Raw genomic sequence first — 56523 nt, forward strand, 5'->3', positions numbered from 1 at the left:
CAACGGCGCCCACAGGGACGGTCACCCCTCGGGAGAGTCGGCCCCGGCGACGGGGACCACGCACGTTCCCTTGCGCCACCACTCCGGCAGCATGGCGATCGCCTCGTCCCCGAGCGGGTTCACCCCGGGCCCCGCGGCCAGCGAGTGCGCCACGAGCACGTGCAGGCACTTCACCCGGTCCGGCATGCCGCCCGCGCTGGGGAAGCCCTCCAGGACCTCCATGGCGTCCCGGCGGGCGATGTAGTCCTCGTGCGCCGCACGATAGGCCGCCGCCAGCTCGGGATCGGTGGTCAGACGGTCCGTCATCTCCTTCATGACGCCGTTCGCCTCCAGCGTCCCGATCGCGGAGGCGGCCCGCGGGCACGTCAGGTAGTACGTGGTCGGGAACGGCGTGCCGTCGGGCAGGCGGGGCGCCGTCTCCACCACGTCGGGCTGCCCGCAGGGACAGCGGTGCGCGATCGCGCGCAGCCCGCGCGGCGGGCGGCCGAGCTGCTGCTTGAAGGCCTCGACATCCGCGTCGGTGGGCTCGGTGCGCGGGGTGGGCGGCGGGGGCGTTTCCATGCCGTGTGTCTTGTCTTTCTGGTCAGTTACCGGGCGGCGCGGTCGGACTTGTCCACGCCGTCCCAGACGTTGGCGTACCAGGGACGGGCAGCCGCCCCCTGGTCGGTGCGGGACTTCTTCACCGCGTCCGGGTCGATCACGATGTAGCCGGTCTCGCCCGGCATCACGTAGTGCAGCCGCTGCCGGATCTGCTGCTCGGCGTACGCGTCGTCCTTCCAGCGGGCCTTGAGGTCACGCAGCTCCTCGACCCGCTGCCGGGCCTCGTCCTGCTGCCGCTCCAGCTCGGCGACCTCGGCGCGCTGGGACACGTACTGCCTTATCGGGTACGCGAGCGCCACGACGAGGGAGCACAGGACCAGCGCCAGCAGAGCCGCACGGCCCGTCAGACGGGAGCGGTGGGCCTGCCGCCTGGTCTGGGAGCGGTAGACCCTGGCCGCCGTCTGCTCACCGAGCAGCCGCAGCCTGGTCGTGGTGGAGAACCGGTCCCGGTCCTTCACGGCCATGAATCCCGCCTCCCCGGCACAAGCCCGTCACGTGCGTACGTCCCCGCACACGGTACGGGACCGAGTACGGGGACGTACGTACGACGCTTCCTACGGGTCAGCCCTTGAAGCGCGGGAACGCCGAGCGGCCGGCGTAGACCGCGGCGTCGTCGAGGATCTCCTCGATGCGCAGGAGCTGGTTGTACTTGGCGACGCGGTCCGAGCGGGCCGGGGCGCCGGTCTTGATCTGGCCGCAGTTCACGGCGACGGCGAGGTCGGCGATGGTGACGTCCTCGGTCTCGCCGGAGCGGTGGGACATCATGCACTTGAAGCCGTTGCGCTGGGCCAGCTCGACGGCGTCCAGGGTCTCGGTCAGCGAGCCGATCTGGTTGACCTTGACGAGCAGGGCGTTGGCGGAGCCCTCCTCGATGCCGCGGGCCAGGCGCTCCGGGTTGGTGACGAAGAGGTCGTCGCCGACGATCTGGACCTTGTCGCCCAGCTTGTCGGTGATGACCTTCCAGCCGGCCCAGTCGTCCTCGTACAGCGGGTCCTCGATGGAGACCAGCGGGTACGCGGAGACGAGCTCCTCGTAGTACTCGGTCATCTCGGCGGCCGAGCGGGACTTGCCCTCGAACTCGTACCTGCCGTCCTTGTAGAACTCGGACGCGGCGACGTCGAGCGCGAGAGCGATCTGCTCACCGGGGATGTAACCGGCCTGCTTGATGGCCTCGACGATGAGGTCGAGGGCGGCGCGGTTGGACTCCAGGTTCGGGGCGAAGCCGCCCTCGTCGCCGAGGCCGGTGGACAGACCCTTGGTCTTCAGCACCTTCTTGAGGGTGTGGTAGACCTCGGCGCCCCAGCGCAGCGCCTCGGAGAAGGACTCCGCGCCGATCGGCGCGATCATGAACTCCTGGATGTCGACGTTCGAGTCGGCGTGCGAGCCGCCGTTCAGGATGTTCATCATCGGGACGGGCAGCAGGTGCGCGTTCGGGCCGCCGAGGTAGCGGAACAGCGGCAGGTCGCTGGCCTCGGAGGCGGCGTGCGCGACGGCGAGGGAGACGCCGAGGATGGCGTTGGCGCCGAGCGAGCCCTTGTTGTCGGTGGCGTCCAGGTCGAACATCGCCTGGTCGATCAGGCGCTGCTCGGTGGCGTCGTAGCCGACGAGCTCCGGGCCGATCTGCTCGATGACCGCGAGGACGGCCTTCTCGACGCCCTTGCCCTGGTAGCGGTTGGGGTCACCGTCGCGCAGCTCGATGGCCTCGAAGGCTCCGGTGGAGGCGCCGGACGGAACGGCGGCACGACCCGTGCTGCCGTCGTCGAGGCCGACCTCGACCTCGACGGTGGGGTTCCCTCGCGAGTCGAGGATTTCCCGGGCTACGACGACGTCGATGGACGGCACGAGCATCTCCTTCTGGGATGTGACGCGGTTACGCGGAGCCCCTTGGCCCGCTGACTGCACGGAGCCGCGGTCGGCTCCGCGACATGAGCCTAACCGGCTCCGGGCGATCGGCCAGCCGGTCGACCACCCCATGGACAGAACCGAGAGTAAATTGTTTCCGAACGGAACAAAAACCTGTCCCGTACAGGCATCCGCGACGGAGCGGCGCGTCCGGCGCGGGCATGAAAGAGCCCCGCTCCGGTGCGTACGGGGGAACACGCACCGGAGCGGGGAGCCCGTGGGGACGGGGGCGGCCCTCACGGGGTCTCCATGGCGGAGCCCCCGCATGAGGGAGGGCCGTGACCGGGCCGTGCGCCCGGCGTCAGCCGGTGTCAGCTGAGGTGGAGCTGCTGACCGGGGAAGATGAAGTCGGCGTCGTCGACGATGTCCTTGTTCAGCTTGAACAGCTTCTGCCAGCCGCCCTTGACGTGCTTCTCCGCGGCGATGGAGCTCAGGGTGTCGCCCTTGACTACCTTGTACTCGCCGTCACCCTTCTCGACCTTCTTGCCGGTCGGGGTCTCGACGGTCTTCTTGGCGGTCTCCCGCTCCGAGGAACGCGAGGCGCGCTGGTCCTGGGACTGGGGCGCCTGCTGCTGCGGCTGGGCCGTGCTCTGCGAGCCGGTGTCGGCCGCGGCGCCGCCGCCGGTGGAGGCGCCGGACAGGCCGACGCCGCAGGTCGGCCAGGCACCCTTGCCCTGCGCCGCCAGCACCTTCTCGGCGACGGCGATCTGCTGGGACTTGGAGGCCTGGTCGGCGGTGGAGGCGTAGGCCGAGCCGCCGTAGGCGGACCAGGTGGAGGCGGAGAACTGCAGGCCGCCGTAGTAACCGTTGCCGGTGTTGATCGACCAGTTGCCGCCGGACTCGCACTGGGCGACGGCGTCCCACTCGGAGGTGGTGGCGGCGGAGGCGCTGCCGGCCGCCATCAGCGGGGCGGCGATGGCGACACCGGTGACACCGGCGAGCGCGGCGACACGGGTGGCCTTGGACGGGCGACGGTGCTTGGCCTTGTTGTTACGCAGCATGAAGTGATCCCCTCACCGACGCCTGCGAGGTGAGCTGTCGGGTTCGGGCGGGTGAGTGCCCGGTCGTGCGCACATGGCGCACGGCTTCACCCCAAGCCGTTCCCGGGTGTCTCACAACTCCCGGGCCCGGCACTTACCTTGGGTCCCCCGCTCCTGCCTACGGCGCTTGACGCGACGACTGTTCCCGGGCGGCCGCTGGCAGGATTCGGCGTTGCGACCGTCGGGGCCCGCTGTGGCGAGCGATCACGACCGTAGACACGCGACGGCCGGAATTTCAAAGACGATCAGGGCTTCTGAGACCCATCTCTCACTCTCACCAAACCGGACATTGCGGTGTGAACCATGACGTGAACTACCGCTGTTTTGTACCCGATTCGCCGCCTGACGACCGCTTAGTCTCCCGCGACCTCAAGGCTCTGACCGGGGAGGATGAGGTCCGGGTCGGAGCCGACCGTCTTCTCGTTCTCCGTGTACAGCTCGTTCCATCCGCCGTTGACCGCAAGGGAGTCGGCGATGCTCGTGAGACTGTCGCCAAGACGGACGGTGTACGAGCCCTCGGAGGTGTCGTCGGAGGCGCCCGAGTCGCGCGCGGCGTGGCGCCCCGCGGAGTCCTTCTGACGCCCGGCGTCCACTCCGGTGTCCGAGGTGTGCTCGGCGCTGGCGCCGCGGTGCTTGCCGGTGCCGGTGCCCTCGCTCACGGGGGTGCTCGGAGTGGTGGAGGAGCCGCCGGTACGACCCGACTTGTCCGAGTCGTCAGCCCTTGCCTTGCCCTTGTCCGCGGTACCGGAGTCCCGCGACTCGCTCTCCTCCGGCGTCGGGGACGCGTCGGACTTCGCCGCCTTGCCGGACCCCGACGGGGAAGGCTTGGCGCTCGTGCCGCCGGTCGACAGACCGCCCGAACCGGACGAGTTACCCTTCGCGGACGAATCGGACGGGGAGGCGTCGGGGGACGAGGACGCGTCGTCGGCGACCCCCGTGTCGACCTCGACGGAACCCGAGTTCTTGCTGAGGCCGGAGAGCGGGCCGCAGGTGGGCCAGGCCGCCAGGCCCTGTCCGTCGAGCAGTTTCTCGGCGACGGCTATCTGCTGCGAGCGGCTCGCCTCGTCGGGGCTCGGCGCGTAGTCGAGGCCGCCGTACTTGTCCCAGTTCTCCTGGGTCATCTGGAGGCCGCCGTAGAACCCGTTGCCGTTGTCGGCACTCCAGGAGCCGCCGCTCTCGCACTCCGCGACCCGGTCCCACGTGGTGCCGTCGGCTGCGCTCGCGCCGGTGGCGCCGAGCAACGGGATGGCGATTGCCGATCCGGTGACGCCGGCCGCGACGATGATTGCCGGAGCCTGGCGGGGGCGACGGTGACGACCGTTCCCGGAGAGCATGCGGTGGGCCTTTCGGAGACAGCAGTGACAGACGCGACGGAAGATCCATCGCGTTGATGCGTGAACGTATCGGCACTCGAACGCTTGTCACAAGTCGATGCAGCGCAGATCACGTGAAGATCACAGTTTTGACGGTGTGTCATGTTTGACCGGGCACCACGCTCGCGCCGCCGAAGTGCGAACTCCCGCCGCATGTCCCGGTTGTGGCACTTCGCCCCTGTCGGTGCCGGCCGCGAAACGGATCGCGTGCCCTCCGGCCGGGCCGCCGCCACCGCTACCGGGGCGGCGTGAACTCCACCGGCAGCGTGCGCAGTCCGCGCATGATGAGCCCGCCGCGCCAGCGCAGATCCGCCGGGTCCGCGGCCAGCCGCAGGTCCGGCAGGCGGGTCAGCAGCGTGGCCAGGGCGGTCTGCCCCTCCAGCCGGGCGAGCGGCGCACCGAGGCAGTAGTGGATGCCGTGCCCGTATCCGAGGTGCTGGTTGTCACGGCGGGAGAGGTCCAGCGCGTCCGGCTGCTCGAACCGCTCCGGGTCGCGGTCGGCGGCCGCGAGGACGACGAGGACGGGGTCGCCCGCGGCGATGTCCTGGCCGCCGATCCGGACGGCCTCTGTCGCGAAGCGCCAGGTGGCGAGCTCTACGGGCCCGTCGAAGCGGAGGAGTTCCTCGACGCCGGTCTCCAGCAGCGCGCTCTCCCCGGCGGCGAGCGAGTCCTGGAGCCGCCGCCGCTGCTCGGGGTGGGTGAGCAGCGCGTAGGTCCCGTTGCCGATCAGGTTCACGGTCGTCTCGAAGCCGGCGAACAGCAGGATGAAGGCCATCGCCGCCGCCTCGTTCTCCGTGAGGTGCTCGCCGTGGTCGGAGGCCCGGATCAGCCCGGAGATCAGGTCCTCGCCGGGTCCCGGCACGTCGGGGAGCGCCTCGCGCTTGCGGTGGATCAGCTCGGCGAGGTAGCCGCGCATCTTCTTGACCGACCGGGCGACACCGCCGCGGGGCCCGCCGCCGTGCCGGATCATCATCCCGGCCCAGTCCCGGAAGTCGTCCTGGTCCTCGCGCGGGACGCCGAGCAGGTCGCAGATGGCGTAGATGGGGAGCGGGAAGGCGAAGTCGTGGATGAGGTCGGCCTCGCCCCGCTCGGCGAACCGGTCGATGAGCTGGTCGGTGAGTTCCTGGACGCGGGGCGCGAACTCGGCCACCCGCCGGGGCGTGAACGCCTTGCTGACCAGACGGCGCAGACGGGTGTGGTCCGGCGGGTCGATGTTCAGCAGATGCGTCATCAGCTCGGCCTTGCGCTCGCCCGGGATGCCGGTCTTGCCCTTGGCGTGCGCGGGTTCGTCGTGGTGCGCCGGGTTCTTGCTGAGCCGTCCGTCCGCGAGGGCCTGCCGGGCGTCCCCGTACCGGGTGACCAGCCAGGCCTCCACCCCGCTGGGCAGCCGCGTCCGGTGCACGGGAGCGTGCTCACGCAGCCAGGCGTACGCCGGATACGGATCGGTGGCGAACTCCCAGCTGAAGAGCTCGGGGACGGGAGCACCGGCGCCGGGGGCGGCGGGGACATCGGCGCCGGGGGCGGCGTCGGTGGTGGGGGTGTTCGCGGCGGGGGTGCTGCTCGGGTGGGCGGGCTGTACGGGGTCTTCGGTCACGCGTCGACGGTATCCGGCACCTCGCGGAGGGGGACGGGGAGCGTTCGGGGGCGGGGCGCCGTGCGGTGCGGAGGGCTGGGGGGGCGTTGGGAGCGCCGGGCCATGCGGGGCCCGGGACCGGAGGGCGTTGGGAGCGCCGAGCCGTGCGGGCGGAGGGCTGGGGCGTCTGGAGCGCTGTGCCGTGTGGCGCGGAGGGCTGGGGGCGTTGGGAGCGCCGAGCCGCGTGGGGCGGAGGCCCGGCGGACGTTCGGGAATGCCGCGCCGACCGGGGTGGTACCACCGTCCCGGCCGGGCGGGCGTGCGATCCGGCCATCCGGCGGGCCGGGTCGAACACCCGCCGCGCGGTCGTCCGTACGGCCGGACGGACAGATCCCGCGGGTTCCCGTCCCCTTGCGGGCCGCCGCCGGACACCCTCGGACAAGCGTGTTCAGCGACGCGCTCGCCGCGGCCCGGGCACTTCACCCCGGACTGTCCACAAATGGCCCGCGACTTGACTTCGCGGTTCGAGACGTCCCTACATTCCGCCCGTGGACCCCGAAATACTCAGATCCAGCTTCGCGGTCGTCGAACGACGGGCCGAGTTCGCGGTCAAGTACTTCTACTCGCACCTGTTCCGGCACCACCCGGACATCCGCGAGCTCTTCCCGCTGGACTTCCCGGACGACATGCAGCGGCAGCGGGACCGGCTCTTCGGTGCCCTCACCCAGGTCGTGGGCCGGCTGGAGGACCCGACGCTTGCGGGGTACCTCGGGGAACTGGGACGGGACCACCGCAAGTACCTGGCGGAGCCTGCGCACTACACGGCCGTCGGGACGAGCCTGATCGCCGCCTTCGCCGCCGTGGCGGGATCGGCGTGGAACGCGGAGGTCGAGAAGGCGTGGGGCGAGGCGTACGCGACGATCGCGGACGCGATGCTCCAGGGCGCCTGGGAGGCCGAGAACGGCGACGAACCTCCCTGGTGGGACGCCGAGATCGTCACGCGAAGGCGGTACGGGGAGGACGTCGTCGTCCTGACGCTGCGCCCCGCCCGTCCCCTCACCCACCTCCCCGGCCAGTACGTCAGCGTCAACGTCCCCTACTTACCGGGCATATGGCGTCCTTACTCGGTGGGCAACGCGCCCCGGCCCGACCACACGCTCGACCTCCACGTCAGCCGGGTGGAGGGAGGGGTCCTGTCCACCGCCCTGGTACGGCAGACCCGCGAGGGCGACGTGCTCCGGCTGGGCGCGCCGGGCGGCGGGCTGACGCTGCGGCCCCCGGAGGACCGGCCCGTCACCTTCGTCGCCGCCGGGACCGGCTGGGCGCCCGTCAAGGCCCTCCTGGAGCAACTGGTCCAGCTCGAACGGCTCGCGGGTCTGGACGACGCGCCCTACGACTCCCGCCTCTTCGTCGTCGCGCGCGACCTCGCCCACGTCTACGATCGCGCCTCCATCGAGGAGTTGCGGGCGCGTCTCCCCCGGCTGGCCGTCACCTTCATCACGCCCGCACCGGGCCGGCCCAAGACGCAGGCCACCGAGCGGCTCCTGACGGCGTTCGGAAACCGCGCCAACTGGGCCCAGCACGACGTGTATCTCGCCGGACCGCCCCAGCTCGTCGAGGAGATCGGCGACGCCCTCCCCGCCCTCGGTACCGCGCCCGAGCGGATCTTCCACGACCTGCTTCCGACCGTGCGGGAGTTCGACCCCCGGCCGTCGGGTCCCGCCGAGTGGTTCCTGGACCGGACCCGGCCGAGCTGGCACAACCCGTCGAGCCGCGAACCCGGCGACTGACCGGACCCGCACCGGCCCAGACACCGACACCGACACCCCCGCGAAACCCGGGGCGAACCGTCAGCCTTCGTCCGTGCCCCGTCTCGATTCCTCCGTCGCCCTGATCGCGTCCCGGTAGGCGCGGGCCGCCGCGCGCAGTGCCGTCTCCGGGTCGACGCCGGCCTCCTCGGCGCGTGCCGCCGCGGCCAGCAGTTCGTAGCCCACGCCCTCGCCCCGGGGCAGCGGGACCTCGAGGCCGGCCGTGCGGACGCGGGAGGCGAGCTTCGCGGCCAGCGCGAGTCCGGGCTGGCCGAGGGGGATGCCCTCCGTGACCGAGGTCCGGCGCTTCTCCTCCGCCTTGGTGCGCAGCCAGTGCTCCTTGACCTCCTCGGGGGTCGAGGCGGACGCGTCCCCGAAGACATGGGGGTGGCGGTGGATGAGCTTGGTGACGATGCCGCCCGCCACGTCGTCGATCGAGAAGGGCTCGGAGCCGTCGTCGGGGCTGCCCTCCTCGGCGATCCGCGCGTGGAAGACGACCTGGAGCAGGACATCGCCGAGCTCTTCCCGCAGCTCGTCCCGGTCGCCCTCCTCGATGGCCTCGACCAGCTCGTACGCCTCCTCGATGCCGTACTTCGCGAGGCCCTCGTGGGTCTGGCGGGACGACCAGGGGCACTCGGCGCGGATGCGGTCCATGACCTGGACGAGGTCCAGGAGCCGGGCGCCCGGCAGGTCGTACGAGGCGGGGAGCAGCTCCAGGTCCGGCATCTGTATGCGTCCGGAGCCGGCGAGACGCGCGAGTCCGTCGGTCAGGCGCGGTTCGCCCTCACCGGTGGCGACGACGACCACCGTGCGCCCGCCCGCGCAGAGGTCGAGCAGCTCCTCGGCGGTCGGGGAGGCCTCGTCGACCGGGACGCCCGCCTCGCGCAGGTACGGCAGCTGGGGATGCGCGCCGTCCGCGCACAGGACGCGGTCGGCCGTGTGCAGGGCCTGCCAGGCGGGCCAGGACAGCAGTCCGGGGGCGACGCGGTGGCTGGTGGTGAGCAGGACGACGCGGCCGGGGGCGGGGGCGCCGGCGTCGGGCACGGAGGTGTCGCGGCCGGGCGCGGCGCCGGTCTCGGAGCCGCTCGCGTTCGGGTCGCCGTCGAGGCTGGTTGCGTTCACCCTTCGAACGTAACCCACCCCGCCGACGCCCCCGGCGGTTGTCCACAGGCGGTGGCCTTCGGCCGGTGGGCTGAACCGTTTGTCCACAGCCCACTGGTCGCGGTCAGGCGGGCTTCTGAGCCGCCGCGGTGATCTCCCGCAGCCACGGGGTCTTCGCGTCGACGCGGCTGCTCTTCTCGACGTCCCAGGTGCCGTAGCGCGGGTTCAGGTCGACGTGGAGCTTCTTGGAGGCGTCGGACATGGCCTTCCAGAACGTGGCCTTGCCCGCCTCGGTGTTCATGTCGGCGCCGAGCGCGGCGGCGAGCTTCTGCGCCTCGATCTCGGTGCGGAGGCTGTCGTCGAGACGCTGGGGAGCCACGCCGTACTGCTGGAGCCAGGCCGTCTCCAGCGCCTTGGCGCCGCCCGCCTGCCGTTCCAGACCGGCGCGCATCTGCTGGGTGTCCTTGCGGGTGACGCTCACGCCCGCGTCCTCGGCGGCGCGCGCCAGGACCCGGTCCAGGACCAGGCTGTGCAGGGTGTCGCGGGTCAGGCTGCCGGTCTTGGCGATGGCCTGCTCGTACTGGGCGTCGTCCTTGGTGGCGTCCCGCTGTGCCACGCGTACCTCGTTCACCCGGCTCTCCAGCTGGCCGACCGTGATCCGCTGGCCGCCCACGACGGCGGCGGCGCCGGGGTGGGCGTCGCTGCCGCAGGCGGTGAGCAGAGGGGCCGCGGCGATGATCGCGGCGGAGAGGACGAGCGCGGTGCGACGGCGGTGCAAGGAAGCCTCCCGAGGAGATTGTGCGACGGTGCACAAGGTCTTGCGGTGATCGATGTTAGGCAGTGGCTCAGCTCTCGGCCACCCATTCGACCAACGATTCGCGAGGACTTCGGGCACCCTCGCGCCCGCGTGTCCGCCGCCGGGACCACCGGGCCGGCCCGCGGACCCCCGGCCCGGGGCGCCGCCGGGTGCGCTGCCGGCGGGCGCGGCGGGGCGTCAGCCCGTGATCGCCACCGGTGCGTCCCAGGCGTCGCGGTCCACGGTGATCGTGTAACCGCCGCGCGACTCCTTGCTGTTGACCATGTACTGGTGGGCGCGGCTGTGGTTCGTCCAGCGGTCGGCGGCGAACGGCCAGTCGGCGGTCGTGGTGTTCTGCTTGTCCCACAGCGCGTACCAGAGGTTGCCCGGCAGGTCCGTGCGGTCGCTCGCGTCGGCGATCGCCTTGGCGCTGGAGCTCCGGAAGCCGTAGAACCCGGTGCGGTACGTCTTGGCGTGCAGGGTCTTGTCGAAGGCGCGGACGTACGTCAGCACGGCGTCGTCGCACGCCGTGTTCGTGACGTCGTAGGCCTCCATGTCCAGGTAGATCGGGCTGCCCGCCTTCATGCCGAGGGCGGACGCCTTGGTGACCGCGTCGGCGGCGTCGGTGGCGCCGAGCGAGGCCGCGGTGGCGGCGGTGATCTTCTCGGGGCTGGAGCCCGTCTGGCACGGCGGCTGCGCCCCGACGTACAGGGGGATGAGCTTCCAGCCGGTGGTGCTGACGGACTTCACCCAGGAGGCGGTCAGGTTGGGCTGCGCGCATCCGCGGTTCTTGCCGCCGACGTAGACGGCGGCCGCGCCGTAGAAGCCCGTGTGCCAGGCCTTCATCGCGTTCAGCGACGGCGCGGCGCAGGTGTCGAACGCGCGGCCCGTGTACGTCCGCTGGGCGGGCCAGACGGTGGTCGCCGTGGAGGTCTGCGCGGCGATCCCGGCGCCGGCGACCACGGCCGCTCCCGCCGCCCCCCAGGCCACGTATCTGCGCCTCTTCGACTGCCGATGGCTGGACATGTGGACCCACCCCATGGTTCGTGTGCTCGGTGTGCGCGGCACGCAAGCGTGCGGCACGGAGGCGGGCACGCGCGCGTGGCGCACGAAAACGGATCGAAACGTAGCCCACGTCGCATCCGTGTTCGGGAAACTGCGGACCTTGATCGACACAACATTCGGCCAAGGCCGCGCAAAACCCGCGCGTGCCGGCGTCCGGCGGCCCGGTCAGCCCCGGACCTGCCCCAGCCACTGCAGGGTGCGGCGGACCTCCGCCGCGACCGGATGCCCGGGGCCCTTCAGCCGCTCGACGTCGTGCAGCAGCCGGGCGAGGGTGTCGTGGGCGGCGGGCCGGTCGCCGAGGGCGAGCAGCAGGTGGCCGATGCGGCGGCGGACCTCCAGGGACAGCTCGGGGTCGCCGGCCACGTACTGGTTCTCGTAATACGGCAGCAGGGCGCGGTACTCCGCGAGCGCGGCGGCGGGTTCGCCGAGCTGCTCCAGGCACTGGGCGGCCTCGTAGCGGAAGCGCAGGGACTGCGTGTCGGCCTGTCCGGCCTCGGCGGCCCGCTCGTCGGCGAGGCGCCGCAGCTCGGGCAGGGCGCGCCGGTACTGGCCGTCGTCCATGAGGGTGGCGGCGTACTGCTTGCGCAGGGTGCGCACGACGGGCGAGTGCTCGCCGTGCTGGGCGGCGGCGGCCGGGAGGATCGCACCGAGGATGTCGACGGCCTGGGTGATGCGGCCCTCGCCGAGCAATCGCTTGACCTCGTCGACGGCGCCCGCCACGTCGGGCTTCTCGACCCCGGTCGAGGCGACGGCCGCCGCGGACGGCTGCGGCGCCGGGATGCGGGCGCGGTCCGGCCAGGGCGCGTGCGGGCGCAGGAAGGGGCGCGTGGGGTCGAGCGGCGCGCCCGAGGGCATGCCGCGCGCGGGCAGCAGCGGCAGCAGCTGCTCGTACGTCTCCTGCGCGGAACCGGGGCGGTGCTGCGGGTCCTTGGCGAGCAGCCGGAGCACCAGGTGCTCCAGGGCCTCCGGGACCTCGGGCCGCATCCGGCGCACGGGGAGCGGCGGCTCGTAGAGGTGGCGGTGCAGCACGCCGAGCGCGGTGGAGCCCGAGAACGGCACGTCCCCGCTGAGGAGTTCGTGCAGCAGCACACCGAGCGCGTACAGGTCGGTGTACGGTCCGACCGCCCCGCCCATCGCCTGCTCGGGCGCCATGTAGGCGGGGCTGCCGATGGGCGAACCGGTGTGCGTGAGGCGGGTGGTGTCGGTGTCCATGACGGACGCGACGCCGAGGTCGAGGACGGTGACCGTGCCGTCCTGCTTGACCATCACGTTCCGCGGTTTCAGGTCGCGGTGGACGATCGGCACGGCGTGCACGGCGGAGAGCACGGCGCACAGCTGCGCCGCGACGGCGACCGCCCACTGCCAAGGGTAGGGGTCGTGCTCGGCGAGATGGTCGGAGAGGTCGGCTCCGTCGACGTACTGCATGACGAGGAAGAGTTCCTCGCCCTCGCTGCCCGCGTCGTGGACGGTGACCAGGCCCGGGTGGTCGACCTGCGCGGTGACACGGCACTCGCGCACGAAGCGGCGGCGCAGTTCGTCGGCCTCCTGGCCCGCGACCTTGTCGGGGCGCAGCAGCTTCACGGCGACACGCCGGTCCAGGCGGCGGTCGTACGCCGTCCAGACCTGGCCCATGCCGCCCTGCCCGATGAGCGTGGACAGCTCGTAGCGGTCGGCGACCACGCGCCCGGTCGTCACGCTCACCGGCCGTCCTCGTGGCCGCCGTCGTGCTTGCGCAGGTAGTCGCTGAGCTCGTCGAGCTCGGCGCGCACCTGGTCGATCCGGGCGGGAGCCGGCCGCGTGGGCGGGACGGGCGTGGCGGGGGCGGGGGTCTCCGGTACGGGGGTGTGCGCGAAGGGCGTGTGCGGCACGGGGGTCGCGGGGTGCGCGACCGGGTACGGCGCGGGCTGGGGATAGCCGTAGTGCGCGGCGTGCTGCTGCTGCGGATAGCCGGCCGCGGGCAGGCGGTGGTAGTGGCGGATGTCCGCGAACAGGAAGTAAGCGGTGCAGGCGACGGCGTTGAGCAGCAGGATGATCATGCCGACGTTGCCGTTCGGGCTGCTGAAGTCGTCGGTGTGGTCGGTGCTGAGGAACGCGAAGCTGATGCCGAGGACCACGAGCGAACCCACGAAGATCCACCAGTCCGCGGCCCGGCGGGTGACGATGGCGACCCGCAACGGCGAGACCCACGCGAGGAATCCGATGGTCAGCAGCGGCACCGCCGCGAAGATCACGCGCAGCACGACCAGCGCCCCGGTCGAGGGTCGCTTCGGCGGAGGCGGCGCGTAGCCGTGGCCGTGCATGGCTGCTCCCGGAGGCCTGGTGGGATGGAAGGGTGAGCTGGAAGTCCGAGCGTATAGGCCGACAAGCGTCACCGGTCCCGGGTTGTACCGAACCGTTGTCGTGCTGATCACGTCGTCCCCGGCGCGGCGGCTCAGCCGGGCGCGACCGTACCGTCCGTCAGGCCGTCGTACATGCCCCGTACGAGCTGCTCGCCGAGGCGGCCGGCGAGTCTGAGGGCGTCCTCGAACTCGGCGAGCGCGCGGAACCGCTCGCCGTAGCGGCGCTGTTGGTCGAGCGGGAGCCGGGGCAGCTGGAGGCGGCGCACGTCGAGCCGGGTCGCGGTGGACGCGTAGCTGCTGGCCTGCCGGTTGTTGGCGGTGCCGCGCAGGAAGCCGGCCAGAAACCACGGGTCGAGCGCGGTCAGGTCGGGGCGCAGCAGGGTGAGGTTGCGGCCGAGGGCGGCTCCCGCGGTCCGCTCGTCGACGACGCGCGCGACGGACCCGCCGCCGAGCACGGGCACGACGACATCGCCCGCCGCGACCAGGACGGCTTCCTCCTCGCCCTCGGGCAGGGTGCCGGAGGGCGCGGTGCCGGCGAGGACGTCGTGGTCGGTGAGCACGGGCACGCGCGCGGGGGCGCTGCTGCCGCCGGTGCGCAGCAACAGGGCTCCGCCGCGCGCCAGTTCACCGACGGTGGTGAGCGGCCAGCGGGCCGGGCCGCCCTCCCCGGCGGCCTGCGGGGTGAGGTCGGCGGTCAGCCGCAGGGTCTCGCCGAGGCGTTCGCGCACGGTCGCGAGCTGCTCGGCGCCGCCGGCCTCGGCGGGCGGCGGCAGATGGCGGGCGGGGGCGAGGTCCACGTCGTCGTCGAGGAGGTCGATGACGGGGACGGAACGGCTCAGGCCGGGGCGCTCGGGGGCGGTCCCGGTGCGCTCGTAGGGCCGCCAGGCGTCCAGGACGGCGGTGCGCACGGCCTGCCAGTCGAGGCCGGCCCGGCCGCCGCCGGTCTCCCGGATCCGCTCGGCCGGGGAGCCCCCGGTCTCGGCGGGCGCGGCGGTGTCGGCGAGCAGCAGCTCGGGCTGCGCGGGCGCCTTCCCGGGCCGGCGCAGCACCCACAGGTGCAGCGGGATGTTGTACGGCGGCGCCGCACCGGCGGGCAGGGCGATCACGGCGCGCAGGGCGCCGCGGCGCAGCAGGTCCGCGCGGATCCGGCGGCCGGAGCGGCGGGAGGCGGCGGCGGGCGGCATGAGCAGGACGGCGGTGCCGCCCTCCCGGAGCCGGGCCAGCGCGTGCTGCACCCAGGCCAGTTCGGACTCGGTGCGGGCCGGGAAGCCGTACTCCCAGCGGGCGTCGTAGGCCAGTTCGTCGTGGCCCCAGTTGCGTTCGTTGAACGGCGGGTGGCACAGCACCACGTCGGCGCGCAGCTTCTCGTGGGCGTCCGCGCGCAGGGTGTCGCCGGCGGCGCAACGGACGGCGGCCCGCGTGTGCAGGGCCAGGCGCAGCGCGGTCAGCGCGGCCAGTTCGGGCGCGCTGTCCTGCCCGTACAGCTCCTGGTCCGGTACGGCTTCCACCGCGCGCAGCAGGGCGCCGGTGCCGCAGGCCGGGTCCAGCACGGTCCGCGCGGGACCGGCGAGTTCGGCCATCAGCGCGGCGAGGCCGCCGGGGGTGAGGGTGTACTGCCGCGGGTTGGCGTCCAGGTGCCGGCCGAGCAGGAACTCGTACGTCTGCCGCGCGCCGAGTTCCGCGGCGAGTTCGGCGGCGCCGCGCAACAGGGGCGCGGACGGCAGGAGTTCGGCGGCGGAGGGCGTGGACACGGCGCGCCCGCGCGGGGTGCCGAAGCGCGGGGTCAGCACCTGTTCGAGGGCGGCGGGCAGAAGTCCGGCGAGACGCTCGTCGGAGGTCGCGCTCAGCTCCAGCCACACGGTGGGCCGGTCGTGGATGAGCAGGAGACCGCAGCCCGCGTGCACGAGGGCGGTCACCGGTCCCTCGGGGTGGCCCGCGAGGTGCTGCCACACGCGCTCGCGCAGCGGGACCTCGGCGAGTTTGCCCTGGTCGCGCAGCCATTCCTCGACCTCGGGCAGCGCGAAGGAGGGGCTGGTCTCGGTGCCGCCGACAGGCTTGGGGAAGTCGGCGTGGCGGCGGCGCCAGTTGCTGACGGCCGCGCGGCCGACCCCGGCGAGCCGCGCGATCCCGGCGGCGGTCACCTCTGTCCCGTTCTCCTGCACCCGCCCGGCTCCCCTCGTCCTGTGGTGTGGCGTCGAGCATACCGACGTACGCAAGATCTACCGATTCACGGCCGTGTACACAAGAGGTCCTGTGAACCGTGTTGACTCGGTTCACATGGTCTGCTGTGATTGACCCATCGAACGGCGCCGCCGTCGCAGCGCTCAGCGCCTCGCGTCGCGTCGGCCCCGCACGCCCACACCCGCCTCTCACCTCGAGGAATTCCCATGCGTCGTACCGCACTTGCCGCTCTCTGCCTCGCCGCCGCCACCACCCTGAGCCTGACCGGCTGCCAGTCCGGCGAGGACAAGGCGGACAACAAGCCGAAGGGTCCCTTCGCCGGGCTGACCGGCGGCGAGATCGCCGACCGGGCCGTGAAGGCCACCAGGGGCGCCGAGTCGCTGCGCATGAAGGGCGACGTCCCCGACGAGGAGAGCGGCGGCACCATCCGGCTCGACATGGCCATGGACACCAAGGGCGAGTGCGCCGGCACCATCGGCCTCGGGGACAAGGGCCAGGCCGAGCTCATCAAGACCGGCGACACGCTCTACATGAAGTACGACGAGGCCTTCCTGCGCGAGCAGGGCAAGGGCGACTCCAAGGAGGAGACCGACGGCGTCGTGGAGATGCTCGCGGGCCGCTGGACCAAGATGTCCGCCACCAGCGCCGACGCCAAGGAGATGGCGAGCTTCTGCGACCTCGACACGGTGCTCGCCGAGGCCGGGGACGTGAACTCCGACGCCACCCGCGGCAAGACCTCGTCGGTCGACGGCACCCCGGCGATCGTCCTGCACGAGAAGGACGGCAAGGACCGCTACACCCTCTACGTGGCGACCGAGGGCAAGCCGTACATCCTGCGGGTCATCAGCAAGTCCGCCAAGGACCCGGGCACCCTGACCTTCAGCGACTACGACAAGCCGGTCCCGGCCGACGCCCCCAAGGGCAAGGTCATGGACCTGGACAAGCTCAGCTAGGGTCCAGCCCGCCGGGAGCCGCCCACCGGGAGCTCTTCAGGAAACGCCGCCGGAAGCCGCCCCGGGGGGGGGCACACCGGTCCGCTGGACTGGTCACACCGGCCCGCCGGACCGGGGCCGCGCACGACCGCCCGGACTACGGCGGCCCACACCGGACAGCGCCGGACCGAGGGCCGCGCACGATGGCGTCGGACAGCGCCGGCCCGCCGGACCGGGGGCCGCGCACGATCGCGTCGGACAGCGCCGCCCCGCACCGGACGGCGCCGGGGACCGCGCCGGGGACGCTCAAGGACCGCACGGGACGGTGCCGGCCTGCACCGGACAGCGCCGGCCCGCACCAAAGAGCGCCGGGGTCCGCACCGCAGGGATGCGCCTCGGGGACCGCACCGGGGGGATGCGCCGAGGATCGCCCGGGGTCCGTCGGGGACGGTCAGCCCGCGTGGAAGCGTTCCGGGGCCCTGGTCGGGTTCCCGCCCTCCGGGAGTTTCTGGCCGGGGCAGCCCGAGAGCACCCGCTTCATCGCGGACTTCTCGGCGCCGGTGACCCAGAGGTCGTACTTCCTCTTCACGGCCACCTGGGCGGCGACATAGGTGCAGCGGTAGCGCTTGTTGGGCGGGAGCCACGTCGCCGTGTCGCCGTCACCCTTGCTGCGGTTCGTGCTTGCGTCCACGGCGAGGAGGTTCAACGGGTCGTTGGCCAGCGCGATGCGCTTGCTGGCCTCCCACTTCTGGGCGCCCTTCTGCCAGGCGTCGGACAGGGCGACGATGTGGTCTATGTCCACCTGGCTGCGACCGCGCGCGAACGCCACGTCCTTGCCGGTGTAGGGGTCCGGGTCCAGCCTCCCCGACGCGACCTTGCACGCGCCGTCGCTGAACTTCACGTCCTCCAGGTCCCGTTTGAGGATGTCGTCCCGGGTGTCGCAGCGGTTGGAGTCCGTGTCGGCCCACGCGGTGCCGAACCGGTCCCGGTCGAAACCGGTCTTCGGCGCACGCCCCTTGACGGTCAGCGAGTCCACGGCGGTGAGCGCGGCACCGCCGGCCGCCGTGTCCTCGGGTCCCGCGACGCCCGTCGTCTGCTCCGCGCAGCCGCTGACGGCCAACAGCACCAGAACAGCGGCGGCCACCCCACCCCTCGGACGCACCACGACACCCCTCCCCTTGCCCTGTTGAGCCGCCCGCACGGGCGGCCCTCGCTGATCTCCACCGTAGCGGCCGGGAGGCGCGGACCATACCGGGCCTCAACGGGCAATCGTCGTACGCCGGGCGTATCGTCGGAGTGAGTCACCTCTGGAAGGAGCTCTGGATGGGCATCTTCGACAGGTTCAAGAGCCACGCGCGGGACAAGGGTCCGAACATGTCCGACGCCGCCGAGCGCGAGATCAACAAGCGGACGGGCGACAAGTACACGGAACAGGTCGACAAGGCGCAGCAACAGGCCGAGGACCGCATGGGAATGCGCCGCGACGACCCCGACCGGCCGTAGGCCGTGGCCCGGAGGGCCGTGGCCCGAGAGTCCGCCCGCAGCCCGAGAGCTGTAGACCGAGAGTAGCGGGCGGAGAGTTGTGGACCGAGAGTCCGTCCGTCGCCCGTAACTCCGCCCGCGCAGACAGCGACTCGGCCGTGTCTCGACCCCCGACTCCCTCGGCTCTGACGCTTCGGCCTCGGAGGGGGAGGTCAGCCGTCCGGGAGGTTCGTCTCCCCGGGCGGCTTCGTCTTGCGCGGGGCGTGTGGCGCCGGGGCGCGGGGTACTCCGTGGCGCGGGTGGCGCGCCACGTGTCGACAACTCCCCCCATTTGGACGCCGTATTGGACCTCACTCAGCCCAACAGACCTCACCCATCCCCACCTTCGACTCCGACGGCGCCATCGCCACCCCGGCTCGACGCCCCGTCAGACCTTGCCTATCCCCAACGTCGTCTCCGACGGCAGGAGTCCCGAGCCGAGGACCGCTACCCAGAACTCGCCGAGGAGTTCGGCAAGGCGGGCGGTGGCATCGGGGCCGAGGAACCGCCACGGCGCGGCGGCCAGTTCGTCCGTGTGCCGCTCGACCCGGCGGCGCAGCTCCCGGCCCGCCTCCGTGGCGGTGCCGTCCTCGGCCAGGAGGCCGCGGGACACGAGCCGCCGGTGCGCCGCGGCCCACTCCTCGTCGCTCCAGCCGCGGCTCTCGAACCGCTCCCGGGAGGCCGCGCCTATCGCCGCGAACGACACGAGCGACTCGACCGGGTCCAGTCCGGCGACGAGCAGCGCCGCCAGGTGCCCGTCCCCGCGATGCTCGCGCAGGATCGTCGCCGCGTGCCACAGCTGGAGGTGCGGCGCCTCGGGCCAGGCCAAACCGGCGTTGGCGGCGGCCAGCGGTCGGCCCGCGGTGTTCGCGGCCTCGGCGGCACGGCGGGCCAGGGCGGCGGCCTCGGCCAGCTCGGGACTGGCCGCACGGTCGCCGAATATCGCCTCGTAGGCCCGGCCGACGGCCCGCACCCGCGCCGCCAGCACGTCCCCCGGACTCACCCGGTCCCACACGGCGTCCATGTACCGGGCGACCATGCGGGGGCTGAAGCTGTAGAAGGCGGACGCGACCTGCCCGGCGCCGACCGCTCCCAACGGGGCGGCGCGGAAGGGGAAGTAGCTCGGCCAGCGCTCGTCCGTGCCGAGGCCGAGCGCGGCGGCCTCCTCGAAGGCCTCCGGCGCGTAATAGAGGACGGCGTGCAGCGGCTCCAGCAGATGCCACAGCTGCCGGACCCGGCTCGGCTCCACCCCGCTCTCCGGCAGCGACTCCCCCGCCACTGGACCGCCCACCGCTTGTGCCTCGCTGACGCTCTTCGACATGGCCCCACTCCCCGTCGCGAATCCCCGTCGGCCCACTCGGCCACAACTTGACACTGACAAGATTGCCCGAGCCCCACCGAACTTGTCAATGCCTAGATCCCGCGTACGCTGCTGCCATGACCAGTCGTGAGTCCGAGGACCGCCCCCGCTACCACCACGGCGATCTGAGGCGCGCGATCCTGAGCGCCGCCCTCGACGTCATCGCGGCCGACGGCCCGTCCGCGCTGAGCCTGCGGGACCTCGCGCGCAGGGCCGGCGTCTCGCACGCCGCGCCCGCCCACCACTTCAGGGACCGCACGGGCCTGCTCACGGCGCTCGCGGCCGAGGGCTTCGCCCTGCTGGCGGACGCGCTCGCGGAGGCCGCCGACCTGCGGGACGCCGGGGTCCGCTACGTACGCTTCGCCCGCGAGCATCCGGCGCACTTCCAGGTGATGTTCACGCCCGGTCTGCTGCGCGAGGGCGATCTGGAGCTGACGACGGCGCGGGCGCTGGCCGGGGAGCGGCTGCGTGCCGCCGTCGCCGCCGTACCGTCCGAGGGCAGGGGCACCGACGCCCGCCTCGCCGGAGTCGCCGCCTGGTCCCTGGCGCACGGCTTCGCCACGCTGCTCCTCGGGCACAACCTGGACGGTCCGGTCGGCGACCAGGACCCCGAGGAGGTCTTCCGCGCCCTGACGGGCCTGCTGTTCCGACCCGGCTGACGAGCCTGCCGTTCCGATTCGGCTGACGCGAGAACGCCCCGCCCCCCTCGGAAGGGGACGGGGCGTCGGGACTCCCCCTTGGAGCCGGGCTCCCCTCGGACGGGGACGGGTGTCGGCCCTCCCCCTTGGGGGACGGGGCACCGGAACTCGCCGAACGCTCCGGTACAGGAGAGTCGTAGGCCCGCCTACGACCCCAGCACCGTCGTGAGGAACTCGCCGGTCCAGCCGAGCAGGTCGCGGCCGACGAGCGGTTTGCCGCCCACCTTCGCCGTCTTGGGGCGGGGGACGAGGAGCTGGTGCGCGGTCGGCTTGATGACCGTGCCCGGGTACAGGCGCTTGAGGCGCAGCTCCTGCGACTCGCGCAACTCCGCCGGGGCGAAGCGGATGTTGGTGCCCTGCAACACGATCTCGCCGACCCCGCAGGCGCGCGCGAGCATCCGCAGGCCCGCGACCAGCAGCAGGTTCTCCACCGGCTCCGGCAACTTGCCGTAGCGGTCGACCAGTTCCTCGCGGACCGCCTTGATGTCCTCCTCCGTGTTGGCGGAGGCGATCGCGCGGTACGCCTGCAGCCGGAGCCGCTCGCCGGGCGCGTAGTCGTGCGGGACGTGCGCGTCGACCGGCAGCTCGATCTTGACCTCCAGCGGCGGTTCCTCCTCCACGCCCCCTTCGAGGGAGGCGCGGTAGTCCGCCACCGCCTCGCCCACCATGCGGACGTACAGGTCGAAGCCGACGCCCGCGATGTGGCCGGACTGCTCGCCGCCGAGCAGGTTTCCGGCGCCGCGGATCTCCAGGTCCTTCATCGCCACGTACATGCCGGCGCCCATCTCGGTGTGCTGGGCGATCGTGGCGAGACGCTCGTGCGCGGTCTCGGTGAGCGGCTTCTCCGGCGGGTACAGGAAGTACGCGTAACCGCGCTCGCGGCCACGGCCCACCCGGCCGCGCAGCTGGTGCAGCTGCGAGAGGCCGAAGTTGTCGCCGCGCTCCACGATCAGCGTGTTCGCGTTCGAGATGTCGATGCCGGACTCGACGATCGTCGTCGACACCAGCACGTCGAACTTCTTCTCCCAGAAGTCGACGACGACCTGCTCCAGGGCCTGCTCGCCCATCTGTCCGTGCGCCGTCGCGATCCGCGCCTCGGGGACGATCTCCCGCAGCCGCGCGGCGGCCCGGTCGATCGACTCGACCCGGTTGTGGATGTAGAAGACCTGTCCCTCGCGCAGCAGTTCGCGGCGGACGGCCGCACCGATCTGCTTCTCCTCGTACGGCCCGACGAAGGTCAGCACCGGGTGGCGCTCCTCCGGCGGGGTGGTGATCGTCGACATCTCGCGGATGCCCGTGACGGCCATTTCGAGCGTACGGGGAATGGGGGTGGCCGACATCGTCAGGACGTCGACGTTGGCGCGGAGCTTCTTCAGCTGCTCCTTGTGCTCCACGCCGAAGCGCTGCTCCTCGTCCACGATGACCAGGCCCAGGTCCTTGAACTTGGTCTCGGAGGAGAACAGCCGGTGGGTGCCGATCACGATGTCCACCGAACCGTCGCGCAGACCCTCCAGGACGGCCTTCGCCTCGCTGTCCGTCTGGAAGCGGGACAGGGCGCGCACGTTCACCGGGAACTGCGCGTACCGCTCCGAGAACGTCCCGAAGTGCTGCTGGACGAGGAGTGTCGTCGGGACGAGCACGGCGACCTGCTTGCCGTCCTGCACCGCCTTGAACGCGGCCCGCACGGCGATCTCCGTCTTGCCGTACCCCACGTCGCCGCAGATCAGGCGGTCCATCGGGACCGTCTTCTCCATGTCCTCCTTGACCTCGGCGATGGTGGTCAGCTGGTCCGGGGTCTCCGCGTACGGGAAGGCGTCCTCCAGCTCGCGCTGCCAGGGGGTGTCCGGGCCGAACGCGTGCCCGGGGGCGGCCATGCGGGCCGAGTACAGCTTGATCAGGTCGGCCGCGATCTCCTTGACCGCCTTCTTGGCGCGCGCCTTGGTCTTCGTCCAGTCGGCGCCGCCCAGCCGGTGCAGCGTGGGCGCCTCCCCGCCGACGTACTTGGTGATCTGCTCCAGCTGGTCGGTGGGGATGTAGAGCCGGTCGCCGGGCTGGCCGCGCTTGGCGGGCGCGTACTCCACGACCAGGTACTCGCGGGTCGCGCCCTGGACGGTGCGCTGCACCATCTCGATGTACCGGCCCACGCCGTGCTGCTCGTGGACGATGTAGTCGCCCGCCTCCAGGGTGAGCGGGTCGATCGTCTTGCGGCGGCGGGCCGGCATGCGCGCGCCGTCCTTGGTCGCTGTCCGCTGCCCGGACAGGTCCGTCTCCGTCAGGACGGCGAGCTTGAGCCGCGGGTCCACGAAGCCCTGGTCGATCGAGCCGCAGGAGACGTGGACGAGGGAGGGGCTGATGTCGGTGAGGTCGCTGTCGAGGCGGGCCGCGATGCCCTCGCCGCCGAGGACCTCGACGGTGCGGGCGGCCGGGCCGTGGCCCTCGGTGAGGAAGACCGTGCGCCAGCCGTCCGAGATCCAGCCCTTGGTGTCGGCGAGGGCGCGCGCGGTGTCGCCGCGGTAGCTCTCGGGGGCGTGCATGCCGAGCTTGAGGGTGGCCGCGTCGAGCTCCTCGTCGGCGGCGAAGGGGCTCACCGACCACCACATCATGCCCAGCTCGCGGGCGCGCTCGCGGACGTCCGCGATGGACCACAGCGAGGCGGCGTCGACGTCGATGGGTGCCTCGCCGCCGCCTGCGGTCGCCGCCCAGGACGCCTGGAGGAACTCCTGCGACGTCGCCACCAGGTCCGAGGCCCGCGTCCGCACCCGCTCCGGGTCGCACACGACGGCCATCGAGCCCTGCGGCAGCACGTCGAGCAGCAGCTCCATGTCGTCCACCAGGACCGGCGCCAGGGACTCCATGCCCTCGACGGCGATGCCCTCGGCGATCTTGCCGAGCAGTTCGTCCAGCTCGGGGTGCTCCTGGGCGAGGGCGGCGGCGCGCTGACGTACGTCGTCGGTGAGCAGCAGCTCGCGGCAGGGCGGGGCCCACAGGCCGTGGTCGGCGACCTCCAGGGACCGCTGGTCGGCGACCTTGAAGTAGCGGATCTCCTCGATGTCGTCGCCCCAGAACTCCACGCGCAGCGGGTGTTCCTCGGTGGGCGGGAAGACGTCCAGGATGCCGCCGCGGACCGCGAACTCGCCGCGCTTCTCGACGAGCTCGACCCGGGAGTACGCGGCCGCGGCGAGCGCCTCGACGACGCGGCCGAGGTCGGCGCTCTCGCCGGTGCGCAGGGCGACGGGCTCCAGGTCGCCGAGGCCCTTGACCTGCGGCTGGAGCACCGAGCGGATGGGGGCGACGACGACGGAGACCGGGCCGGTCTCGGGGTCGTCCTGCCTCGGGTGCGAGAGACGGCGCAGGACGGCCAGGCGGCGGCCGACGGTGTCGCTGCGGGGGGACAGCCGCTCGTGCGGCAGCGTCTCCCAGGAGGGGTACTCCACGACGCCGTCGGGCGGCAGCAGGGAGCGCAGCGCGGCGGCCAGGTCCTCCGCCTCGCGGCCGGTCGCCGTCACCGCGAGCACGGGGCGGCCTGTCTCGCGGGCCAGGGCGGCCACCGCGAAGGGGCGGGCCGCGGAGGGTCCGACCAGGTCGACGTGCATGCGGTTTCCGTCGGCGGCGGCCTTCACCGCTTCCGCGAGGGCGGCGTCCTTGACGACGGCGTCGAGCAGACCGTGCAGGCTCATGAAGGGCAATCCCGTCCGGGGGTGGGCAACGCGAAGCGCCCGGCGCGAGGTCTGGCCGGGGGCCTCCAGCGTACGTCGGTGCGGCCGGCGGTGCCGTGCCTGTGGATGACGGCCCCGGCCCTGGCGTCCCGGGCCGGGGCCCCTCTTGGGGGTGTCCGTCCCGCCGGGGGTCCCCGTCCCGTGGTGGGTCTCCGGCCCGCGAGAGTCCCCGTGCCGCCGGGGGCTCCGTCCCGTGGTGGGTTGTCCGTCCCACGGTGGGGGCTGATGTCCCTGGGGGCTGCGCCCCCAGACCCCCCGTCGCGCTGCGCGCTCGTCCTCAAACGCCGGACGGGCTGAAATTCTCCCCCGTGCTCGACGGCGGACCGGCTGGAATGGCCTCGTGCTCGATGCCGGACCGGCTGGAATGTCCCCTCTGGCACCCGCTCGCCCGTCCTCAGACGCCGGACCGGCTGAAATTCTCCCCCTCGACAACGAAAGCGGCCCGGCCCGGTCCCGGGGAGCCGTGGCTCTCCGGGACCGGGCCGGGCCTGTCCCCCGTGACCCCCGTCCGCGGGGGCTACTCGGTGGCGATGGCGTTGAGGACGTTCATGCGGCCCGCGCGGAACGCCGGGATAAGGGCGGCGAAGAGGCCCACGAAGGCGGATCCGACGAAGACGCCGATGATCGTCGGCCAGGGGATGTCGAGGACGTTGAGGCCCTCCAGGGCGAGGAGCTTCTGTGCCGTGGCGCCCCAGCCCATGCCGAGGCCGAGGCCGAGGAGGGCGCCGAAGAGGGCGATGACGACGGACTCCAGGCGGATCATGCGGCGCAGCTGGCGGCGGGAGAGGCCGATGGCGCGCATCAGGCCGATCTCCCTGGTCCGCTCGACCACCGACAGGGCGAGGGTGTTCACCACGCCGAGGACCGCCACGATGATCGCCAGGGCGAGCAGGCCGTAGACCATGTTGAGGAGCTGGCCGATCTGGTCCTTCAGTTCCTGCTTGTAGTCGGTCTGGTCGCGGACCTGGTACTGCGGGTAGTCGTGCAGCGCCTTCTTCAGCGCCGCGTACGCCTGCGTCTCCTGGCCCTTCTCGGCCTCGGCGAACATGATCGAGTTGGGCGGGACCTGGTCGGCCGGGAGGTACTTCTCCATCGTGTCGATGCTGATGTAGCGCACGCCCTTGTCGAGGACGCCTTCGTCGTCCGTGATGGCCGCGACCTGGAGCTTCGCGGTCCGGCCGCCCTTGAAGGCGACGGTGAAGGTGTCGCCGACGTGCACGCCGTGCTTCTTCGCGTAGTCGGAGCCGACGGACATGGCGTCCTTGCCGTAGGCGGCGGATAGTTCGCCGGCCGTCACGGGGCGGCGCAGGTCCTGGGCGTACGTCGGGTCGGCCGCCGTCACCTGCGAGGTGTCGGTGGTGCCGTCGGGAGCGGTGAGGGTGGCGTTCACCTCCTTGTAGCGGGTGACGTGGGCCAGGCCGGGGCTGTTCCGCATGGCCTTCTCGGCCTGCGGGACGATCCGCTGGTTGCCCTGGACGATGAAGTCCGCGCCGACCGACTTGTCCAGCTCGCTGGTGGCGGAGGCGACCATCGAGGAGCCGACGACCGAGAGGCAGGCGACCAGGGCGAGGCCGATCATCAGGGCCGCGCCGGTGGCGCCGGTGCGGCGCGGGTTGCGCAGGGCGTTGCGTTCGGCGAGCCGGCCCACCGAGCCGAAGGGCCGCAGCAGCACGGCGCTGAGCACCCGTACGACGCCGCCGGTGAGCAGCGGGCCGATGATGACGAAGCCGATCAGGGACAGCACCACGCCGGCGCCCAGCATGAGCGAGCCGTCCTTCGCCTTGTCGGCGCCCGCCGCGGCGAACAGGGCGAAGACGCCCGCGCCCGTCAGGAGGAGCCCGATCAGGCCGCGCACCAGGCCGGCCCTGCCGTCGGCCGGCGTGCCGGCGTCGCGCAGCGCGGCCATCGGGGAGATCTTGCCGGCGCGGCGGGCCGGCAGGTAGGCGGCGAGGACGGTGACGACCACGCCCAGGACGACTCCGGCGATGGGGGTGGCCGCCTTGACGGTCAGGTCGTCGGTGGAGAGGTTCATGCCGGCCGCCGACATGAGCTTCATCAGGCCGATCGCGATGCCGACGCCCGCTCCGACGCCGAGGACCGAGCCGACCACGCCGAGCAGCAGCGCCTCGACCAGTACGGAGCGGTTGACCTGCTTGCGGGAGGAGCCGATGGCCCGCATCAGGCCGATCTCGCGGGTGCGCTGGGCGACCAGCATGGAGAAGGTGTTGATGATCAGGAAGATGCCCACCAGGAACGCGATCCCGGCGAAGCCGAGCATGGCGTACTTGATGACGTTCATGAACTCGCCGACGTCCTTGCGGTTCTCGTCGGCGTTCTCCTTGGCGGTCTGCAGCTTGTAGGTGCCGTCCAGGGTCTTGGCGACGTTCGCCTTGAGCCGCGTGTCGCTGACGCCGGGGGCGGCGGTGACCAGGACGTGGGTGAACCGGCCGGTGGCGCCGAGGAGTTCGCGCTGGGCGGTGGCGGTGTCGAAGTAGACGACCGTGGCGCCGGGGTTGGTCACCTTGAAGGCGGCGATGCCGCTGATCCTGGCCCGGAAGTCACCGGCGACGGAGATCGTGCGCAGTTCGTCGCCGAGCTTCAGGTGGTGCTTGTCGGCGGTGTCGGCGTCGACCATCACCTCGGTGGGGCCGCGGGGCGCGTGTCCGGAGGCGATCTCCATGGACCTGAGGTCGTTCTTCGTCCAGTTGCCGGCGATCGTCGGGGCGCCGCTGTCGGAGCCCATGTTCTCGTTGTCCTTGTCGACGACGGTCACGTTCATCGAACTGACCGCGCCCTCGGCCGACTTGGCTCCGTCGGCGCCGGCCGCCTGCCGTACGGCGGACGCGGGCAGCGACTCGGGCTTGCCGTTCTGCGGGGTGTCGTCGCTCTTGGCCTCCTTCGGTGAGACCGTGACGTCGGACGCGGTGGTCGCGAAGAGCTTGTCGAACGTCGTGTTCATGGTGTCGGTGAACACGAGCGTGCCGCAGACGAACGCCACGGACAGCAGGACGGCGACGGCCGACAGGGCCATGCGTCCCTTGTGCGCGAGGAAGTTGCGCATCGAGGTCTTGACGACGGTCATGACGTCCGTCCCCGGGCGTCGAAGTCCTTCATGCGGTCCAGCACGGCTTCGGCGGTGGGCCGGTGCATCTCGTCGACGATGCGGCCGTCGGCCAGGTACAGCACGCGGTCCGCGTACGAGGCCGCCACCGGGTCGTGCGTGACCATCACGATGGTCTGGCCGAGCTCGTCGACGGAGCGGCGCAGGAAGCCGAGGACCTCGGCGCCCGCACGGGAGTCGAGGTTTCCGGTGGGCTCGTCACCGAAGATGATCTCGGGCCGGGCGGCGAGGGCACGGGCCACCGCGACGCGCTGCTGCTGGCCGCCGGAGAGCTGGGTGGGCCGGTGCTTGAGGCGGTCGCCGAGGCCGACGGTCTCGACGACCTGGCTCAGCCACGCCTGGTCGGGCTTGCGGCCCGCGATGTCCATCGGCAGCGTGATGTTCTCTATGGCGTTCAGCGTCGGCAGCAGGTTGAACGCCTGGAAGATGAAGCCGATCCGGTCCCGGCGCAGCTGGGTGAGCTTCTTGTCCTTGAGGCCGGTGATCTCGGTCTCGTCCAGGAAGATCTGCCCGGAGGTGACGGTGTCGAGTCCGGCGAGGCAGTGCATCAGCGTCGACTTGCCGGACCCCGAGGGGCCCATGATCGCGGTGAAACGGCCCCGCGCGATGTCGACGTCGATGTGGTCGAGAGCGACGACGCGGGTCTCCCCGGAGCCGTACGCCTTGACGACCTGCCGCGCCCGGGCGGCAACGGCCGTACGCCCTCCAGTGCCCCCGTGCCTGGGAATGGTCACAGCCGTTGTCACGGTAAGTCTCCTATGTCGGTCGGCGGTTGAGCATGGCGGTGCCGCGCGTCGTCGGCGGTACTGCCGGGCGGGTCCCGGTGCTGCCCGGGTTCCGGTCGCTCGGTACGTCGTTCAGTCTGGTGGCCGCAGGGGGTCCGGCGCGCTGGTGCCCAGCGCACTCTTCACCTGGGGAAAACCCCACCCCCGCAGGTGCGGTCCGCAGGACCCGGGCGGGCAGCGGACCGCTCCGCAGCGGCGTAAAGCCAGGTTAAGGACCGCCGGGTGCCCCTCTCGTCCTCCGGCGGTACGAACCCTCCCCGAGCCGTAGTACGGAGGTCCCCCTAGGGGCTCTCCACCCTCCGGTGGAGTCCTTCTCGGGGTCGTCTCCACCTCCGGGCCCTACCGGCGTCCACCCTCCCGCCGCGGGGCGGCCGGATGAGAAGGTGTCGGGGGCCGATAGATGCAGGGGGAAGGAATCCAGTGGGCCAGGGGGAGACGGACACACCGGCCGCGCGGGCCGGCGCACCGGCGGACGGACCGGCGGAGGCCCGCCGGCGGCGGGCGGTGGTCGCCGCTCTCATGCTCGCCATGGCGCTCGCGGCGCTCGACTCCACCATCGTCTCGACCGCCGTGCCGCAGATCGTCGGCGACCTCGGCGGCTTCTCCGTCTTCTCGTGGCTGTTCTCGGGCTACCTGCTGGCGGTCACCGTCACCCTGCCGGTGTACGGCAAGCTCTCCGACACCTTCGGCCGCAAGCCGGTGCTGGTCGCGGGCGCCGTCCTGTTCCTCGCCGGCTCCCTGCTCTGCGCCGCCGCGTGGAACATGGCCGCGCTCATCGCGTTCCGCGTCGTGCAGGGGCTCGGCGGCGGCGCGCTCCAGGGCACCGTCCAGACGCTCGCCGCCGACCTGTACCCGCTGAACGAGCGCCCGAAGATCCAGGCCAGGCTGTCCACGGTGTGGGCGACGTCGGCGGTCGCGGGCCCCGCGCTGGGCGGGCTCCTCGCGGCGTACGCGGACTGGCGCTGGATCTTCCTGATCAACCTGCCGATCGGCGCGCTCGCCCTGTGGCTGATCGTCCGTCACCTCCACGAGCCCGAGCGCGTCGCCCGCCGGGAGCGGCCGCGGATCGACTGGGCGGGCGCGCTCGCCGTCTTCGCCTGCGGCGGCGTCCTGCTGACGGCGCTGGTGCAGGGCGGGGTCGCGTGGGCGTGGCTGTCGGGGCCGTCCCTCGCCCTGTTCGGCACGGGACTGGCCCTCGTCGCGGTCGTCGTCCTGGTGGAGCGGCGGGCGGCCGAGCCGATCATCCCGGGCTGGGTGTGGCGGCGCCGGACCATCGCCGCGGTCAACCTGGCGCTCGGCGCGCTCGGGCTGCTCATGGTCGCGCCGACCGTGTTCCTGCCGACGTACGCGCAGGCGGTGCTCGGTCTGGCGCCGGTCGCCGCCGGATTCGTGCTGTCGGTGTGGACGTTGAGCTGGCCGGTGTCGGCGGCGCTCAGCCAGCACGTGTACCGGCGGATCGGCTTCCGCGACACGGCGATGCTCGGGATCGGCGTCGCCGCGCTCCTGCTGCTCGCGTTCCCCTTCCTCCCCTACCCGGGCGAACCGTGGCAGCCGGCTCTGCTGATGCTGCTCCTCGGCGGCGCGCTCGGCCTCTTCCAGCTCCCGCTGATCATCGGGGTCCAGTCCACCGTCGGCTGGGAGGAGCGCGGCACGGCCACCGCCTCCGTGCTGTTCTGCCGCCAGAGCGGGCAGACGGTCGGCGCGGCCCTGTTCGGCGCGGTCGCCAACGGGGTGCTCGCGGCCCGCCTCGGCGGGGCGGGCGACCTCGACTCGGTGACCCGCGCACTGGACTCCGGCCGCGCCGACGGCCACCTGAGCAGGGCGGTCGCCGCCGCCGTGCACGCCGTCTACCTGGGCGCGGCCGGTGCGGCGGCCCTCGCCTTCGTGGTCCTGCTCGTGCTGGCGCCGCGCCGGTTCCCCGTACTGGAGAACCAGGGGAGCTGACCGCGGGACGGTCCGCGGGCGGACGCCGGACGGTGGGGTTAACGCGGGTAACACCGCAGGTCACCGAAGTAAGCGCGTACCGACCACTCAGTTTGCGGAAAGTGCCGCGCGCGCCGGATACCTGCGAGTAGCGTGCCTCGCTCACCCCCCGCTCCCTGCGGTCCGCGAGGACCCGAGCCACGCAAGGAGAAACGGGATGCCAGACGCGTTCTCGTCCCCCGAGTACCAACCGAACCAGCAGTTCCCGTACAACTCCTCACCCTCGTACGCCACCTACCCCTGGGAGCCGCCGCCCGCCCCGCCCGCGCGGGCACGCCGGCCGCGCCACCACGCGCTGGGGCAGCACAGCGACATCCGCCTGCTGCGGAGCGCCTACCGCTGGCAGCGCCGCGTGGCCACCCTCACCGCGCTCGGCTACTTCGTGCTGTTCCTCCTGCTCTCCGCGTTCGTCCCCTCCCTGATGACACGGAGCGTCTCCGGCGGCCTGTCCGTCGGTCTGCTGCTGGGAGTGCTGCAAGTCCCGGTCACCTGCCTGGCGATCGGGGTGTACGAGTACACGGCCCGGCGGCGCGTCGACCCGATCGCCGACCGGATCCGCAGACAGTCCGCGCTGGACGTCAGACGGGAGGAGTCGCGGTGACCGGGTTCAGCAGTTCCGCGCAGGCCATGTCCCTGGTGGCCTTCACCGCCGTCGCCACCATCACGCTGCTGCTGTGCGTGATGACGGGCCCCGACCGCGACGACATCGACGAGTTCTACACCGGCTACGGGTCGCTCTCCCCCATGCGCAACGGCCTCGCCATCGCCGGGGACTACATCTCCGCGGCGACCGTCCTCGGCACCGGCGGCGTCATCGCGCTCGCCGGGTACGACGGTGTCGTCCTCGCCCTGAGCACCGCCCTGTCCCTGATGCTGCTGATGTTCCTGCTGGCCGAACCGCTGCGCAACGCGGGCCGGTTCACCATGGGCGACGCCTTCGCGCGGCGCATGCCCGGACGCGCGGTCCGCATCACCGCGTGCGTCGCGACCATCGCCGCGCTGCTCCCGCTGATGCTGGTCCAACTGGCGGGCACCGGAGACCTGCTGGCGTTCCTCCTCGGGTTCTCCAGCGACTCCCTGAAGACCGGCTGCGTGATCGGGCTCGGGGTGCTGATGATCAGCTACGCGGCGATCGGCGGCATGAAGGGCACCGCCCTCATCCAGATCATGAAGATCGTGATGCTGCTGGGCTCCGGAATCGTGGTCGCCGTCCTCATCATGGGCCGCTTCGACTGGAGTCCGGGCGCCCTGCTGGACGCCGCCGCCCAGGGCAGCGGCGCGGGACCGGCCTTCCTGCGGTCGGGACTGCAGTTCGCGGGCGGACCCAGCCCCCGCCTGGACATGATCAGCGCGGAGCTGACCGTCGTCCTCGGCGGTGCCTGCCTGCCCCACATCACCATGCGCATGTACACCGCCAACAGCGCCCGCCAGGTGCGCCGTTCACTGTCCTGGGCGGTGCCGTCGGTGGCCCTGTTCGTGCTCGTCATCTCGGTCGTCGGGTTCGGCGCGACGGCGCTGATCGGACGCGAGGTGATCGCGGGCGCCGACCCGCAGGGCAACACGGCCTATCTGCTGGGCGCCCGGGCCGCGTTCGGGGCGAGCGTCTCGACTGCGGAGACCCTGCTGTTCACGACGGTCACCACCGCGCTGTTCCTGACGGTGCTCGCCTCCGTCGCCGGGATGATCCTGGCCTGCGCCAACTCCCTCGCGCACGACGTGTTCGCGGCGCGCGTGCAGGAGATGAGCCCGCGCCGCGAGATGACCGTCGCCCGGCTCTCCGCGCTCGCGGTCGGCGCACCGGCGATCCTGCTCGCCACCCTCGTCCAGCACCACAGCCTGCAGCCGCTGGTCACCCTGTCGTTCTGCCTGGGTGCGTCCGCCATAGCGCCCGCGCTGGTCTACAGCCTCTTCTGGCGCCGCTACACCCGCGCGGGCCTGATGTGCACCCTCATCGGCGGCACGCTCACCGTCCTCGTGCTGATGACCGGCACCAACCTGGTCTCCGGCTCGCCCGCCTCCGCCTTCCCCGAGGCCGACTTCAACTGGTTCCCGTTCACCACGACCGGCATCCTCTCCATCCCGCTGGGCTTCGCCTACGGCTGGCTGGGGACGGTGGTCTCCGGACGCCGCAAGGCGGAACAGCAGCGCCGGCAGTACGAGGCGGTGGAGGGCTGGATCCTGGCGGGAGCCGTCCGCCGCACCGACTGAAGCGGGCGGACCGCGGCACCACGGGCGCCGGCCGGGGGATCACTCGACCGGCGCCCGCCCCGTCAGCGCCATCAGCTTGCCGCGTACGTGGTCCATGTGGGCGCGCACCTCGTCCCAGCGCTCGCCGTGCTCCCGCAGCACCCGCTCGGTCTCCCGCGCGACGCCGTCCGCCCGCAGCCGGGCGTCCGCGAGCACCTCCGACGCCCGCTTCCCGGCCGCCTCCTCGGTGAGCCGCACCGACGCCTCGGCCTGCGCCAATTCCCGCCCGGCCGCCGCCAGTGCGGCCTCGGCCCGGGCCGTCAGCTCCTCGTGGTGCGCGTCGAGTTCCGCCGCCCGCTCCGCGGCCGCCCGCTCGGCCTCCTCCCAGCGCGCCGCCTGCTCCTTCTCCTGGTCGGCGAGCAGCGCCTCGGTGCGCCGCCGCACCTCACGCAGCACCGCCAGCACCTCACCGCGGCCCTCCTTGACCGCCCGCCGCGCCGCGATCCGCACGCCGTCCGCCTCGGCACGGGCCGCCGTCAGCCGCTCGCCCACCCGCTCGTCGGTCTCGGCACGCAAAGCCTCCGCGTACGCCTCGGCGTCCTCGCGCAGCCGCCGGCCCGCCTCCCGCGCCTCCTCCAGGGCCAGCCGCGCCCGCCGGCGGGCGTCCTCGCGCACCGCGTCGGCCTCCTCCACGGCCAGCGCGAACAGCCGCCGGGCGCTCTCGCCGAGACTCTCGTACGTCTGCGGGGCGAGGCCCGCGACCACCTCGCGCAGGTCCTCGGCGTCCTCTTCCATGTCATTGGCCAGCACGGTCAGCCGGGCGGCCCGCTCCCAGGCGGCGTCGCGGTCCCGCGAGAGCGCCTCGGTGAACGCGTCGACCTGCTCGGGACGGTAACCACGCCGTACGGCCACGAAGCCGTGCGGCGACACCGGAGCGCTGCTCATCCTGTAACCCCTCTCCGCCGTACACACACGAAATACGGAATGATTTCGCGCATATCTTGATGGATCGCACGGAAGTGTTCATAACGCGACACTCCACCCAGTCCATCCGGTCACGGCGCACAACAAAAGGGGCGAACCCGGTCATACGACCGAATCCGCCCCTCGGGTACGGAACCCCGCGCTCAGCGGCTCACAGCAGCCCGTCCCACATCTGCTCCAGCAGCACCGACCACCAGCTCTCCGGCGACCCCAGCGCCGCCGGGTCCAGAGCGGCCAGCTGCGCCTGGAAGTCCACCGTCCAGCGGCCCGCCTGCTCCTGGTTGAGACCGAACCGCAGCCGCCACATCCGGCCCAGCAGCGCCAGACAGCGCGCGAACTCCGGCAGCCCCGTGTTCACGAACTGCGGCGGCACCGACCCGCCACCGGGACCCGCCTCCACCGGCACGGCCACGATGTTCGCCGTCCCGTACTGGACACAGACCGCCCGGCCGAAGTCACTGCCCATCACCAGATACGAACCCGCGTCCGGAGACGGCTGCACACCCCGCTCCTGCGCCAGCTCGGCGAGCGTCGGCACCGGACGGCCCGGCTGCGCCTGCGCCCAGAAGAACGGCCCCATGTCGACCGGCAGCCCGGCCACCACCAGGGTGTGCGCCACGATCGGCGGCACGCCCTGCCGGGAGACCGCCGCCTGGTCGAAGCGGAAGACACCCGGCCCGAACGCCGCCGCCAGCTCGTGCGCGATGCCCTCCGGCGGGAGCGGCGGCGCCGGATGCACCGGCGGGATCGGCGCCCGCACCGGCGCCGGCCGCGCCGGACCGTCCGCCACCTGATGCAACTCGCCCTGGTGCGCGAGCAGTTGATGCATCCCCTGCTGTCGGCTCGCGTGGTCCGTGCCGTACGGGGCGATGCTGGTGATCCGCGCCTGCGGCCAGGTCTCCCGGATCATCCGCGCGCAGTACGCGCCCGGCAGCTCGCAGGACTCCAGCTCCGTGTGCAGCTCCAGCACCTGCTGCGGCGGCACGTTCATCGCGCGCAGCTCGTGCAGGATCTGCCACTCCGGGTGCGGGGTGCCCGGCGCGGACCGCCGGATCAGCTGCTGCTCGGACCCGTCCTGGGCCCGGTAGCGCAGCACCGCCTGGTAGCCGGGGCCCACCGTCGGCAGTCCGCCCTGCGGATACCCGTACGCCGGGGGCTGCTGACCGGGCACCGGCTGACCCGGCACGGGCTGACCCGGCATCGGCTGCGGAGCGCCCGGAGGCATGCCGGGGGCCTGCGGCGGCGGAGGCGCACCCGGGCCGCCGACCGCCGGACCCGCCAGCACGGTCTGCGCGTGATGGACCGCGCCCGGAGCACCGGGCGCCGCCGGAGCACCCGGAACGCCGGGCGGCTGCGGGGCACCGGGCTGGTGCGGGCCGCCGACCGCGGGGCCGGCCAGCATCGTCGCCGCGTGATGGGCGTCGCCCGCAGGCGTACCGCCCGGCTGGTTCGGCGCCCCCGGAGGCTGCGGGGCGCCGGGACCGGACGGTGCGCCCGGAGGCTGCGGAGCGCCCGGGCCGCCGACCGCGGGGCCCGCCAGCATCGTCGCCGCGTGATCGGGACCGCCCGCGGGCGTACCGCCCGGCTGGTTCGGCGCACCCGGAGCACCCGGGGCGCCCGGCCCGTCCGGGCCCAGCTGCGAGACGAGCTGCGTCGGCACGTAACCGCCCGCCGGAGCGCCCGGAGCACCGGGAGCCGGCGGAGGCGTCGGCCGCGCACCCGGCACACCCGGCGCACCCGGCGGCGGAGGCGTGGCCGCGCCACCGCCCCGGCCCGCCCGCGCCGGAGGCTGCGCCTTACTGGTCGCCGCGTCCGCGATGTCACCCGCGTTCGGCGGCAGCGGACGCCCGGCGGGCGCCGGACCCGCCGGCGGCTGCGGCGCGTGCGGCATCCCGGGAACCCCCGGGACGGGCGCCCCGTGCGGCGGCGTACCGGGAACAGCCGTCCCCGGAGCCGGCGTACCCGGACCACCGGAGGCCGCCCCTTGAGGCGGCGTGCCCGGAACACCCGGGCCCTGCGGGGCGCCCGGAACCGGGCCGGGCCCCTGCGGATAGCCGTACGACGGCGCACCCGGCGGCGGCGTGTCCTGCGGACCCGCCGCGGGCCGCGCACCCCGACCCTGCGGCCCAGAACCCGCGGGATCGTCCAGCGCCGGCGCCACCGTCGTCCGCGGAAGCATGCTGCCGCCCGACATAAGAGCCGTCTTGGCGTCCGGCGTCACACCCGGCGGCGGCGTCGCCGCGTCGTCGAAATCACTCAGCGGCGGCGCGAACACCGTCACCGGCAACGGCACCGAACGGTCCTCGCCCGCATCGCCGTTGGTGTCCGTCCCCGCCCACGGCGTCGCCCCCGCGGGCGCACCCGGCACCCGGTCCCGCGGCGGCGCGTCCTCGGCGTCGTCGGCCTCCGCCGCCGCCGGCCACGGCGTCGCACCCCCCGGAACACCCGGAACACCCGCACCCGCGGACCCCGCGTCACTGGCAGGCCCGTTCCCCGACGGACCCCCCGACGACGCGTCCGCGACCACCGGACGCGACCCCGCCCCGTCCGACGCACCCGCTCGACGGTCCGGAATCCCCATCCTGTCCGCCGCCTCCTGGAGCCACTCCGGAGGGCTCAACAAGAACGACGTCTGATTCAGATCGACCCGCTGCGCCGGCGCCGCGACCGGCTGCTCCGCCGCGTCCGCGACCCCGTACTCCTCCTCGTACCGGCGGATGACCTCACCCACCGGCAGACCCGGCCACAACGTCGCCTCACCGCTGTCCCGCGCGATGACCAGCCGCTGCGCACCACCGTCCGAACGCGGACCGTCCACACGGTCCTCCGCCCACACCACGAACCCGAGATCGAACTCCCGCACCCGCACCTCCCGGTGCTGGTACGCGGCCACGTCCCCGTTGATCCACTCCTCAGCGCGCTCCTGCGCCTGCGCGAAGGTCACCATCGGACGCTCACTCCCCCACCGAAGACACGGGCACGGCGTACGCGAAGCCACCGTCCACCATCAGGTTCGCCACCGTCTCCAGCTCCGGCGGATTGCCCGCGAGCCGCGACAGGAACTCGTCGAAGTCGTCACCGCACGGCAGCAGCAGCCGCTCCACCCGCTCGGCCGGCGGCCACGCGTCCTGATCCCGCGCGTCGTCGTACGCGCAGAACCAGACCGACCCGATCCGGTCGCCCTTCACCTTCACCGCCAGCAGACCGCCCTGCACGAAACCGACGCACAGATAGTCCTTGGTCAGATGGTCACGCAGACACTTGTTGATGTACACCAGGTCATTGACCGCCGCCTCGTCCCGCACCGTGAACAACGGCTGGTCCACCAGCAGCCCCAACTCCGCGTCCAGCGCGGCACCCACCGGCGCACACCCGCCCGCCGCCTTCAGGAACGACCGATAGGCACCCGGCAGCCGGTACCCCAGATCCTCCTCGACGCCCAGCACCTGCTGCTCCGTCACCGCCACCGACGCCTTCGGCAACCCGAAATGCGCCGGCCGCGTCTCCTGAAGCGGACGCGTCCCCCGCTTCTCCTGGTCCACCGCCGCCGTCGCCAGCCCACCGTGATGCCGCAACAACGCCTTCACCTCGACCGGAACCAGCTCAAGCCGCCGCGTCCCCGGCACGTGATGCCACGTCCAGCCGTGCGGCGTCGCCACCGACGGAATCGTGTCCCACAGGTCGTGCCCCGTCGCGGCCAGCGCGGCGTTCGCCGACACGTAGTCCGTCAACCGCAACTCGTCCACCCCGAAACCCTCCGGAGGCTCCGCGATCTCCGCGGCGGCACGCGCGTACGGCGAGAAATCCGGATAGCCGTGCTCGTCCACCCGTACCCCCTTGGGGTGACGCGCGGCCCGGACCGGATCCGGGAAATGCACGACCTGCCCGGCGTACGCCGCGTTCGGCGGCGCGGCTTGGCCCCCGGCCTGGCGGCCGGGAGGTGCCCCCAGCCCGAGCCGACCTGTCGTCATGACGATTGCCCCCTGCGGCGTTCTACGTACGGCTGTATGGATCCCGGATGTCGACAGCCTATGCGGTACGACGACACCGGTCACCGGGCCTCCGGATCCGTGACCAGCCGTCACAACGCAGTGACCGTGCGCCGAAGCCCGGGCGTGTCGCACCGCCCCAGCTTCCCCACCAGCCACGGCGTTTGGCAGTCTGTGTCCGCACCGGGCGGCGGTCACAACAGCGGCCGCCACCGCGGGACGGGAGGGGACGGCAACCATGAACGCGACGCAGACGGGCACGTCCGGCGACCCACGAGTCGGCTGGAGCAGCACCGACACACCCCACACCCCCACACTCCTCCACCGCCGCGACGGCATACTCCCCACCGTCGCCGCCGCCCTCTCCGTACGCGGCGCCACCCTCACCGGCACCGCCGCCCGCGGCGACCAGCCACCCGCCCTGCACCACCTCGTCCAGGACTTCCTCGACACCCTCACCAGCGGCCAGCGCGACCGCTTCACCGGACGCTGCGCCGAGGCCATCCTCATCTCCCGGCACATCGCGACCGCCGACGCCGCCCGCAGCAAACGCGCCGCACGCCGGCCCATGACCAACGGCGAGGCCCGAAAAGCCCTCAAGCACGCCAAACTCACCGCCCGCCGCATCCGCGAGGACGGCGACCCCCTGCACGGCAGCTTCGCCGCCCCGTGCCGCTCCTGCACCGCGCTCAGCGACCACTTCGGCGTCCGCATCATCGACCCGACCGCGCAGGACGACTGACCCCCACCCCCCGCACCACGGCGACCACGCCGGTCCACGACACTCGACGAACGAAGGGCAGATGCACGCCGACCGCACCTCCACCACACGCTTCTCCGTACCCGTCGACGCCGCGCTGCGGGACGCGGGCTGGCAGCCGGGACGCTGGGACATAAAGCAGGCCGAATACTGGGCCGACACCCTGCGCGGACACGCCTCACCCGCCGGACACCGGCACACCGTCTTCCCCGCCGCCGTCGAAGCCTGGGCCGAATTCGGCGCCCTGCACATCACCCCGCAGGGACCCGGACGACGCGTCGCCCCCGCCGCCCTCCACCTCGACCCCCTGCACGGCCTCCACATGGCCCGCACCCTCGGCGACCTCGGCCGCGCCCTCGACACCGAGGTCTGCCCCCTCGGCGAGGAGACCGACACCGGCGCCGCCCTCGCCATCGACAGCGAAGGCCGCGTCTACACCCTCGACCACACCGGCGACTGGTACCTGGGTCACGACATCGACCAGGCCCTCACCACACTCCTCACCGGCCTCGAACCGGTACGCCTCACCGCCGCCTGAACCGGCCCCGGGCGCCCGACCCCGGGCGCCCCCAGGACACCTTCAGGCCGCCGGCAACACCGCCGACACCCGGTAACCCCCCGCGTCCGTCGGCCCCGACACGAACACACCCCCCAGCGCCGTCACCCGCTCCTTCATCCCCACCAGACCGTTCCCGCCACTCGGCAACCGCGCCGCCGCCGCCGAACCCGGCTCCGGCGGCGGCTCGTTCTCCACCTGCATCGCGATCTCCGACGAACGATGCGCCAGACGCACATACGTCTTCGCCCCCGCCGCGTGCTTGTGCACGTTCGTCAACGCCTCCTGCACCACCCGGTACGCCGTCTGCTCCACCTCCGGCGCATACGACCGCACCTCCCCCTCCACCGACAGATCCACGACCATCCCCGCCGCCGCCGACTGACCCACCAACTCGTCCAGCTCCGCCAGACACGGCCCGTCCGCCGCCTCGTCCACCGCCCGCGACGCCGCCTCCGCCGCCGCAACCCCCACCGCCACCAACGGCACCACCGGACGCTGCCCCACCCGGGAATCCGACTCCCCCGACCGCAGCACCCCCAACATCTCCCGCAACTCCGTCAACGCCTGCCGGCCCATGTCCCCCACCAGCGCGGCATTGCGCACCGCCTTCTCCGGATCCTTGCGCGCCACCGCCTGCAACGCCGCCGCGTGCACCACCATCAACGACACCCGGTGCGCCACCACGTCATGCATCTCACGCGCGATCCGCGTCCGCTCCTCGCCCCGCGCCCACTCCGCACGCTCCTCCGCGCGCTCCGCCAGCAACTGCAGCTCCCGCTCCAGCGAATCCGCCCGCTCCCGCAGACTCTCCATCAGCCGGCGCCGCGCCCCCACATACAGGCCCAGCAACAGCGGAGGCGCCGTCAGCCCCAGCGACGTCGTGATCGACAGGAACGGCACGAACCAGTCCCCCGTCGTCAGATCACCCCGCACCACGTCCTGGCTCGCCCGCACGAACGTCACGATCAACGTCCCCACCAACGACATCCCCGCCAGCGCCCCGATGATCCGCCTCGGCAGCTCCGACGCCGCGAGCGTGTACAGCCCCACGACCCCCATCAGGAAACCCATCTGCGCCGGCGTGATCGCGATCGCGACCAGCACCACCGCGATCGGCCACCTCCGCCGCAGCACCAGCGCCGAACCGGCCACAAGACCGAACACGACACCCACCGCGACCGGCAGCCCCGCGTCCCGCGCGAAGGGCACACCCTCCGCCGCGCACTCGATCGCCGACGCCAGCGCCAGACCCACGTCCAGCACCGCACTGCGCCACTTCGCCCACCACCACGGCCCTCTCCCGGCCGCGGTGTGGTCTTCCCCCGTCGTGGTCATGCCTCCAGCCTACGGGCGCACCCCGCCCGTTTTCCGGTGAGTTTCCGCGACCGACCCCCACCACACGCCGCAATCGAACAGAAGCGAAACCTGCCGGTATCCCTCGAACTGCTGAATCGCACATTGTTCGCCCCCGGACCCTCACATTCCGCCCGAAGCCTGTGCCCATGGCATACGCACACGGCAAATACACCGACTTCGAAGCACTACGGGAACGAGCGGTGACGCTGCGCCGGGAGGGGCTCAGCCTGCGCCAGATCAAGGAGGCGCTCGGCGTCCGCGACAAGAAGGTCCTCCAGCGCCTCGTCGAGGGCGAGCCGCCCCCGGAGTGGACGAAGCGGCCGAACGCGAAGGACGACCTGCGGGACAGGGCCCGCGAGCTGCGCCGCCGCGGCTGGACGTACGACGAGATCCGGGCGGAGCTGGGCTGCTCCAAGAGCTCCGTCTCGCTGTGGGTGCGCGACCTCCCCCGCCCCGGGGCCCGCTGCACCCCGGAGGAGCAGCGGGCGCGGATGAACGCGGGGCTGGCACGCCTGCGCGCCTCCCAGGACCTGGAACGCGAGACGACCAAGCGGGGGGCGGCCGCCGCGGTCGGGCGGCTCTCCGACCGCGAGCTGTTCCTCGTGGGGGTGGGCCTCTACTGGGCCGAGGGCGCCAAGGACAAGCCCTACAGCCGCCGCGAGCAGGTTCTCTTCGTCAACAGCGACCCCGGGATGATCTCCGTCTTCCTCGCCTGGCTGGACCTTCTCCGGGTCGACCGCGCCCGCCTGCGCTTCCGCGTGATGATCCACGAGTCCGCCGACGTGGCCGCCGCCGAGCGCTTCTGGGCGGACCACGTCGGCCCCGGCGCCCACACCTTCAACAGGACCACCCTCAAGAGGCACAACCCGAGGACGGTGCGCAGGAACGTCGGTGACACCTACCGCGGATGCCTGGTCGTCTACGTCAGCCAGGGCGCCGAGTTGTACCGTCGCATCGAAGGTGCCTGGTACGGCATAGTGTTGGGTGCCAACTCGGCGACCTGACCAAATGTCCGGTTTAGTCGCGCTTGTTCCCCCGTGGTGTAATTGGCAGCACTGTGGCTTTTGGTGCCATCTGTCCGGGTTCGAGTCCTGGCGGGGGAGCTGTACTCGGTTCGGGTCCTGACAGCTCCGTCAGGGCCCGCTCCCATGTCGTCCCCGAAACGCCCCGGTATCCTGCGGATGTCCACCCCGCCATCCGTAGCCGAAGGGCATCCCCGTGAGCGCCAACCGCCCGGCAGCCGTCGTCGTCCTTGCAGCGGGTGAGGGCACCCGTATGAAGTCGGCCACACCGAAGGTCCTGCACGAACTCTGTGGCCGTTCGCTGGTGGGCCATGTGCTCGCCGCAGCGCGTGAGTTGGACCCCGAGAACCTGGTCGTCGTGGTGGGTCACGCCCGCGAGCAGGTCACCGCGCACCTCTCCGAGACCGATCCGGGCGTGCGGACGGCGGTGCAGGCCGAGCAGAACGGGACCGGGCACGCGGTCCGGATGGCGCTGGAGGAGCTGGGCGGCCCGGTCGACGGGACCGTCGTGGTGGTCTGCGGGGACACGCCGCTGCTGACGGGCGCGACCCTGGAGCGGCTGGCGGCGACGCACGCCGAGGACGGCAACGCGGTGACGGTGCTGACGGCCGAGGTCCCGGACGCGACGGGCTACGGCCGCATCGTGCGGGACGGCGCGAGCGGCGCGGTGACGGCGATCGTGGAGCACAAGGACGCGACGGAGTCGCAGCGCGCGGTCCGGGAGATCAATTCCGGGGTGTTCGCGTTCGACGGGCAGTTGCTGGCGGACGCGCTGGGGAAGGTGCGTACGGACAACAGCCAGGGCGAGGAGTACCTGACGGATGTGCTCGGGATCCTGCGGGAGGCGGGTCACCGGGTGGGGGCGTCGGTGGCTGCGGACCACCGGGAGATCGCCGGCATCAACAACCGGGTGCAGCTGGCGCAGGCGCGTCGGACGCTGAACGACCGTCTGCTGGAGCGGGCGATGCTGGCGGGTGTGACGGTGGTGGATCCGGCGTCGACGTGGGTGGACGTGTCGGTGACGTTCGAGCGGGACGCGGTGGTGCTGCCGGGGACGCTGCTGCTGGGGGCGACGCATCTGGGTGAGGGTGCCGAGGTGGGTCCGAACACGCGGCTGAAGGACACGGTGGTGGGCGCCGGGGCCCGGGTGGACAACACGGTGGCGGACGGCGCGGAGGTGGGTCCGCAGGCGAGTGTGGGTCCGTTCGCGTATCTGCGTCCGGGTACGCGTCTGGGGCTGAAGTCCAAGGTGGGTACGTACGTGGAGACGAAGAACGCGACGATCGGTGAGGGGACGAAGGTTCCGCATCTGTCGTATGTGGGTGATGCGACGATCGGTGAGTACTCCAACATCGGTGCGGCCAGCGTGTTCGTGAACTACGACGGGCAGGCGAAGCATCACACGACGGTGGGCTCGCACTGCCGGACGGGTTCGGACAACATGTTTGTGGCTCCTGTCACGATCGGGGACGGCGCGTACACCGCGGCGGGCTCGGTGATCACGAAGGATGTGCCGCCCGGTTCGCTGGCCGTGGCCCGTGGCCAGCAGCGGAATATCGAGGGTTGGGTGGCTCGTAAGCGTCCGGGGAGCGCGGCCGCGAAGGCGGCGGAGGTGGCTTCCCGGGAGCCGGACGGCGAGGGCTGACCGGAAACCGGCACGTCGGACACGGCGTACCGTGATAAGTGCTCTACCCGCACCCCCCAGCTGAGATCACTTCTCAACGCCCAGCTGAGACACCTCTGAGGAGACAGTGCTGTGACCGGGATCAAGACGACCGGCGAGAAGAAGATGATGTTCTTCTCCGGCCGCGCCCACCCCGAGCTTGCCGAGGAGGTCGCCCACAAGCTGGGTGTCGGGGTCGTCCCGACGAAGGCCTTCGACTTCGCGAACGGTGAGATCTACATCCGTTATCAGGAGTCGGCTCGTGGTGCCGACTGCTTCCTGATGCAGAGCCACACGGCTCCGATCAACAAGTGGATCATGGAGCAGTTGATCATGATCGACGCTCTGAAGCGGGCCTCCGCGCGGAGCATCACGGTGATCGTGCCGTTCTACGGTTACGCGCGGCAGGACAAGAAGCACCGTGGGCGTGAACCGATCTCGGCGCGCCTGATCGCGGATCTGATGAAGACGGCGGGTGCGCACCGGATTCTGACGGTGGACCTGCACACGGACCAGATCCAGGGCTTCTTCGACGGTCCGGTGGACCATCTGTTCGCGCTGCCGATCCTGGCGGACTACGTGGGTGCGAAGGTCGACCGCAGCAAGCTGACGGTCGTCTCCCCGGACGCGGGCCGGGTGCGGGTCGCGGACCGCTGGTGCGACCGGCTGGACGCGCCGCTGGCGATCGTGCACAAGCGCCGTGACAAGGACGTCGCCAATCAGGTCACCGTGCACGAGGTGGTGGGTGACGTGAAGGGCCGGGTGTGTGTCCTGGTCGACGACATGATCGACACGGGCGGCACGATCTGTGCGGCGGCGGACGCGTTGTTCGCGCACGGTGCGGAGGACGTCATCGTGACGGCGACGCACGGTGTGCTGTCGGGTCCGGCGGCGGACCGGCTGAAGAACTCGAAGGTGAGCGAGTTCGTGTTCACGGACACGCTGCCGACGCCGGGTGAGCTGGAGCTGGACAAGATCACGGTGCTGTCGATCGCGCCGACGATCGCGAACGCGGTGCGTGAGGTGTTCGAGGACGGTTCGGTGACGAGCCTGTTCGAGGAGCAGTGAGCCGTCCGCGGGCTTGCTGAAGATCGATTTCTGGTACGGCCTTCCCGCCGAGTAAGCTGTCACAGTTGCTCGGCGAGGGAGGCCGTACCGCTTTGTGCGTACGGCTGTCCGTTATCGACGCGCTCTTCGTAGCAGGCCGTTCGTGGCCGGGTGACCACTTTCCCCACGTTCTACGAGGAGTGACATGTCCGAGGTCAAGATCGCCGCTGAGTCGCGCACGGAGTTCGGCAAGGGTGCCGCGCGCCGTATCCGTCGTGACAGCAAGGTTCCCGGTGTCGTCTACGGCCACGGTGCCGAGCCGGTCCACGTGACGCTGCCGGGTCACGAGCTGCTGCTCGCCCTGCGTACCCCGAACGTCCTGCTCTCGCTGGAGCTCGACGGCAAGTCGCAGCTGGCGATCCCGAAGGCCGTGCAGCGTGACGCGATCAAGGGCTTCCTGGAGCACGTCGACCTGCTGCTCGTCCGCAGTGGCGAGAAGGTCACGGTCGAGGTCTACGTGCACACCGAGGGCGAGCTGGCCCCGGGCGCGTACCTGCTCGAGCACGTGCTGAGCACGCTGACGGTCGAGGCCGAGGCGACGCACATCCCCGAGTCGGTCACCGTGTCCATCGAGGGCCTGGAGGCCGGTGCCGCCATCCTCGCGAAGGACATCCCGCTGCCGTCGGGCACGAAGCTCGCCATCGACGAGGACGCGGTCGTCCTCCAGGTGCTGGCCGCGCAGGCGGAGGAGGCTTCCGCCGAGTCCGAGGGTGGCGACGAGGCCGCCGAGGCCTGATCCCCTCGATCTGCTCGAATGTCAGCCGCCGCTCCGTTCCGGGGCGGCGGCTGGTGTGTATCTAGGACACATGGGAGACACGGACGTGACGACCGACGCCAATGCGCCCTGGCTGATCGTGGGGCTCGGCAATCCGGGGCCCGAGTACGCGATGAACCGGCACAACGTGGGCTTCATGGTGGCCGATCTGCTGGCGGAGCGGGTGGGCGGGAAGTTCAAGCGGGCGGGCAAGGCGCAGGCGCAGGTGATCGAGGGGCGGATCGGTCCGCCGGGGCCGGCGAACCGCCGGGTGATCCTGGCGAAGCCGATGTCGTACATGAACCTGTCCGGTGGTCCGGTGAACGCGCTGCGGGACTTCTACAAGGTGCCGGTGGGTCATGTGGTGGCGGTGCATGACGAGTTGGACATCGATTTCGGTGTGCTGCGGTTGAAGCTGGGGGGCGGCGACAACGGGCACAACGGGCTGAAGTCGATGACGAAGGTGATGGGTCCTGACTATCACCGGGTGCGGTTCGGGATCGGGCGTCCGCCGGGGCGGATGCAGGTGGCGGATTTCGTGCTGAAGGACTTCTCGTCGGCGGAGCGCAAGGAGCTGGGGTACTTCGTGGACCGTGCGGCGGACGCGGCGGAGGCTCTGGTGATCGAGGGGCTGGAGCGGGCGCAGAGCACGTACAACTCGTGAGCGGGTGGGCGGGCCGGTCGATGTAGGGGGACAAGGGGCGACTTGTCGCCCGGGGCGGTTGACCGGGTGCAGTGCCATGGCCAAGGATCGCCGCCATGCGTTCCAAGGCCTCTTCCAGTCGATGCGCGTACGCGGCGCTGCGGTTCGGGCGGCTCGCGGTGATGGGCGCGGTCGCGGCGCTGATCCTGGTCGCGGGGGTGTGGGGTTCCTGGGGTACGGCGCAGCACGTGATGCTGACCAAGGGGCGTGAGCAGGGGACGATGCGGGTGACGTCCTGTGCGGACGACGCCTGTTGGGGGCCGTACCGGCCGGAGTCGGTGGGCTCGCGGGCGCGGTCGCGGGTGGTGATCGAGCAGCCGGTGGCGGTGGAGAAGGGGCGGACGTACTCGGTCGCGGTGAAGCCGGGCAGCGGTCAAGTGGTGCGTACGGGTCCCGCGGGGCTGTTGTACGCGTGGGTGCCGTTGGCGGGTGCGCTGTTGCTGGCGTCGGTGGTGGTGGCGGGGGGTCTGCGGCTGACCCGGGCGGCGTGGCTGATGGCGGGCGCGGGGGTCACGTTCCTGACGGCGACGTTCCTGGTGCTCTGAAGTCTTCTGCCGGGGGCGGATGTTCTCCGTGTTCCCCGATCGTTATCCGTGCCTTCGTGGGCGATCGGGGGCGCATGGGGCACGGGGGACGTTGCGTCTCTTGACGGGCGGCCGTGGCGGCTGGATGCTGAGCCGCCCCCTCCACATCTTCTGTCGCTCCTCCCGAAGATGGACTGCCCATGCGTACCCTCATCCGTGCCGGCGCTGTCGTCGCCGGTTTCTCCGCCGCGCTGCTGAGCGCGCCCGCCGCCCACGCCACGCCGCACACCGCTCCCGGTGACAACGGCACCGTCAAGATCCATGACGCCGTCACCGGTGAGGAGCTCCGCAGGAACGAGCCGCACGTGTGCGCGTTCTACCTGGACGCCTTCGGTTTCGACGGGGTGCAGGAGGTGGACTGGCACATCGAGGCCTGGGCGCCGACCGCCGATGTCAAGGGCGAGACGGTGAAGTCCGGTGAGCTGACCCTGGACGCCGAGGGTCACGGCCGCAGTGACGACGTGAAGCTGCCCGACGGGCACTACAAGCTGTTCTGGACCTTCGAGGGGGAGAAGGGCGCCGCGAAGCACAAGGTGTTCTGGTCGGACTGCGAGGACGAGGCGGGTGGCGGCGGCACTCCGTCCGCGTCCACGTCGCCGTCCGCCTCCGCTTCGGCGTCGCCGTCGGGGTCGACGAGCGCGTCTCCGTCGGCGCCCGCGTCGCAGACGTCGTCGGCTCCGGCGGAGGGTGCTTCGCCGTCCTCGTCGCCGTCCGCGCAGGGTGGCGGTGACCTCGCGGAGACGGGCAGCGGTGCGCCGGTGGGCGCGCTGTCGGCGGCGGCCGCGGCGCTGGTCGCGGCGGGCGGCTACCTGGTGTTCCGTCGTCGGGCGAACCGCGGCTGAGCCTGCGGCGCCGTGACATGGGGGTGGCCCCCGTCCTCGTGGGTGCGAGGGCGGGGGCCACGTCCGTGCGGGGGTGCGGTCAGCCGGTGTTGCGCAGGCCTGCCGCGACGCCGTTGACGGTGAGGAGCAGTGCCCGGGAGAGCAGCGGGTCGGGTTCGGCGCCCGCTGCCGCCTCGTCGCGCTGGCGCTTGAGGAGGGCGACCTGGAGGTAGGAGATCGGGTCGAGGTAGGCGTCGCGGATGGCGAAGGTCTGCTGGAGCACCGGGTGGGTGTCGAGCAGCTGTTCGCCGCCGGTGATGCGCAGCACCTCGCGGACGGTGAGTTCGTGTTCGGCCTTGATGGTGTCGAAGACGTGCTTGAGCTCGTCGGGGACGAGGGTGTCGACGTAGTGGCCGGCGATCCGCAGGTCCGTCTTGGCCAGCGTCATCTCGACGTTGGAGAGGAAGTTGCGGAAGAAGTGCCACTGTTCGTGCATCTCGTCGAGGACGCTGTCGAGGCCGGTCTCGCGCAGGGCCTTGAGGCCGGAGCCGACGCCGAACCAGCCGGGGACGATCTGCCGGGACTGGGTCCAGCCGAACACCCACGGGATGGCGCGCAGGCCGTCGAGGGAGACGCCCGAGCCGGGGCGCCGCGAGGGCCGCGAGCCGAGGTGCAGGTCGGCGAGCTGGTCCACGGGGGTCGAGGCGAGGAAGTACGTCGGCAGGTCGGGGTCCTCGACGAGCTCGCGGTAGGCGGCGTGGGCGGCGTCGGAGACGACGTCCATGGCGGCGTCCCAGCGGGCGAGGGCCTCGTCGGACTGGCGGGGGGCGGTGTGCAGGGCGGACGCCTGGAGGGTGGCGGCGACGGTCAGTTCGAGGTTCTCGCGGGCCAGTGACGGCACGAGGTACTTGTCGGAGATGACCTCGCCCTGTTCGGTGACCTTGATCTCGCCTTCGAGGGTGCCCCAGGGCTGGGCGAGGATCGCGTCGTGCGAGGGGCCGCCGCCGCGGCCGACGGTGCCGCCGCGGCCGTGGAAGAGGCGCAGGCGTACGCCGTAGCGGTGGGCGACGTCGCGCAGGCGGCGCTGGGCGCGGTGGATCTCCCACTGGGAGGTGGTGATGCCGCCGAACTTGGAGGAGTCGGAGTAGCCGAGCATGACCTCCTGGACGTCTCCGCGCAGCGCCACGAGGCGGCGGTAGGAGGGGTCGGAGAGCATGTCCTCGAGGATGGTGTCCGCGGCCTTGAGCTCGTCGGTTGTCTCCAGGAGCGGGACGATGCCGATCTTGGCCCAGCCGGCGTGCAGGTCGAGGAGTCCGGCCTCGCGGGCGAGGACGGCGGCGGCGAAGACGTCGTCGGCGCCCTGGCACATGGAGATGATGTAGGACTCGATGACCTCGGGTCCGAAGACCTCCAGGGCCCGCTTGACGGTCTGGAAGACGCCGAGGGTCTTCTCGCCGGCGGCGTCGACGGGGGCGGGGCTGGGGGCGAGGGGGCGGCGGGAGCGCAGTTCCTTGGCGAGGAGCTTGCCGCGGTAGTCGCGGGGCATGTCGGCGTAGCGCCAGGACTCCTCGCCGAGCCGGTCGAAGAGCTGGCCGAGGGCGTGGTGGTGGGCGTCGGCGTGTTCGCGGACGTCCATGGTGGCGAGCTGGAGGCCGAAGGCGGCGAGGGTGCGGATGGTGCGGTTCATCCGGCCGTCGGCGAAGAGGGCGCCGCGGTGTTCGCGCAGGGAGGTCTGGATGAGGGTGAGGTCGGCGAGCAGTTCGCCGGTGCCGAGGTAGTCGCGGCCTTCCTCGTGGGGGGTGCCCTTGGCGAGCCGGGTCTTGGTGTTCTCCAGCTTCTGGCGGATGCAGGTGGCCTTGAGCCGGTAGGGCTCCTCGGCGTTGAGCCGCTTGTAGCGGGGGCTGATCTCGGGCAGCCGCTCCAGGTCGGTGCGCAGGGAGGTGAGCAGTTCCTCGGTGGCGCCCGTGTATCTGATGGAGTTGGACAGGAAGCCGCGGAGCTCGTCGATGGTCTCCAGGGCGTCGTTGATGCCGTGTTCGTGCTGGAGGATCAGGACGTCCCAGGTGACCTGGGGGGTGACGTTGGGGTTGCCGTCGCGGTCGCCGCCGATCCAGGTGCCGAAGGTGAGGGGGCGGGTGTCGTCGGGCAGGACGACGCCGACGCGCTCCAGTTCGGCGGTGAGGTCCTCGAGGACGTCGCCGACGGCGCCGGCGTGCAGTTCGTCGAGGTAGTAGATGGCGTTGCGGGCCTCGTCGGCGGGCTCGGGGCGGACGACGCGCAGTTCGTCGGTCTGCCACACGAGGTCGATGTTCTCGGCGAGCCGGGTGTCGTGGCGGCGCCGGTCGGACTCGATGACGGGGGTCTCCAGCAGGGCCGCGATGCGGCGCAGCTTGTTCAGTACGGAGCGGCGGGCGGCCTCGGTGGGGTGCGCGGTGAAGACCGGTCGGACGTTGAGGTTCCGAACGGTGTCGCGCAGGTGTTCGGGGTCGGCGTCCTTGAGGCGGTCCGCGGTGCGGGCGAGGAGGCCGCCCTCGGCGGCGCGCCGGGCGCGCAGCTCGCGGCCGCGGTGCACCTGCTCGGTGACGTTCGCCAGGTGGAAGTACGTGGAGAAGGCGCGGACCAGCTTGGCGGCGGTCTCCAGTTCCGTGCCGCGGAGCAGCTCGGCGGCGGCCTCGCCGTCCTCGCGGGTCAGGCGGCGGACCTTCTCGACCAGTTCCAGCAGCTCGGGGCCCTCCTGCCGGACGAGGGTCTCGCCCAGCAGGTCGCCCAGTCGGCGGATGTCGGCGCGCAGCTCGGTGCTGGTCGTCATGGTCTGATCGTCGGCACTGCTCACAGGTGCGGCTCCTTGCAGTGTTGAAGCTCGTCTGAAGCTCGTCTGGAGGGGAACCCGGGTGACGACCGCGCGGCGGGGTGCCGCTTAGGGACGTGGCATCCGGGAAGAAATCAGAACGGACCGCGCTGTCCGACCGACTCCAAGGATAGGTGTCCATGCGGACGCGCAGACTCTCGGGCTCGTGCCGTCTGCCTTCGCGCTGCCATACTTACGATGCCGTAGGTTACGGAACCGTAGGGACGCCCGTCGCCTCCAGGGATGTCTTCCGGATCCCTACCCGCGGCATCTCTCTCAACCCCAAACCCTCGACCCCACAAGGGGACGCCCATGACCGCAAGCTCCGATGTGATCGAAGACGCTCCGCAGGCGGACGACGACGGCACGCTCCCTCCGGCCACGCTGGGGGGTGAACAGAAGCGTTCGGTGGAACAGCTGGCGCTGCTGCTGTTCATCGTCTTCCCCTTCATCGCCCTGCTGGCGGCCGTGCCGCTGGCCTGGGGCTGGGGGGTGAGCTGGCTGGACCTCGGCCTGCTGGTGTTCTTCTACTACCTGGGGTGCCACGGCATCACGATCGGTTTCCACCGGTACTTCACGCACGGTTCCTTCAAGGCCAAGCGGCCGCTGCGGATCGCGCTGGCGATCGCCGGCTCGATGGCGGTCGAGGGGCCCGTGGTGCGCTGGGTGGCCGACCACCGCAAGCACCACAAGTTCTCGGACGCGGAGGGCGACCCGCATTCGCCGTGGCGTTTCGGTGAGACCCTGCCCGCGCTGATGAAGGGCCTGTGGTGGGCGCACATCGGCTGGATGTTCGACGAGGAGCGCACCTCCCAGGAGAAGTACGCCCCGGACCTGATCAAGGACCCGGCCATCCGGGCGATCTCGCGCCAGTTCATCGCGTGGACGGCGCTGTCGCTGGCGCTGCCGGCGCTGATCGGCGGTCTGGCGACGATGTCCTGGTGGGGCGCGTTCACGGGCTTCTTCTGGGGTTCACTCGTGCGGGTGGCGCTGCTGCACCACGTGACGTGGTCGATCAACTCGATCTGCCACGCGGTGGGCAAGCGGCCCTTCAAGTCGCGTGACCGTTCGGGCAACGTGTGGTGGCTGGCCGTGCTGTCGTGCGGCGAGTCCTGGCACAACCTGCACCACGCCGACCCGACGTCGGCGCGGCACGGGGTGGAGCGCGGCCAGCTGGACTCCTCGGCCCGGATCATCCGCTGGTTCGAGCAGCTGGGCTGGGCCTACGACGTGCGCTGGCCGTCACGCTCGCGTATCGATTCCCGCCGGAACACGGACGGGACGGGCGCCCGCCGCAAGCCGGAGACCGCCGACGCGGCATGATGGACGGCGTGGCGACCGACTCCAGCACATCCGGCAACGACAAGCAGCGGCGTCCTCGCCGGACCCGTATGACCGGTGCTGAAAGACGCCAGCAGCTTCTCGAGATCGGTCGCACGCTGTTCGCCGCCAAGGGTTTCGAGGCCACGTCGGTGGAGGAGATCGCGGCCAAGGCCGGGGTCTCCAAGCCGGTGGTGTACGAGCACTTCGGCGGCAAGGAGGGCCTGTACGCGGTGGTGGTGGACCGGGAGATGCGCCGGCTGCTGGACATGGTGACCAGTTCGCTGACGGCCGGGCATCCCCGTGAGCTGTGCGAGCAGGCCGCGTTCGCGCTCCTGGACTACATCGAGGAGTACACGGACGGTTTCCGGATCCTGGTCCGCGACTCCCCCATCCCGCAGTCGACGGGTTCCTTCGCGTCCCTCATCTCGGACATCGCCACGCAGGTGGAGGACATCCTGGGCCGCGAGTTCAAGAGCCGCGGCTTCGATCCGAAGCTGGCGCCGCTGTACGCGCAGGCCCTCGTCGGCATGGTCGCGCTGACCGGTCAGTGGTGGCTGGACGTGCGGCGGCCGAAGAAGGCCGAGGTCGCCGCCCACCTGGTGAACCTGGCCTGGCACGGGCTGGACGGCCTGGAGGCCAAGCCGCGCCTCATCGGCCACCGCAAGGCGTAGGCCGCGTCCGCGAAGCCCCTCCGGACACGGCCTGGGCCAGCGGTGCGGGTTCCAGGAACTCCAGCCGGTTGCCGGCCGGGTCCTCGGAGTAGAAGCGGTGGTGGCCCGGGAGCCCGTCGTCCCAGGTGACGGGCGCGCCGTGCGCCGCGAGGCGGTCCGCGTACGCCTGGATGCCGCGCACCCCGAGCCCCGGGTGCGCCTTCCTCGCCGCCCGGAAGTCCTCCTCGATCCCCAGGTGCAGCCGCACCGCGCCCGCCGCGAACCAGCAGCCCCCTCGGTCGGCGAGCGCGGGCGGCTTGGGGACCTCGGTCATGCCGAGGACGCCCACGTAGTACGCGCGCAGGGCGTCCTCGGAGCCGGCCGGGGCGGCGAGCTGGACGTGGTCGACGTGAGTCAGCACCGGATCAGCCCGCCTTCCGGGCGACGGCGAAGACACGGCGGAACGGGAACACCGTGCCGTGCTCGCCCGCCGGGTACGCCGTGCGCAGGGCCGCCCGGTACTCCTCCACGAACGCGTCCGCGTCCGGCCCGAGCTCGGTGAGCACGGGCCGCAGACCGGTCCCCTTCACCCAGTCCAGCACCGGGTCCTCGCCCCGGAGGAGGTGCAGGTACGTCGTCTCCCAGACGTCGGCGTCGCAGCCGAGGGCGGTGAGGCGGTCGAGGTAGCCGGCCGGGGTGAGGATCGCGCCGTCGTGGCGCAGTGTCCCGCCCAGGCGTTCGCGCCAGCGCGGGGAGGTGGCGATCTCGCGCATCAGCCGGTGGCTGGGCGAGTCGAAGTTGCCGGGGACCTGGAAGGCGAGGGTGCCGCCGGGGGCGAGCGCGTCCACCCAGGCCGGGAAGGACGCCGGGTGCCCGGGGACCCACTGCAGCGTGGCGTTGCTGATGATCAGGTCGTACGGCTCGGCGGGCGTCCAGGTCCGGGCGTCGGCGGCGGCGAAGTCGAGGTGGCCGCCGCCCGGGGTGGGGCCCTCGTGGTCGGCGCGGGCGCGCTCCAGCATCTGCGGCGAGTTGTCGTAGCCGGTGATGTGGGCGGTGGGCCAGCGGGCGGCGAGCAGGGTGGTGACGTTGCCGGGGCCGCAGCCGAGGTCGGCGATGCGGGCGGGCCGGCCGGGGAGGTCCGGGACGCGGGCGAGGAGGTCGGCGAAGGGGCGGGCGCGGTGGTCCGCGTGGCGCAGGTACTGGCTGGGGTCCCAGAGGGGGGCGGCGGCGGGCATGACGGGGGCCTCCTTGAGGTGTCGTCCGGCCGGTCGGATCCCGTGCGGGTCCGGTGCGGTGGCGTCCTGGACGGGCGGTCGGGACGATGGGTCCGGGGCGGTCGCGTGGGCGGCGGTGTCGGGCAGCGGGGCGTGTCCCGGGCGTCCGGCCTTGCGTGAAGGCGCGGCTCCGGGCGGTCTCCACCCTCACACCGGAAGTATCTTGACGTCAAGAGACTTCACGTCGACACAACCACTACACTGATCGTCATGGAGGACGAGGTCGATCGGCTGGTCGCAGCGTGGCGCCGGGAGCGCCCTGACCTCGACGTGGAACCGCTCGAGGTGCTCAGCCGGGTGAGCAGACTGGCCCGCCACCTGGACCGCGCGCGCCGCCTGGCGTTCTCCGAGCACAGCCTGGAGCCCTGGGAGTTCGACGTCCTGACGTCGCTGCGCCGCGCGGGCGCCCCCTATCAGCTCTCCCCCGGCCAGCTGCTGACGCAGACCCTGGTGACCTCGGGCACGATGACGAACCGTATCGACCGGCTCGCCAAGAAGGGCCTGGTGGAGCGGCTGCCCGACCCCAGCGACCGCCGGGGCGTGCTGGTGCGGCTCACCGAGGAGGGCCAGGACCGCGCCGACCAGGCGCTCGCCGGACTCCTCGCCCAGGAGCGGGCGATCCTGGCGGAGCTCAGCCGGGCCCAGCGCGGTGAACTGGCCGCGCTGCTACGCCAGTTGACCGCCCCGTTCGACAACATCCCCGGCTAGGTCGACCGGGCCCACCCCGGCCCGCCGGGCGAGCGCGACCGCCGCGAGCGTGGAGTGCACCCCGAGCTTGCCCAGGACGTTCTGCATGTGCGTGCGCACGGTGTGCGGCGACAGGAACAGCCGCTCGGCGACGGCCTTGCGCCCCAGTCCGGCGACCATGCACCGCAGCACCTCGCGCTCTCTCGGCGTGAGGGACTCCACCAGGCGCTCGCTCTCGGTGCGGTGCTTTCGGGCGGCCGTCAGCTCCCGCAGCACGCCCGTGAGCAGGGCGGGCGGCAGATGCGTCTCGTCGCGCAGGACACCCCGTATGACGGTCAGCAGCCGGGACAGCGAACAGTCCTTGGCGACCCAGCCCGAGGCGCCGGCCTGCAGGGCGAGGGCCGCGCGGCGCGGGTCGTCCTTCTCGGCGAGCACCACCGTACGGACGTGGGGCTGGCCGGAGCGGACCCCGGCGACGAGCGAGATGCCGTCGACCAGCCCGTCCTCGTTGCTCTCCTGCACGGGAACAGCCGGGCGCATGCCCGGGACGTTGCCGCCCAGGTCCGCGTCGACGAGCAGGACGTCGAATCTGCGCCCTTCCGCGGCCCCCCGCTCCAGGCAGCGCAGCGCGGCGGGGCCACTGCCCGCCGCGGACACGTCGACGTCGGGCTCGGCGGCCAGGGCCGCGGCGAGAGACTCGGCGAAGATGCGGTGGTCGTCGACGACCAGGACTCGGATGCGAACCACTGAAACCCCCACTGTCGGAGGACGACCTGCGCAGGTACGACGCCCGGGAACGACCCCGGACCCCCGGGGCCCGGGGTGGGGCGCCGCAGCCGCACGGCCGCCGCCGTGCTGGAACTGCTACCCCCACTCCGGGCGTCGTACCCGGCTGTCTCGCCCCCTGATAGCACCGGCCCCCACCGGTGCTGTTCATCAGGGTAGGGCTGGGAGCGGGGAGGGGAAGGCAATTTGCAGAACTGGTTGGCCAGCGCGTTTATGGTGAGCCGTATGTTTCGTCTTGAGACAGAAGTGGACAGGGAACGGCGGGATCTGCTGCGCCGGCGGCTGCGGGAGGCCAACACGCAGGCCTCGCCGGTGCTGCGCTCCCTGCGGGGGACCCCCGGTGAGCGGGAGGTTCCGCTCCACGTCTGGGCTCTGGACGACGCCGGAGCGCTCGCGGGCGGACTCGTCGGGCACGCCTGGGCGACCTGGCTGCACGTCACGTATCTGTGGGTCGACGGCCGGCACCGGGGGGCGGGGCTCGGGAGCCGGCTGCTCGCGCGGGCCGAGCGGGCCGCGCGCGACGACCACGGCTGCCGCAGCGCCCGGCTGGAGACCTGGGACTTCCAGGCCCCCGACTTCTACCGCAAGCAGGGCTACGAGGTGGTGTGCGTGATCCCCGGCTATCCACCGGGGATCACGGAGTACACGCTCACCAAGCGGCTGACCCGCTGAGGGTCCCGCCGCCTCCGCGCCCCCCCTTGCCGAGGGGCTCAGCTCACCCGGTGGGCGCCCGCCGCCGGGACCGCCGGGAACACCCGGGGGGCGGTGTGACCGGCCGCGGCGAACGCCTCCGTCACCGCCTTGGTGACGGTGTCGACGTCGGCGGACTCCACCAGGACGACCGCCGAGCCGCCGAAGCCGCCGCCCGTCATCCGCGCCCCGAGCGCCCCCGCCGCGTTGGCGGAGGACACCACGAGATCCAGCTCCGGGCAGGAGATGCGCAGGTCGTCCCGGAGGGAGACGTGCCCCTCGGTGAGGACGGGCCCGATGGCGCGCACGTCACCCGCGTCCAGCAGCCCGATGACCCGCTCGACCCGGTGGTCGTCGGAGACGACGTGCCGGACGTAGCGGCGCACCCGCTCGTCGGACAGCCGCTCCAGCGCCGCGTCCAGGTCCTCGTACGCGACGTCGCGCAGGTGGGAGACGCCGAGCTGCCGCGCGCCCTCCTCGCATCCCTCGCGCCGCTCCGCGTAGGCGCCGTCGCCGAGGGCGTGCTTGACGCGGCTGTCGACGACGAGCAGTTCGAGTCCCTGGGCCGCGAGGTCGAAGGGGACCTGACGGATCGACAGATCACGGCAGTCGAGGTGCAGGGCGTGTCCCTCGGTGCAGCACGCCGACGCCGTCTGGTCCATGATCCCGCAGGGCACGCCGACGAAGTCGTTCTCCGCGCGCTGCGCCAGCCGGGCCAGTTCGGGCCGGGTGAGGCCGAGTTCGTACAGGTCGTTCAGGGCCAGGGCCGTCACGACCTCCAGGGCCGCGGAGGAGGACAGGCCCGCGCCGGTCGGCACGGTGGAGGCGAGATGCAGGTCGGCGCCGGTCACCGCGTGGCCGGCGGCGCGCAGCGCCCACACCACGCCGGCCGGGTACGCGGCCCAGCCGGTGTCGGTGAGCGGCTCCAGCGTGTCGACGTGCAGTTCGACGACGGGTCCCCGGACGTCGGCCGAGTGCAGCCGCAGGACGCCGTCCTCGCGACGGGAGACCGCCGCCACCGCGGTGTGCGGCAGGGCGAGCGGCATCACGAACCCCTCGTTGAAGTCCGTGTACTCGCCGATCAGGTTGACCCGGCCGGGGGCCGCCCATACGCCCTCCGGCGCGGCCCCGTACAGCTCCTGGAATCCTTCGCGAACCCCCACCTGCTACTCCTCAGTCCCTGTTCTGTGCGAACGCCCACGCGTCCGCGACGATCCCCGCGAGATCCGCGCGGGACGGGTTCCAGCCGAGCCGCTCGCGCGCGGTGGCGGCCGAGGCGACCAGGACGGCCGGGTCGCCGGCGCGGCGCGGGGCCACCACCTCGGGGATCGGGTGGCCGGTGACCTGCCGGACGGTCTCGATGACCTCGCGGACGGAGAAGCCGTTGCCGTTGCCGAGGTTGCAGATGAGGTGCTCGCCGGGGCGGGCCGCGGCCAGCGCGAGCAGGTGCGCCTCGGCGAGGTCGGCGACGTGGATGTAGTCGCGGACGCAGGTGCCGTCCGGGGTCGGGTAGTCGTCGCCGTAGACCGAGATGGCGTCGCGGCGGCCCTGGGCGACCTGGAGCACCAGCGGGATGAGGTGCGACTCGGGGTCGTGCCTCTCGCCGCAGTCGCCGTAGGCGCCCGCCACGTTGAAGTAGCGCAGGGAGACCGCGCCGAGTCCGTGGGCCGCCGCCTCGCCGCTGATCATGTGGTCGACGGCGAGCTTGGAGGCGCCGTAGGGGTTGGTCGGGGCGGTCGGCGCGCTCTCGACGATCGGGGTGACCTCGGGCTCGCCGTAGGTGGCGGCGGTGGAGGAGAAGACGAGCTTGCGCACGCCCGCGGAGCGCATCGCGGCGAGCAGCGCCATGGTGCCGCCGACGTTGTTGTCCCAGTACTTCTCG

47 protein-coding genes, 1 tRNA gene and 1 riboswitch (1 of these 49 only partly in view) are annotated in these 56523 nt (G+C 72.2%); of the genes, 21 read left to right on the forward strand and 27 right to left on the reverse strand.

Going from position 1 to position 56523, the window contains the following annotated elements; genetic code table 11:
* Positions 1–21: 21 nt before the first annotated feature.
* The 6 genes from ACFYQQ_RS21760 to ACFYQQ_RS21785 form a co-directional block, all read right to left on the reverse strand.
* Positions 22–561 carry a DUF501 domain-containing protein gene (locus tag ACFYQQ_RS21760; protein WP_355793910.1) on the reverse strand — a complete coding sequence of 180 codons (540 nt, stop codon included), beginning with the start codon at positions 559–561 and terminating at the stop codon, positions 22–24.
* A gap of 26 nt (positions 562–587) precedes the next feature.
* Positions 588–1064 carry a septum formation initiator family protein gene (locus tag ACFYQQ_RS21765; protein ID WP_355793911.1) on the reverse strand — a complete coding sequence of 159 codons (477 nt, stop codon included), beginning with the start codon at positions 1062–1064 and terminating at the stop codon, positions 588–590.
* Positions 1065–1161: 97 nt separating this feature from the next.
* Positions 1162–2448, reverse strand: a complete 1287-nt coding sequence (eno, locus tag ACFYQQ_RS21770; RefSeq protein WP_355793912.1) for a phosphopyruvate hydratase — start codon at positions 2446–2448, stop codon at positions 1162–1164.
* 365 nt (positions 2449–2813) lie between these two features.
* Complete coding sequence (locus ACFYQQ_RS21775) at positions 2814–3503, reverse strand: transglycosylase family protein (protein ID WP_356164041.1); 690 nt, start codon at positions 3501–3503, stop codon at positions 2814–2816.
* A gap of 4 nt (positions 3504–3507) precedes the next feature.
* Positions 3508–3678: riboswitch (cyclic di-AMP (ydaO/yuaA leader) on the reverse strand.
* A gap of 217 nt (positions 3679–3895) precedes the next feature.
* A complete protein-coding gene (locus ACFYQQ_RS21780; protein WP_355785159.1) occupies positions 3896–4876 on the reverse strand; it encodes a transglycosylase family protein in 981 nt (326 codons plus the stop codon).
* Between the two features lie 274 nt (positions 4877–5150).
* Complete coding sequence (locus tag ACFYQQ_RS21785; protein WP_356239547.1) at positions 5151–6509, reverse strand: cytochrome P450; 1359 nt, start codon at positions 6507–6509, stop codon at positions 5151–5153.
* Between the two features lie 527 nt (positions 6510–7036).
* Between ACFYQQ_RS21785 and ACFYQQ_RS21790 the strand changes: the two genes are divergently transcribed.
* Positions 7037–8278, forward strand: a complete 1242-nt coding sequence (locus ACFYQQ_RS21790; protein ID WP_355788730.1) for a globin domain-containing protein — start codon at positions 7037–7039, stop codon at positions 8276–8278.
* A gap of 60 nt (positions 8279–8338) precedes the next feature.
* On the opposite strand, the gene ACFYQQ_RS21795 is transcribed toward ACFYQQ_RS21790, so the two are convergent.
* From ACFYQQ_RS21795 to ACFYQQ_RS21820, 6 genes are all read right to left on the reverse strand, one after another.
* The gene (locus ACFYQQ_RS21795) at positions 8339–9340 is read right to left on the reverse strand and encodes a nucleoside triphosphate pyrophosphohydrolase (protein ID WP_356164064.1); all 1002 of its coding nucleotides are present in this window, start codon (positions 9338–9340) and stop codon (positions 8339–8341) included.
* Between the two features lie 181 nt (positions 9341–9521).
* Complete coding sequence (locus ACFYQQ_RS21800; RefSeq protein ID WP_355788490.1) at positions 9522–10175, reverse strand: SurA N-terminal domain-containing protein; 654 nt, start codon at positions 10173–10175, stop codon at positions 9522–9524.
* Positions 10176–10391: 216 nt separating this feature from the next.
* Entirely contained in the window at positions 10392–11219 is an 828-nt protein-coding gene (locus ACFYQQ_RS21805) for a glycoside hydrolase domain-containing protein (protein ID WP_355788487.1), read from the reverse strand.
* 204 nt (positions 11220–11423) lie between these two features.
* A complete protein-coding gene (locus tag ACFYQQ_RS21810; RefSeq protein ID WP_355788496.1) occupies positions 11424–12917 on the reverse strand; it encodes a protein kinase in 1494 nt (497 codons plus the stop codon).
* A 38-nt stretch (positions 12918–12955) separates the two neighbouring features.
* Positions 12956–13558 carry a hypothetical protein gene (locus tag ACFYQQ_RS21815; RefSeq protein WP_355788484.1) on the reverse strand — a complete coding sequence of 201 codons (603 nt, stop codon included), beginning with the start codon at positions 13556–13558 and terminating at the stop codon, positions 12956–12958.
* Between the two features lie 131 nt (positions 13559–13689).
* Entirely contained in the window at positions 13690–15759 is a 2070-nt protein-coding gene (locus tag ACFYQQ_RS21820; RefSeq protein WP_388904991.1) for an N-6 DNA methylase, read from the reverse strand.
* Positions 15760–15984: 225 nt separating this feature from the next.
* Here ACFYQQ_RS21820 and ACFYQQ_RS21825 point away from each other — a divergent pair, with 225 nt between their 5' ends.
* Positions 15985–16731, forward strand: coding sequence for a hypothetical protein (locus tag ACFYQQ_RS21825; RefSeq protein ID WP_355794231.1), 747 nt, complete (start codon positions 15985–15987; stop codon positions 16729–16731).
* Between the two features lie 430 nt (positions 16732–17161).
* Here ACFYQQ_RS21825 and ACFYQQ_RS21830 read toward each other — a convergent pair whose 3' ends face one another.
* A complete protein-coding gene (locus ACFYQQ_RS21830; RefSeq protein WP_355794423.1) occupies positions 17162–17875 on the reverse strand; it encodes an HNH endonuclease family protein in 714 nt (237 codons plus the stop codon).
* Between the two features lie 158 nt (positions 17876–18033).
* Here ACFYQQ_RS21830 and ACFYQQ_RS21835 point away from each other — a divergent pair, with 158 nt between their 5' ends.
* The gene (locus ACFYQQ_RS21835; RefSeq protein ID WP_355794424.1) at positions 18034–18213 is read left to right on the forward strand and encodes an antitoxin; all 180 of its coding nucleotides are present in this window, start codon (positions 18034–18036) and stop codon (positions 18211–18213) included.
* Between the two features lie 406 nt (positions 18214–18619).
* On the opposite strand, the gene ACFYQQ_RS21840 is transcribed toward ACFYQQ_RS21835, so the two are convergent.
* A complete protein-coding gene (locus ACFYQQ_RS21840) occupies positions 18620–19552 on the reverse strand; it encodes a hypothetical protein (RefSeq protein WP_388904992.1) in 933 nt (310 codons plus the stop codon).
* A gap of 116 nt (positions 19553–19668) precedes the next feature.
* Between ACFYQQ_RS21840 and ACFYQQ_RS21845 the strand changes: the two genes are divergently transcribed.
* Positions 19669–20250: a TetR/AcrR family transcriptional regulator gene (locus ACFYQQ_RS21845; protein WP_355779148.1), complete on the forward strand. Its 582-nt coding sequence runs from the start codon at positions 19669–19671 to the stop codon at positions 20248–20250.
* Positions 20251–20435: 185 nt separating this feature from the next.
* Here ACFYQQ_RS21845 and mfd read toward each other — a convergent pair whose 3' ends face one another.
* The 3 genes from mfd to ACFYQQ_RS21860 all read right to left on the reverse strand — a co-directional run bounded on the left by mfd (position 20436) and on the right by ACFYQQ_RS21860 (position 27872).
* Positions 20436–23966 (reverse strand): transcription-repair coupling factor, encoded by a 3531-nt coding sequence (mfd, locus tag ACFYQQ_RS21850; RefSeq protein ID WP_355779145.1) that lies wholly within the window; start codon positions 23964–23966, stop codon positions 20436–20438.
* A 556-nt stretch (positions 23967–24522) separates the two neighbouring features.
* A complete protein-coding gene (locus ACFYQQ_RS21855; RefSeq protein ID WP_388904993.1) occupies positions 24523–27087 on the reverse strand; it encodes an ABC transporter permease in 2565 nt (854 codons plus the stop codon).
* Entirely contained in the window at positions 27084–27872 is a 789-nt protein-coding gene (locus ACFYQQ_RS21860; RefSeq protein WP_356164021.1) for an ABC transporter ATP-binding protein, read from the reverse strand. The genes ACFYQQ_RS21855 and ACFYQQ_RS21860 overlap by 4 nt, the downstream gene beginning before the upstream one ends.
* 414 nt (positions 27873–28286) lie before the next feature.
* On the opposite strand from ACFYQQ_RS21860, the gene ACFYQQ_RS21865 reads away from it, so the two are divergent.
* The 3 genes from ACFYQQ_RS21865 to ACFYQQ_RS21875 all read left to right on the forward strand — a co-directional run bounded on the left by ACFYQQ_RS21865 (position 28287) and on the right by ACFYQQ_RS21875 (position 32102).
* A complete protein-coding gene (locus ACFYQQ_RS21865; protein ID WP_388904994.1) occupies positions 28287–29855 on the forward strand; it encodes an MFS transporter in 1569 nt (522 codons plus the stop codon).
* Between the two features lie 196 nt (positions 29856–30051).
* On the forward strand, positions 30052–30495 hold the full coding sequence (locus tag ACFYQQ_RS21870; protein ID WP_355793274.1) for a DUF485 domain-containing protein: 444 nt from the start codon (positions 30052–30054) through the stop codon (positions 30493–30495).
* A 26-nt stretch (positions 30496–30521) separates the two neighbouring features.
* A complete protein-coding gene (locus ACFYQQ_RS21875; RefSeq protein ID WP_355793278.1) occupies positions 30522–32102 on the forward strand; it encodes a cation acetate symporter in 1581 nt (526 codons plus the stop codon).
* 39 nt (positions 32103–32141) lie between these two features.
* On the opposite strand, the gene ACFYQQ_RS21880 is transcribed toward ACFYQQ_RS21875, so the two are convergent.
* From ACFYQQ_RS21880 to ACFYQQ_RS21890, 3 genes are all read right to left on the reverse strand, one after another.
* Positions 32142–33026 (reverse strand): DivIVA domain-containing protein, encoded by an 885-nt coding sequence (locus ACFYQQ_RS21880; protein ID WP_356164015.1) that lies wholly within the window; start codon positions 33024–33026, stop codon positions 32142–32144.
* Positions 33027–33216: 190 nt separating this feature from the next.
* The gene (locus ACFYQQ_RS21885; RefSeq protein WP_388904995.1) at positions 33217–36012 is read right to left on the reverse strand and encodes an SUKH-4 family immunity protein; all 2796 of its coding nucleotides are present in this window, start codon (positions 36010–36012) and stop codon (positions 33217–33219) included.
* Positions 36013–36019: 7 nt separating this feature from the next.
* A complete protein-coding gene (locus tag ACFYQQ_RS21890) occupies positions 36020–37036 on the reverse strand; it encodes an SMI1/KNR4 family protein (protein WP_355779539.1) in 1017 nt (338 codons plus the stop codon).
* Positions 37037–37292: 256 nt separating this feature from the next.
* Here ACFYQQ_RS21890 and ACFYQQ_RS21895 point away from each other — a divergent pair, with 256 nt between their 5' ends.
* Both ACFYQQ_RS21895 and ACFYQQ_RS21900 read left to right on the forward strand, forming a co-directional pair.
* Entirely contained in the window at positions 37293–37796 is a 504-nt protein-coding gene (locus ACFYQQ_RS21895; RefSeq protein ID WP_355779496.1) for a YwqJ-related putative deaminase, read from the forward strand.
* Positions 37797–37857: 61 nt separating this feature from the next.
* The gene (locus tag ACFYQQ_RS21900; RefSeq protein WP_355779499.1) at positions 37858–38352 is read left to right on the forward strand and encodes an SUKH-3 domain-containing protein; all 495 of its coding nucleotides are present in this window, start codon (positions 37858–37860) and stop codon (positions 38350–38352) included.
* A 42-nt stretch (positions 38353–38394) separates the two neighbouring features.
* On the opposite strand, the gene ACFYQQ_RS21905 is transcribed toward ACFYQQ_RS21900, so the two are convergent.
* Complete coding sequence (locus ACFYQQ_RS21905; protein ID WP_355779502.1) at positions 38395–39708, reverse strand: histidine kinase; 1314 nt, start codon at positions 39706–39708, stop codon at positions 38395–38397.
* Between the two features lie 167 nt (positions 39709–39875).
* Here ACFYQQ_RS21905 and ACFYQQ_RS21910 point away from each other — a divergent pair, with 167 nt between their 5' ends.
* The 8 genes from ACFYQQ_RS21910 to ACFYQQ_RS21945 all read left to right on the forward strand — a co-directional run bounded on the left by ACFYQQ_RS21910 (position 39876) and on the right by ACFYQQ_RS21945 (position 46404).
* Positions 39876–40733 (forward strand): hypothetical protein, encoded by an 858-nt coding sequence (locus ACFYQQ_RS21910; RefSeq protein WP_355779505.1) that lies wholly within the window; start codon positions 39876–39878, stop codon positions 40731–40733.
* Between the two features lie 27 nt (positions 40734–40760).
* Positions 40761–40832 (forward strand) — tRNA-Gln (locus tag ACFYQQ_RS21915).
* Between the two features lie 115 nt (positions 40833–40947).
* Complete coding sequence (gene glmU / locus ACFYQQ_RS21920) at positions 40948–42396, forward strand: bifunctional UDP-N-acetylglucosamine diphosphorylase/glucosamine-1-phosphate N-acetyltransferase GlmU (protein WP_355779508.1); 1449 nt, start codon at positions 40948–40950, stop codon at positions 42394–42396.
* Between the two features lie 111 nt (positions 42397–42507).
* A complete protein-coding gene (locus ACFYQQ_RS21925; protein WP_121402468.1) occupies positions 42508–43482 on the forward strand; it encodes a ribose-phosphate diphosphokinase in 975 nt (324 codons plus the stop codon).
* Positions 43483–43666: 184 nt separating this feature from the next.
* The gene (locus ACFYQQ_RS21930) at positions 43667–44257 is read left to right on the forward strand and encodes a 50S ribosomal protein L25/general stress protein Ctc (RefSeq protein ID WP_355779512.1); all 591 of its coding nucleotides are present in this window, start codon (positions 43667–43669) and stop codon (positions 44255–44257) included.
* Between the two features lie 70 nt (positions 44258–44327).
* Complete coding sequence (gene pth, locus ACFYQQ_RS21935) at positions 44328–44939, forward strand: aminoacyl-tRNA hydrolase (protein ID WP_355779515.1); 612 nt, start codon at positions 44328–44330, stop codon at positions 44937–44939.
* 95 nt (positions 44940–45034) lie between these two features.
* Positions 45035–45523, forward strand: coding sequence for a hypothetical protein (locus ACFYQQ_RS21940; protein ID WP_355779518.1), 489 nt, complete (start codon positions 45035–45037; stop codon positions 45521–45523).
* 179 nt (positions 45524–45702) lie between these two features.
* Positions 45703–46404: an LPXTG cell wall anchor domain-containing protein gene (locus tag ACFYQQ_RS21945; protein WP_356239526.1), complete on the forward strand. Its 702-nt coding sequence runs from the start codon at positions 45703–45705 to the stop codon at positions 46402–46404.
* A gap of 79 nt (positions 46405–46483) precedes the next feature.
* Here the strand turns inward: ACFYQQ_RS21945 and ppc are convergent, their stop codons facing one another.
* Positions 46484–49216, reverse strand: coding sequence for a phosphoenolpyruvate carboxylase (gene ppc, locus ACFYQQ_RS21950; RefSeq protein WP_356163999.1), 2733 nt, complete (start codon positions 49214–49216; stop codon positions 46484–46486).
* Positions 49217–49543: 327 nt separating this feature from the next.
* Here ppc and ACFYQQ_RS21955 point away from each other — a divergent pair, with 327 nt between their 5' ends.
* Both ACFYQQ_RS21955 and ACFYQQ_RS21960 read left to right on the forward strand, forming a co-directional pair.
* On the forward strand, positions 49544–50554 hold the full coding sequence (locus ACFYQQ_RS21955; protein WP_355790254.1) for a fatty acid desaturase: 1011 nt from the start codon (positions 49544–49546) through the stop codon (positions 50552–50554).
* The gene (locus ACFYQQ_RS21960) at positions 50551–51225 is read left to right on the forward strand and encodes a TetR/AcrR family transcriptional regulator (protein WP_355790251.1); all 675 of its coding nucleotides are present in this window, start codon (positions 50551–50553) and stop codon (positions 51223–51225) included. The genes ACFYQQ_RS21955 and ACFYQQ_RS21960 overlap by 4 nt, the downstream gene beginning before the upstream one ends.
* On the opposite strand, the gene ACFYQQ_RS21965 is transcribed toward ACFYQQ_RS21960, so the two are convergent.
* Both ACFYQQ_RS21965 and ACFYQQ_RS21970 read right to left on the reverse strand, forming a co-directional pair.
* Positions 51203–51625: a VOC family protein gene (locus ACFYQQ_RS21965; RefSeq protein ID WP_355790248.1), complete on the reverse strand. Its 423-nt coding sequence runs from the start codon at positions 51623–51625 to the stop codon at positions 51203–51205. The two genes, ACFYQQ_RS21960 and ACFYQQ_RS21965, sit on opposite strands and share 23 nt — an antisense overlap.
* A gap of 4 nt (positions 51626–51629) precedes the next feature.
* The gene (locus ACFYQQ_RS21970; protein ID WP_355790245.1) at positions 51630–52439 is read right to left on the reverse strand and encodes a trans-aconitate 2-methyltransferase; all 810 of its coding nucleotides are present in this window, start codon (positions 52437–52439) and stop codon (positions 51630–51632) included.
* A gap of 249 nt (positions 52440–52688) precedes the next feature.
* On the opposite strand from ACFYQQ_RS21970, the gene tamR reads away from it, so the two are divergent.
* The gene (gene tamR / locus ACFYQQ_RS21975; protein WP_355790238.1) at positions 52689–53186 is read left to right on the forward strand and encodes a MarR family transcriptional regulator TamR; all 498 of its coding nucleotides are present in this window, start codon (positions 52689–52691) and stop codon (positions 53184–53186) included.
* Here tamR and ACFYQQ_RS21980 read toward each other — a convergent pair.
* Positions 53145–53912 carry a response regulator transcription factor gene (locus ACFYQQ_RS21980; RefSeq protein ID WP_356163993.1) on the reverse strand — a complete coding sequence of 256 codons (768 nt, stop codon included), beginning with the start codon at positions 53910–53912 and terminating at the stop codon, positions 53145–53147. The two genes, tamR and ACFYQQ_RS21980, sit on opposite strands and share 42 nt — an antisense overlap.
* Before the next feature lie 252 nt (positions 53913–54164).
* On the opposite strand from ACFYQQ_RS21980, the gene ACFYQQ_RS21985 reads away from it, so the two are divergent.
* Positions 54165–54623 (forward strand): N-acetyltransferase, encoded by a 459-nt coding sequence (locus ACFYQQ_RS21985; protein WP_355781027.1) that lies wholly within the window; start codon positions 54165–54167, stop codon positions 54621–54623.
* Positions 54624–54661: 38 nt separating this feature from the next.
* On the opposite strand, the gene galK is transcribed toward ACFYQQ_RS21985, so the two are convergent.
* Together galK and galE are read right to left on the reverse strand one after the other, a co-directional pair.
* The gene (gene galK, locus ACFYQQ_RS21990) at positions 54662–55804 is read right to left on the reverse strand and encodes a galactokinase (RefSeq protein WP_356163991.1); all 1143 of its coding nucleotides are present in this window, start codon (positions 55802–55804) and stop codon (positions 54662–54664) included.
* Positions 55805–55814: 10 nt separating this feature from the next.
* Positions 55815–56523: the 3' portion of a UDP-glucose 4-epimerase GalE gene (galE, locus tag ACFYQQ_RS21995; RefSeq protein WP_355781030.1), read on the reverse strand. It continues 251 nt past the right edge of the window; the window shows 709 of its 960 coding nt (coding positions 252–960); its start codon lies off the right edge, out of view; it ends in the stop codon at positions 55815–55817.

Origin of the sequence: Streptomyces sp. NPDC005496, assembly GCF_042872045.1 — a bacterium.
GTDB lineage: Bacteria > Actinomycetota > Actinomycetes > Streptomycetales > Streptomycetaceae > Streptomyces.

Excerpts from the sequence above, each read along its gene's own strand:
- ACFYQQ_RS21760 (WP_355793910.1), bottom strand. The coding sequence starts at position 561 with ATGGAAACGCCCCCGCCGCCCACCCCGCGCACCGAGCCCACCGACGCG.
- ACFYQQ_RS21765 (WP_355793911.1), bottom strand. The coding sequence starts at position 1,064 with ATGGCCGTGAAGGACCGGGACCGGTTCTCCACCACGACCAGGCTGCGG.
- eno (WP_355793912.1), bottom strand. The coding sequence starts at position 2,448 with ATGCTCGTGCCGTCCATCGACGTCGTCGTAGCCCGGGAAATCCTCGAC.
- ACFYQQ_RS21775 (WP_356164041.1), bottom strand. The coding sequence starts at position 3,503 with ATGCTGCGTAACAACAAGGCCAAGCACCGTCGCCCGTCCAAGGCCACC.
- ACFYQQ_RS21780 (WP_355785159.1), bottom strand. The coding sequence starts at position 4,876 with ATGCTCTCCGGGAACGGTCGTCACCGTCGCCCCCGCCAGGCTCCGGCA.
- ACFYQQ_RS21805 (WP_355788487.1), bottom strand. The coding sequence starts at position 11,219 with ATGTCCAGCCATCGGCAGTCGAAGAGGCGCAGATACGTGGCCTGGGGG.
- ACFYQQ_RS21815 (WP_355788484.1), bottom strand. The coding sequence starts at position 13,558 with ATGCACGGCCACGGCTACGCGCCGCCTCCGCCGAAGCGACCCTCGACC.
- ACFYQQ_RS21825 (WP_355794231.1), top strand. The coding sequence starts at position 15,985 with ATGCGTCGTACCGCACTTGCCGCTCTCTGCCTCGCCGCCGCCACCACC.
- ACFYQQ_RS21835 (WP_355794424.1), top strand. The coding sequence starts at position 18,034 with ATGGGCATCTTCGACAGGTTCAAGAGCCACGCGCGGGACAAGGGTCCG.
- ACFYQQ_RS21840 (WP_388904992.1), bottom strand. The coding sequence starts at position 19,552 with ATGTCGAAGAGCGTCAGCGAGGCACAAGCGGTGGGCGGTCCAGTGGCG.
- ACFYQQ_RS21845 (WP_355779148.1), top strand. The coding sequence starts at position 19,669 with ATGACCAGTCGTGAGTCCGAGGACCGCCCCCGCTACCACCACGGCGAT.
- mfd (WP_355779145.1), bottom strand. The coding sequence starts at position 23,966 with ATGAGCCTGCACGGTCTGCTCGACGCCGTCGTCAAGGACGCCGCCCTC.
- ACFYQQ_RS21855 (WP_388904993.1), bottom strand. The coding sequence starts at position 27,087 with ATGACCGTCGTCAAGACCTCGATGCGCAACTTCCTCGCGCACAAGGGA.
- ACFYQQ_RS21865 (WP_388904994.1), top strand. The coding sequence starts at position 28,287 with ATGAGAAGGTGTCGGGGGCCGATAGATGCAGGGGGAAGGAATCCAGTG.
- ACFYQQ_RS21870 (WP_355793274.1), top strand. The coding sequence starts at position 30,052 with ATGCCAGACGCGTTCTCGTCCCCCGAGTACCAACCGAACCAGCAGTTC.
- ACFYQQ_RS21875 (WP_355793278.1), top strand. The coding sequence starts at position 30,522 with ATGTCCCTGGTGGCCTTCACCGCCGTCGCCACCATCACGCTGCTGCTG.
- ACFYQQ_RS21880 (WP_356164015.1), bottom strand. The coding sequence starts at position 33,026 with ATGAGCAGCGCTCCGGTGTCGCCGCACGGCTTCGTGGCCGTACGGCGT.
- ACFYQQ_RS21885 (WP_388904995.1), bottom strand. The coding sequence starts at position 36,012 with ATGGTGACCTTCGCGCAGGCGCAGGAGCGCGCTGAGGAGTGGATCAAC.
- ACFYQQ_RS21890 (WP_355779539.1), bottom strand. The coding sequence starts at position 37,036 with ATGACGACAGGTCGGCTCGGGCTGGGGGCACCTCCCGGCCGCCAGGCC.
- ACFYQQ_RS21895 (WP_355779496.1), top strand. The coding sequence starts at position 37,293 with ATGAACGCGACGCAGACGGGCACGTCCGGCGACCCACGAGTCGGCTGG.
- ACFYQQ_RS21900 (WP_355779499.1), top strand. The coding sequence starts at position 37,858 with ATGCACGCCGACCGCACCTCCACCACACGCTTCTCCGTACCCGTCGAC.
- ACFYQQ_RS21905 (WP_355779502.1), bottom strand. The coding sequence starts at position 39,708 with ATGACCACGACGGGGGAAGACCACACCGCGGCCGGGAGAGGGCCGTGG.
- ACFYQQ_RS21910 (WP_355779505.1), top strand. The coding sequence starts at position 39,876 with ATGGCATACGCACACGGCAAATACACCGACTTCGAAGCACTACGGGAA.
- ACFYQQ_RS21930 (WP_355779512.1), top strand. The coding sequence starts at position 43,667 with ATGTCCGAGGTCAAGATCGCCGCTGAGTCGCGCACGGAGTTCGGCAAG.
- pth (WP_355779515.1), top strand. The coding sequence starts at position 44,328 with ATGGGAGACACGGACGTGACGACCGACGCCAATGCGCCCTGGCTGATC.
- ACFYQQ_RS21940 (WP_355779518.1), top strand. The coding sequence starts at position 45,035 with ATGCGTTCCAAGGCCTCTTCCAGTCGATGCGCGTACGCGGCGCTGCGG.
- ACFYQQ_RS21945 (WP_356239526.1), top strand. The coding sequence starts at position 45,703 with ATGCGTACCCTCATCCGTGCCGGCGCTGTCGTCGCCGGTTTCTCCGCC.
- ACFYQQ_RS21955 (WP_355790254.1), top strand. The coding sequence starts at position 49,544 with ATGACCGCAAGCTCCGATGTGATCGAAGACGCTCCGCAGGCGGACGAC.
- ACFYQQ_RS21960 (WP_355790251.1), top strand. The coding sequence starts at position 50,551 with ATGATGGACGGCGTGGCGACCGACTCCAGCACATCCGGCAACGACAAG.
- ACFYQQ_RS21970 (WP_355790245.1), bottom strand. The coding sequence starts at position 52,439 with ATGCCCGCCGCCGCCCCCCTCTGGGACCCCAGCCAGTACCTGCGCCAC.
- tamR (WP_355790238.1), top strand. The coding sequence starts at position 52,689 with ATGGAGGACGAGGTCGATCGGCTGGTCGCAGCGTGGCGCCGGGAGCGC.
- ACFYQQ_RS21985 (WP_355781027.1), top strand. The coding sequence starts at position 54,165 with ATGGTGAGCCGTATGTTTCGTCTTGAGACAGAAGTGGACAGGGAACGG.